General features: G+C 57.0%; 54 protein-coding genes and 1 riboswitch (2 of these 55 cut by a window edge). Of the genes, 35 read left to right on the forward strand and 19 right to left on the reverse strand.

Annotated elements, in window-relative coordinates; all coding sequences use genetic code 11:
- Together DXY04_RS04140 and DXY04_RS11760 are read right to left on the reverse strand one after the other, a co-directional pair.
- On the reverse strand, positions 1-865 hold the 5' portion of the coding sequence (locus DXY04_RS04140; RefSeq protein WP_115161091.1) for a tetratricopeptide repeat protein. Its footprint begins 209 nt before the window's first position; 865 of the gene's 1,074 nt are visible here — the first part of the coding sequence; the start codon lies at positions 863-865; its stop codon lies beyond the left edge, outside the window.
- Positions 866-899: 34 nt separating this feature from the next.
- Positions 900-2,627, reverse strand: a complete 1,728-nt coding sequence (locus tag DXY04_RS11760; protein ID WP_136975363.1) for a M48 family metallopeptidase — start codon at positions 2,625-2,627, stop codon at positions 900-902.
- Positions 2,628-2,671: 44 nt separating this feature from the next.
- Between DXY04_RS11760 and DXY04_RS04145 the strand changes: the two genes are divergently transcribed.
- From DXY04_RS04145 to DXY04_RS04155, 3 genes are all read left to right on the forward strand, one after another.
- Positions 2,672-3,862 carry a glycosyltransferase gene (locus DXY04_RS04145; protein ID WP_136975364.1) on the forward strand — a complete coding sequence of 397 codons (1,191 nt, stop codon included), beginning with the start codon at positions 2,672-2,674 and terminating at the stop codon, positions 3,860-3,862.
- Positions 3,863-3,955: 93 nt separating this feature from the next.
- The gene (locus tag DXY04_RS04150) at positions 3,956-4,216 is read left to right on the forward strand and encodes a hypothetical protein (protein ID WP_115161093.1); all 261 of its coding nucleotides are present in this window, start codon (positions 3,956-3,958) and stop codon (positions 4,214-4,216) included.
- A gap of 296 nt (positions 4,217-4,512) precedes the next feature.
- Positions 4,513-5,616: a hypothetical protein gene (locus DXY04_RS04155; RefSeq protein WP_115161094.1), complete on the forward strand. Its 1,104-nt coding sequence runs from the start codon at positions 4,513-4,515 to the stop codon at positions 5,614-5,616.
- Between the two features lie 1,315 nt (positions 5,617-6,931).
- On the opposite strand, the gene DXY04_RS04160 is transcribed toward DXY04_RS04155, so the two are convergent.
- Entirely contained in the window at positions 6,932-9,913 is a 2,982-nt protein-coding gene (locus tag DXY04_RS04160; RefSeq protein ID WP_115161095.1) for an ABC transporter transmembrane domain-containing protein, read from the reverse strand.
- 16 nt (positions 9,914-9,929) lie between these two features.
- On the reverse strand, positions 9,930-10,706 hold the full coding sequence (locus DXY04_RS04165; protein ID WP_115161096.1) for a peptidylprolyl isomerase: 777 nt from the start codon (positions 10,704-10,706) through the stop codon (positions 9,930-9,932).
- Positions 10,707-10,740: 34 nt separating this feature from the next.
- Between DXY04_RS04165 and DXY04_RS11765 the strand changes: the two genes are divergently transcribed.
- Positions 10,741-11,397, forward strand: coding sequence for a methyltransferase domain-containing protein (locus tag DXY04_RS11765; protein ID WP_136975365.1), 657 nt, complete (start codon positions 10,741-10,743; stop codon positions 11,395-11,397).
- A gap of 4 nt (positions 11,398-11,401) precedes the next feature.
- Here the strand turns inward: DXY04_RS11765 and DXY04_RS04170 are convergent, their stop codons facing one another.
- Positions 11,402-12,562, reverse strand: coding sequence for an HlyD family secretion protein (locus DXY04_RS04170; protein WP_170951328.1), 1,161 nt, complete (start codon positions 12,560-12,562; stop codon positions 11,402-11,404).
- A 216-nt stretch (positions 12,563-12,778) separates the two neighbouring features.
- On the opposite strand from DXY04_RS04170, the gene DXY04_RS11770 reads away from it, so the two are divergent.
- The 5 genes from DXY04_RS11770 (at position 12,779) to DXY04_RS04190 (ending at position 18,098) form a co-directional block, all read left to right on the forward strand.
- Positions 12,779-13,756 carry a hypothetical protein gene (locus DXY04_RS11770; RefSeq protein WP_136975366.1) on the forward strand — a complete coding sequence of 326 codons (978 nt, stop codon included), beginning with the start codon at positions 12,779-12,781 and terminating at the stop codon, positions 13,754-13,756.
- Between the two features lie 410 nt (positions 13,757-14,166).
- Positions 14,167-15,309, forward strand: a complete 1,143-nt coding sequence (locus tag DXY04_RS04175) for a glycosyltransferase family 4 protein (RefSeq protein WP_115161098.1) — start codon at positions 14,167-14,169, stop codon at positions 15,307-15,309.
- Between the two features lie 190 nt (positions 15,310-15,499).
- Positions 15,500-16,132 carry an ABC transporter ATP-binding protein gene (locus DXY04_RS04180; protein WP_244278567.1) on the forward strand — a complete coding sequence of 211 codons (633 nt, stop codon included), beginning with the start codon at positions 15,500-15,502 and terminating at the stop codon, positions 16,130-16,132.
- Positions 16,129-16,950: an ABC transporter permease gene (locus tag DXY04_RS04185; RefSeq protein WP_115161099.1), complete on the forward strand. Its 822-nt coding sequence runs from the start codon at positions 16,129-16,131 to the stop codon at positions 16,948-16,950. Before DXY04_RS04180 ends, DXY04_RS04185 begins: the two co-directional genes overlap by 4 nt.
- Before the next feature lie 110 nt (positions 16,951-17,060).
- Positions 17,061-18,098 (forward strand): glycosyltransferase, encoded by a 1,038-nt coding sequence (locus DXY04_RS04190; RefSeq protein ID WP_244278568.1) that lies wholly within the window; start codon positions 17,061-17,063, stop codon positions 18,096-18,098.
- Positions 18,099-18,113: 15 nt separating this feature from the next.
- Here the strand turns inward: DXY04_RS04190 and DXY04_RS04195 are convergent, their stop codons facing one another.
- From DXY04_RS04195 to DXY04_RS04205, 3 genes are all read right to left on the reverse strand, one after another.
- Entirely contained in the window at positions 18,114-19,097 is a 984-nt protein-coding gene (locus DXY04_RS04195; RefSeq protein WP_170951329.1) for a glycosyltransferase, read from the reverse strand.
- A gap of 518 nt (positions 19,098-19,615) precedes the next feature.
- Positions 19,616-20,560 carry a glycosyltransferase family 2 protein gene (locus tag DXY04_RS04200; RefSeq protein WP_256377334.1) on the reverse strand — a complete coding sequence of 315 codons (945 nt, stop codon included), beginning with the start codon at positions 20,558-20,560 and terminating at the stop codon, positions 19,616-19,618.
- 27 nt (positions 20,561-20,587) lie between these two features.
- Positions 20,588-21,631, reverse strand: a complete 1,044-nt coding sequence (locus DXY04_RS04205; protein WP_170951330.1) for a rhamnan synthesis F family protein — start codon at positions 21,629-21,631, stop codon at positions 20,588-20,590.
- 313 nt (positions 21,632-21,944) lie between these two features.
- Here DXY04_RS04205 and secA point away from each other — a divergent pair, with 313 nt between their 5' ends.
- Positions 21,945-24,758 (forward strand): preprotein translocase subunit SecA, encoded by a 2,814-nt coding sequence (gene secA, locus DXY04_RS04210; RefSeq protein WP_115161103.1) that lies wholly within the window; start codon positions 21,945-21,947, stop codon positions 24,756-24,758.
- A 10-nt stretch (positions 24,759-24,768) separates the two neighbouring features.
- On the opposite strand, the gene cysE is transcribed toward secA, so the two are convergent.
- Both cysE and DXY04_RS04220 read right to left on the reverse strand, forming a co-directional pair.
- Positions 24,769-25,515, reverse strand: coding sequence for a serine O-acetyltransferase (gene cysE / locus DXY04_RS04215; RefSeq protein WP_115161104.1), 747 nt, complete (start codon positions 25,513-25,515; stop codon positions 24,769-24,771).
- 10 nt (positions 25,516-25,525) lie between these two features.
- On the reverse strand, positions 25,526-26,527 hold the full coding sequence (locus tag DXY04_RS04220; protein WP_038556721.1) for a GntR family transcriptional regulator: 1,002 nt from the start codon (positions 26,525-26,527) through the stop codon (positions 25,526-25,528).
- Positions 26,528-26,744: 217 nt separating this feature from the next.
- On the opposite strand from DXY04_RS04220, the gene DXY04_RS04225 reads away from it, so the two are divergent.
- Positions 26,745-27,374, forward strand: a complete 630-nt coding sequence (locus DXY04_RS04225; RefSeq protein ID WP_371634515.1) for a dienelactone hydrolase family protein — start codon at positions 26,745-26,747, stop codon at positions 27,372-27,374.
- Here the strand turns inward: DXY04_RS04225 and infC are convergent.
- Together infC and miaA are read right to left on the reverse strand one after the other, a co-directional pair.
- Positions 27,371-28,024, reverse strand: coding sequence for a translation initiation factor IF-3 (gene infC, locus DXY04_RS04230; protein WP_115161106.1), 654 nt, complete (start codon positions 28,022-28,024; stop codon positions 27,371-27,373). The genes DXY04_RS04225 and infC overlap by 4 nt on opposite strands.
- A gap of 57 nt (positions 28,025-28,081) precedes the next feature.
- Complete coding sequence (miaA, locus tag DXY04_RS04235) at positions 28,082-28,981, reverse strand: tRNA (adenosine(37)-N6)-dimethylallyltransferase MiaA (RefSeq protein WP_115161107.1); 900 nt, start codon at positions 28,979-28,981, stop codon at positions 28,082-28,084.
- Positions 28,982-29,133: 152 nt separating this feature from the next.
- Between miaA and gyrB the strand changes: the two genes are divergently transcribed.
- From gyrB to DXY04_RS04255, 4 genes are read left to right on the forward strand one after another with little or no spacing between them, the layout of a single operon-like run.
- Positions 29,134-31,101 (forward strand): DNA topoisomerase (ATP-hydrolyzing) subunit B, encoded by a 1,968-nt coding sequence (gyrB, locus tag DXY04_RS04240; RefSeq protein ID WP_115161108.1) that lies wholly within the window; start codon positions 29,134-29,136, stop codon positions 31,099-31,101.
- Complete coding sequence (locus tag DXY04_RS04245; protein WP_115161109.1) at positions 31,101-31,436, forward strand: SH3 domain-containing protein; 336 nt, start codon at positions 31,101-31,103, stop codon at positions 31,434-31,436. The genes gyrB and DXY04_RS04245 overlap by 1 nt, the downstream gene beginning before the upstream one ends.
- Positions 31,417-31,797 carry a CrcB family protein gene (locus DXY04_RS04250; RefSeq protein WP_115161110.1) on the forward strand — a complete coding sequence of 127 codons (381 nt, stop codon included), beginning with the start codon at positions 31,417-31,419 and terminating at the stop codon, positions 31,795-31,797. The genes DXY04_RS04245 and DXY04_RS04250 overlap by 20 nt, the downstream gene beginning before the upstream one ends.
- Positions 31,790-32,188 carry a CrcB family protein gene (locus tag DXY04_RS04255; RefSeq protein ID WP_115161111.1) on the forward strand — a complete coding sequence of 133 codons (399 nt, stop codon included), beginning with the start codon at positions 31,790-31,792 and terminating at the stop codon, positions 32,186-32,188. The genes DXY04_RS04250 and DXY04_RS04255 overlap by 8 nt, the downstream gene beginning before the upstream one ends.
- Here DXY04_RS04255 and DXY04_RS04260 read toward each other — a convergent pair.
- A complete protein-coding gene (locus DXY04_RS04260) occupies positions 32,154-32,627 on the reverse strand; it encodes a glutathione peroxidase (RefSeq protein ID WP_115161112.1) in 474 nt (157 codons plus the stop codon). The genes DXY04_RS04255 and DXY04_RS04260 overlap by 35 nt on opposite strands.
- A 72-nt stretch (positions 32,628-32,699) precedes the next feature.
- Here DXY04_RS04260 and mgtE point away from each other — a divergent pair, with 72 nt between their 5' ends.
- Positions 32,700-34,160 carry a magnesium transporter gene (mgtE, locus tag DXY04_RS04265; protein WP_115161113.1) on the forward strand — a complete coding sequence of 487 codons (1,461 nt, stop codon included), beginning with the start codon at positions 32,700-32,702 and terminating at the stop codon, positions 34,158-34,160.
- A gap of 54 nt (positions 34,161-34,214) precedes the next feature.
- The gene (locus tag DXY04_RS04270; protein ID WP_115161114.1) at positions 34,215-35,222 is read left to right on the forward strand and encodes an RpoD/SigA family RNA polymerase sigma factor; all 1,008 of its coding nucleotides are present in this window, start codon (positions 34,215-34,217) and stop codon (positions 35,220-35,222) included.
- On the opposite strand, the gene DXY04_RS04275 is transcribed toward DXY04_RS04270, so the two are convergent.
- A complete protein-coding gene (locus DXY04_RS04275) occupies positions 35,207-36,070 on the reverse strand; it encodes an alpha/beta fold hydrolase (RefSeq protein WP_244278582.1) in 864 nt (287 codons plus the stop codon). The two genes, DXY04_RS04270 and DXY04_RS04275, sit on opposite strands and share 16 nt — an antisense overlap.
- Positions 36,071-36,220: 150 nt before the next feature.
- Here DXY04_RS04275 and mutT point away from each other — a divergent pair, with 150 nt between their 5' ends.
- Both mutT and DXY04_RS04285 read left to right on the forward strand, forming a co-directional pair.
- Positions 36,221-37,348 (forward strand): 8-oxo-dGTP diphosphatase MutT, encoded by a 1,128-nt coding sequence (gene mutT / locus DXY04_RS04280; RefSeq protein ID WP_115161275.1) that lies wholly within the window; start codon positions 36,221-36,223, stop codon positions 37,346-37,348.
- Positions 37,349-37,369: 21 nt separating this feature from the next.
- Positions 37,370-38,326 carry a carbohydrate kinase gene (locus DXY04_RS04285; RefSeq protein WP_115161116.1) on the forward strand — a complete coding sequence of 319 codons (957 nt, stop codon included), beginning with the start codon at positions 37,370-37,372 and terminating at the stop codon, positions 38,324-38,326.
- On the opposite strand, the gene tsaE is transcribed toward DXY04_RS04285, so the two are convergent.
- A complete protein-coding gene (tsaE, locus tag DXY04_RS04290; RefSeq protein WP_115161276.1) occupies positions 38,293-38,784 on the reverse strand; it encodes a tRNA (adenosine(37)-N6)-threonylcarbamoyltransferase complex ATPase subunit type 1 TsaE in 492 nt (163 codons plus the stop codon). The genes DXY04_RS04285 and tsaE overlap by 34 nt on opposite strands.
- 30 nt (positions 38,785-38,814) lie before the next feature.
- On the opposite strand from tsaE, the gene ahcY reads away from it, so the two are divergent.
- Both ahcY and DXY04_RS04300 read left to right on the forward strand, forming a co-directional pair.
- The gene (gene ahcY / locus DXY04_RS04295) at positions 38,815-40,245 is read left to right on the forward strand and encodes an adenosylhomocysteinase (protein ID WP_115161117.1); all 1,431 of its coding nucleotides are present in this window, start codon (positions 38,815-38,817) and stop codon (positions 40,243-40,245) included.
- A gap of 71 nt (positions 40,246-40,316) precedes the next feature.
- Complete coding sequence (locus DXY04_RS04300; RefSeq protein WP_115161118.1) at positions 40,317-40,976, forward strand: DedA family protein; 660 nt, start codon at positions 40,317-40,319, stop codon at positions 40,974-40,976.
- A gap of 31 nt (positions 40,977-41,007) precedes the next feature.
- Here the strand turns inward: DXY04_RS04300 and DXY04_RS04305 are convergent, their stop codons facing one another.
- Positions 41,008-41,385, reverse strand: a complete 378-nt coding sequence (locus DXY04_RS04305) for a single-stranded DNA-binding protein (RefSeq protein WP_114988041.1) — start codon at positions 41,383-41,385, stop codon at positions 41,008-41,010.
- A 142-nt stretch (positions 41,386-41,527) separates the two neighbouring features.
- Between DXY04_RS04305 and DXY04_RS04310 the strand changes: the two genes are divergently transcribed.
- The 7 genes from DXY04_RS04310 to DXY04_RS04340 all read left to right on the forward strand — a co-directional run bounded on the left by DXY04_RS04310 (position 41,528) and on the right by DXY04_RS04340 (position 47,857).
- Positions 41,528-42,580 (forward strand): rod shape-determining protein, encoded by a 1,053-nt coding sequence (locus DXY04_RS04310; protein WP_115161277.1) that lies wholly within the window; start codon positions 41,528-41,530, stop codon positions 42,578-42,580.
- Positions 42,581-42,584: 4 nt separating this feature from the next.
- Positions 42,585-43,331 (forward strand): rod shape-determining protein MreC, encoded by a 747-nt coding sequence (mreC, locus tag DXY04_RS04315; RefSeq protein WP_115161119.1) that lies wholly within the window; start codon positions 42,585-42,587, stop codon positions 43,329-43,331.
- A 14-nt stretch (positions 43,332-43,345) separates the two neighbouring features.
- Positions 43,346-43,855 (forward strand): rod shape-determining protein MreD, encoded by a 510-nt coding sequence (locus DXY04_RS04320; protein WP_115161120.1) that lies wholly within the window; start codon positions 43,346-43,348, stop codon positions 43,853-43,855.
- Positions 43,852-45,159 carry a sugar ABC transporter substrate-binding protein gene (locus DXY04_RS04325; RefSeq protein WP_115161121.1) on the forward strand — a complete coding sequence of 436 codons (1,308 nt, stop codon included), beginning with the start codon at positions 43,852-43,854 and terminating at the stop codon, positions 45,157-45,159. Before DXY04_RS04320 ends, DXY04_RS04325 begins: the two co-directional genes overlap by 4 nt.
- Positions 45,160-45,251: 92 nt before the next feature.
- A complete protein-coding gene (gene rpaB / locus DXY04_RS04330) occupies positions 45,252-46,013 on the forward strand; it encodes a response regulator transcription factor RpaB (RefSeq protein WP_115161122.1) in 762 nt (253 codons plus the stop codon).
- Between the two features lie 44 nt (positions 46,014-46,057).
- Positions 46,058-47,566: a lysine--tRNA ligase gene (gene lysS, locus DXY04_RS04335; RefSeq protein ID WP_115161123.1), complete on the forward strand. Its 1,509-nt coding sequence runs from the start codon at positions 46,058-46,060 to the stop codon at positions 47,564-47,566.
- A 27-nt stretch (positions 47,567-47,593) separates the two neighbouring features.
- On the forward strand, positions 47,594-47,857 hold the full coding sequence (locus DXY04_RS04340; protein ID WP_006851112.1) for a hypothetical protein: 264 nt from the start codon (positions 47,594-47,596) through the stop codon (positions 47,855-47,857).
- Between the two features lies 1 nt (position 47,858).
- On the opposite strand, the gene DXY04_RS04345 is transcribed toward DXY04_RS04340, so the two are convergent.
- Both DXY04_RS04345 and DXY04_RS04350 read right to left on the reverse strand, forming a co-directional pair.
- Positions 47,859-48,338, reverse strand: coding sequence for a hercynine metabolism protein (locus DXY04_RS04345; protein WP_115161124.1), 480 nt, complete (start codon positions 48,336-48,338; stop codon positions 47,859-47,861).
- Complete coding sequence (locus DXY04_RS04350) at positions 48,335-48,568, reverse strand: hercynine metabolism small protein (RefSeq protein ID WP_115161125.1); 234 nt, start codon at positions 48,566-48,568, stop codon at positions 48,335-48,337. The genes DXY04_RS04345 and DXY04_RS04350 overlap by 4 nt, the downstream gene beginning before the upstream one ends.
- A gap of 137 nt (positions 48,569-48,705) precedes the next feature.
- Between DXY04_RS04350 and DXY04_RS04355 the strand changes: the two genes are divergently transcribed.
- Positions 48,706-50,433 (forward strand): serine/threonine protein kinase, encoded by a 1,728-nt coding sequence (locus DXY04_RS04355; protein WP_244278570.1) that lies wholly within the window; start codon positions 48,706-48,708, stop codon positions 50,431-50,433.
- On the opposite strand, the gene smpB is transcribed toward DXY04_RS04355, so the two are convergent.
- Positions 50,427-50,927, reverse strand: a complete 501-nt coding sequence (gene smpB / locus DXY04_RS04360; protein WP_115009647.1) for an SsrA-binding protein SmpB — start codon at positions 50,925-50,927, stop codon at positions 50,427-50,429. The genes DXY04_RS04355 and smpB overlap by 7 nt on opposite strands.
- A 50-nt stretch (positions 50,928-50,977) precedes the next feature.
- Between smpB and ruvB the strand changes: the two genes are divergently transcribed.
- From ruvB to thiC, 6 genes are all read left to right on the forward strand, one after another.
- On the forward strand, positions 50,978-52,024 hold the full coding sequence (gene ruvB / locus DXY04_RS04365) for a Holliday junction branch migration DNA helicase RuvB (protein WP_115161127.1): 1,047 nt from the start codon (positions 50,978-50,980) through the stop codon (positions 52,022-52,024).
- Entirely contained in the window at positions 52,021-52,785 is a 765-nt protein-coding gene (locus tag DXY04_RS04370) for a tetratricopeptide repeat protein (RefSeq protein ID WP_115161128.1), read from the forward strand. Before ruvB ends, DXY04_RS04370 begins: the two co-directional genes overlap by 4 nt.
- 1 nt (position 52,786) lies before the next feature.
- A complete protein-coding gene (locus tag DXY04_RS04375; RefSeq protein WP_115161129.1) occupies positions 52,787-53,968 on the forward strand; it encodes an amidohydrolase in 1,182 nt (393 codons plus the stop codon).
- Positions 53,965-54,192 carry a DUF3188 domain-containing protein gene (locus tag DXY04_RS04380; RefSeq protein WP_115161130.1) on the forward strand — a complete coding sequence of 76 codons (228 nt, stop codon included), beginning with the start codon at positions 53,965-53,967 and terminating at the stop codon, positions 54,190-54,192. The genes DXY04_RS04375 and DXY04_RS04380 overlap by 4 nt, the downstream gene beginning before the upstream one ends.
- Positions 54,189-54,803 carry a HEAT repeat domain-containing protein gene (locus tag DXY04_RS04385; protein ID WP_115161131.1) on the forward strand — a complete coding sequence of 205 codons (615 nt, stop codon included), beginning with the start codon at positions 54,189-54,191 and terminating at the stop codon, positions 54,801-54,803. Before DXY04_RS04380 ends, DXY04_RS04385 begins: the two co-directional genes overlap by 4 nt.
- A 33-nt stretch (positions 54,804-54,836) precedes the next feature.
- A riboswitch (TPP riboswitch) is annotated at positions 54,837-54,944 on the forward strand.
- A 45-nt stretch (positions 54,945-54,989) separates the two neighbouring features.
- Positions 54,990-56,133 carry the 5' portion of a phosphomethylpyrimidine synthase ThiC gene (thiC, locus tag DXY04_RS04390; protein WP_115161132.1) on the forward strand. It continues 227 nt past the right edge of the window, so 1,144 of the gene's 1,371 nt are visible here — the first part of the coding sequence; its start codon is at positions 54,990-54,992; its stop codon lies off the right edge, out of view.

Genomic DNA, 56,133 nt, shown 5'->3' on the forward strand with positions numbered 1-56,133 from the left:
CACCTTCCATGCTTCCTAGTCCATGGGCGATTAACAGAGCTGTTTCTGCATCGCCAAAGAGTTGTAATCGGATGTAGGCTTCCCCAGCCACTTCGTATATTGGAGCCTGAATTCCTAGCTTCTCATGTAAAAGACTGCAGTCACGTATTACCTGCTGTGGGTCTGAGTCAATAGTTTGTCGAGCAAGTGCAAGAGTTTCGTGTAGTTCCTGGTCGCGTGCCCTGTCTGGCAGGTCTGTTGGTTTTAGTCCACCAGGTTGTGGGCCTTTTTGTTGTGTAGATAAACTACCAGCAAGAGCTACCTCTTCATCACTAAAAGCGGCCATTAAAGGATCTATGAAACGATTTTCTGTATCATTAGAATTTAAGCTTTCGGATGCTGAATCTTTTGGGGCGCAATCAACTAAATTTTTCTGAAAAATAAGGCGATTGAGATTAGCTTTTGCGTCTTCGTAATTTGGATTTTCTTCTATCAAGGCCTTTAGAATAGACTCCGCTTCTTCGAAAGACTGCTGGTCAATCAGCAGATTCGCAAAGTTATTGAGAAGAAAGGCATTATTGGAGTTATCTTTTAAAGCTGCGCGGAAAACATTCTCTGCATCTTTTAGGCGACCGAGGCGTCGGAGAACTGCCCCATGCATTGAGGCAAAGTTTGCATCACCTTTAAGGGAAGGAGATAGACCATCGCACCAAAGTATGCAATCGGGGTAACGTCCGAGTTGGAAGAGTGCGGCAGCGACTATGTTTGCGGTCTTGGGATCAGCTGCAGGAGTGATCTCCTCATTTTGAGCACGATCAAGGATGGTCTGAAACTGTTTTTTTTCAAAAAGTGCGATGAGTTTTGCCTGGAAGTTGGTAGAAGACATGGGGAATAAGTGGTGGCGGATGAGAAAGAATTAATTAAGCAGCGATCGTCGCTTTGAGTTGAGATTTCAGCCAGTTTGGTGCCTCATTTAAAGCAGATTCCCAGCTTCCATTTTGGTCTTGGTAGTAGGCGTCTACTGACGGATACCAATAGCAGCCTTTGTAGATATTTGGATCAATCCAGCGCCAATCACTCTGCTGGCTTACGAGGCACAGTGTGGGTACTCCGAGGCCACCTGCACCATGTACGGTTGTATTCGCAATGCTGATTACTGCATCCATTGCAGCGACTTGGTTAAGCCATCCATCCATATCACGCAGCGGATCAATAGCGTTGTCATGAAGAATTTCAATACCCGTTGCTTTTTTATATCGCTCGAGGTGTGGACCATCGTCGCCGTATTGGAGGCTCACAAACTTGCAATCTGACCGTTCGAGTAGAGGGGTCATTTGCTTGAGAGTCAATGATTTCAAGGCTATTCGATTTGCCTTTCCACCTCCCTGCCAGCTGATACCCACTAAAGGACGTCCGTCGCTGTAGCGCTGACGAAGCTGAGCTGTTTGAACTGGGTCGGCTTTTAGAATTGGACTACGTGGACCGTAGTCATCCAGTTTGTGGAACCGATATTGACAGATAGATCCCAATGGAGATTGAAAATCAAAGTCAGTTGCTTTCAAATGACCTTGTTTGAGGTCATTTGAAGTTAATACTGTTATGTTTGGCAAACTTCGCTTATACATGCTGACAAGTCGATCACCTGGAAAAAGTGTTATTTGAGCACCTTCCTGCTGTAATCGGGGGATGAGAGTTGCGAACATCATCGAATCACCGATGCCTTGTTCGCCCAGAAGTAGCAAGTTTTTCTCTGCTAAGGATTCACCTCGCCAGAAGTGAATTTCTGAACAACTGTATGGTTTTTTAAGCGAGCGTTGCCAGCGTTGTGGGCCTTCTGCAGCAACTTGAAGTCCATGTTCGTATAGGCGCCATCCTTCCTTAAAACGACCCTTTTTCAAAAGTTTTATACTTAGGTTCCAGCTGAGGGTATTCCAAGCACTGTGGAAAGAGTCTTTGAGTCTGAGATGTTTTTTGTCAGGCTTTGAGAAGAACTGATGAGTATCTTCGATTAGCTGTTCTCTACTGGCTATAGCTCGATCAAGCTGATCGACCTGTAGCCAGAGTTCTGTCAAAAGCATGCCTGCGCGGCAGGGATCACCACTATCCACTTGTTGTCGCACTTCGCTTTCAACCAGTTGCACAAATGCATCAAGATCTTGCGGCTTGAACCTTGCGTCACGTTTAGAAGTGAGAGCTAAAATGGTTTCTACTAGAGGAATCAGCAGACGTTGCCGTTCTTCTTTATTGTTGCTTTTATGGTATTGATTTTTGATCGTTGCATAGGCAAGATGCACATGCCCTAGATCTCGGAGGCATGTTGCCAGACTGATGCGAGAGTCTATGAATTCTGGCTTGAGAGTTAGAGCTTTACGGTAATTTCCGATAGCAAGGGTTAAGGCATTGGCATCTAAATGACAATTGCCAAGATTGTTCCAAAGTCCAGGTTCGTTTGGATATAGAACTATTCCTCTCTTGAGGCAAGCAATTGATTGCTTGGTTTTTTTCTCTGAACGAAGTATAGAAGATGCGTTAAGAAAGGCAACTAGTGGAGGTTGCTCCTCCCTTAGGACTTTCTCGTATAGTTGGAGTGCTCCTGGTAGATCCCCTTGTTCATGCAGCTCCAGTGCCGCTTTGAGCTGCTCTTCCATGCGCCCGTCTCAGTCTAGAGGACCTTGAAGTTATCACTCCTTAAGTGCAGGCGTCCGTGATGAAAGCGAAAATACTTATCCTGCACCACAATTTTCCAGCTCAGTTTCGGTTCATTGCACTTGATCTTGCTTCTGCAGGTCACGAGGTCATTTTCTTAAGCGAGAGGAACCTTATTGGAGACCTACCGGGCATACGCCAAATTACGGTATCAAGCAATAAAACACGTTCCAACAATAGCCTGGAGGGGCAGTTGGATTGCTCTTCTCGCTTTAGGAGTGCAATGCAAGAGATTCGAGATGGGGGGTGGTATCCGGACGTTGTTATTAGCCACAGTGGTTGGGGTTGTGGACTAGACGTCAGCTGGGTATTTCCAAAATCGTTGCGAATTAGCTACCTTGAATGGTGGTTTGCAAATGATGCTGTTGACTATACTTTTGACCCTGGGAATCCCTGGTGGGATTACAGCCCTGAAAAATGCCTAAAACTTCGACAACGAAATCTGAGTTTAGCGCTCGAGCTCAGCGAGGCAGATCACATTGTGGTGCCAACCCGCTGGCAGCGTTCTCAGCTCCCAACGGCATTAGCACAGCGTTGTGTCGTGATTCACGAGGGAGTGGACACTGATTTTTTTGTGATGAATCCCGCCTGGCGTCCTAAGGGCCGTCTTCGTCTTACGTACGCAACCCGAGGTATGGAGCCGATGCGCGGATTTCCCCAATTCGTTGAGGCTCTTCCTCATGTTTTCGATCTTTTCCCCAAATTAGAAGTGGTCATAGCAGGTGAGGATCGGGTGGCATATGGGGCTAACTCACCTGATGAAGGGAGCTTTGGCCGTTGGGCCCAGCGTCTTTTGAGGCCTTGGCTGGAAAACGGAAGGGTTCGTTTTGTTGGTCCGCTTGGAACAAAGTCTTATGCACGACTGCTCAAGAGCAGCCACGTGCACTGCTACCTCACACGCCCATTCGTCGTCAGTTGGAGCCTGCTTGATGCGATGGCAAGTGGATGTTGCCTTGTGGCTAGCGATCTAGAAGCCGTACGTGAGATGGCTGATTCACAGGCCACGATATGGGTCGATCACCGCATCCAACAGCAGTTGATACAGGGTTTGAGCCATGCTTTGTCCATCGGATCTGAGGAGCGGATTGCTCGTGGCAGAAGTCAGAGACGGCAAGCGGTGGAGTCCTGGAGAAGGAGCTTGTCGCTCCAGAGCTGGCGGGGTCTGTTGGGGATCTGACACAACAAACGCCGAAATCGCTTGTCACAACAGCTCTGAGTCTTTATTCTCTGCCTGTGTCATTTCGAGGGCTCTGCCCTTCTCCTGAACTTCATGGCCTACTACGGCATTCCTTCAGCTGGGCAAACGCTTACAGCCACCAATGGCAACGACAAAGTTGACATCAGAAAGCTTGGCGGAACCCTCGTAACTGCTCAGTCCGTCTACGGCGCGGAAGGCAACGACATCATTTTCTGGGTGCTGTTGGTGAAACCGCCACAGCGTCGGCGACCGTCATTGTTCCCACCGTCACCTTCGCTGCAGGTGGTACCGGATCTACCATTTCTGGTGACTACGCTGTTTCTGGATCTGTAGTCCTTTCTGGATCTTCTGCGCAGTACATCAGATCTGGTTCTACGACTCTCTCCGCTGCTGGTACAGGCGGAACATTCAACGTTCAAATCTCCGGTGTCATCACATCGGATAAGGGCGCACGAACCGTCAACGCAGCCCTCTTCCAGGCCAACGCTGGCAACGACTCCATTGCACTTGGCTCGACAATCACCCGCGTTTCCGCCACTACCTTTGCAGGTGGTGCTGGTAACGACCTGATTGGTACCTTCAACAACATCAATGATGTTTGGACTGGCGTCTCGCAGAGCGCTATTTTTGTGGGTGTCAACTTCGAGGGTGGTAACGGCAATGACACCATCTCTCTGAGTGGTAATGCCGTTTATTCAGCGCTCAACGTCAATGCCAACCAAGGTAATGACCTCGTCGCGATGAATGGCGTCAGCGGCATGACTAAGTCAGTCGTTGGTCTTGGCGCAGGTGCAGATACCCTGTCTGGAGGATTTGTCACCATCGACTCCGCCACAATTGCTGGTGGTAAAGGTGCTGACACAATCACCCTTTCTGCCACGACTTTCGATAACTCCATCATTGGTGGCGACCGTGGTAACGCCGTAAATATCGATGGTGATGGAAACGACTCCATCTACATCGAGGGCGGCACGAACTTCACCGCAGGTAGCATCTACGGTGGTGGCGGTAACGACACTGTCACATTCTCTGCGGCGGCTATGACCGCAAGCGTCGTCAGCCTTAACCAAGGCAAAGACGTATTCACCCTCAACAGTGGTGCTCTCGTCTCTGACTCCACTATCGGTCTTGGCAATCAGGGTGACTCCTTCTCCGTTATTGATAGCGGTATGATCCTGTCTTCCAGGATCAACCTTGGAAAGGGCCTCGACAGCATCTACTTCGGTGGTACCGACGTTGGTTCTGGTGATTTCGCTAACACCACTATTTACGGTGGCGCTGGCGCTGACTGGCTCATCGGCTCTGCAACTCTGAGTGGTGGAGCAACAGTTGATCCTGTTCTTGAGTACAAAGCCAACACTGAGTCAACCCTCAGTGCGTTTGACACCATTGCCGTTGGAGCTACCGATGCTTCTTCCGGTACTTACGTCTTCCGCTACGAGCCAGGTGCATCACAAGCTGCTTTCTCAGCTGCTGGTCTGACCGGTACAAATGGCGTTGTTGTCTTCTCTAGCAACTTCGCTACCGATGTCACTGCTCGTGTTGAGGCAATCGCTGCCAACACCTCTGCTGGTGATGCCGCTGCTTTCCTCGATGGATCCAGCAATGCATACCTCTTCGTCAAAGGTTCTACCGACAACCTCGTCGTTCAGGTTGGTACTGCAGCAGTCTCCTCTGTGGCCACTTTGAACATCAACGCATCGAAGAACTTCAACCTTACAATTCAAGGTTGATAATTCATCTTCATTAGTTGAATACAAGCCCCTGGAAACAGGGGCTTTTTTTTGTGCAAATTCTATCCAATGTGTGCTTTGTGCACAAAATTGTCTTTTGCAGGCGTTTGTCGAGTCAGTGTGTCAGCAGCTGATCTAATAGGTATAAAAAGTGCTTTTGTCTTTTCCAGCAACTTCTCTACCGATCTCACTGTCTTTTTGAGGCTGTTTCTATTCCAATACCTCTGCTGGTGGTGCTCTTGCTTTCCTCGATGGAGTCAGCAGTGCATACCTCTTCGTTAAAGGTCTACCGACACCTCGTCGTTCAGATTGCTACTGCAGTAGTCTCGTCTGTGACCACTTTGAACATCAACGCATCGAAGAACTTCTACCTTACAATTCAAGGTTGATAATCCATCTTCATTAGTTGAATACAAGCCCCTGGAAACAGGGGCTTTTTTTGTGCAAATTCTATCCAATGTGTGCTTTGTGCACAAAATTGTCTTTTGCAGGCGTTTGTCGAGTCAGTGTGTCAGCAGCTGATCTAATAGGTATAAAAAGTGCTTTTGTCTTTTCCAGCAACTTCTCTACCGATCTCACTGTCTTTTTGAGGCTATTTCTGTTCCAATACCTCTGCTGGTGATACTGCTGCTCTCCTTGATGGATGAACAACGCATCCCTCTATCTAAAGGGTTTCACCGAGATCTAGTCGTACAGGTTGCTACTGCAACGGCTCCCGTTTGCTATTTTAAATATCAGCGTATTAAAGAATATTAAACTTTTAATCAAGGCCGAGAATCAAGCTAAATAACCTAAGTACTAAGTACAGGCACCTAAAACCAAGGCTTCTTTTATTACGCTAAATCTTCTCAATTTTTTATTGTCGTGGGAATATTCTCGGTGTTGATTCATTTAAAGAGGTAATTGCCAGAACGTCTGATTGGTCATGGCGTTTGACGTGATTCTTGTTATATATCATATAATGTTCTGACTTCTTTAGGCTCAAGTAGCACACCAAGCATGTCAATCAAAATGTGCTTTGAAAATATGATCGTAGATTATTTAATTGCCATATCAATTGGTAATCCGTATTCTTTGCGATAAAAATCTTGTAACATACCCTTGATACTTGACACGTTTTTGCTATAAATATGTACTTAATTTAATAATTGCTTTATCACGTCTCGCCTTGCTATAGATATATACAATTTAATTGTCACTGGATACTTTGTGAAAAATTTTATGCAATTTACTGTTAGATCCATGCAAACTTCTTTGATTTTTTTTATACACAAATAATTCGATGTGTATTCCGTATGTCTGCACCATACACCATTTAGTTTGATGATTCTTGTTGGCGGTATAAGGATGCATAACGACCCTTTGAATCCATAAGATCTTGGTGGCAACCTTGCTCTTCAAGTCGACCCTGATGCATAACCAAAATCAAATCACTGCTGCGAATTGTTGATAGTCGGTGAGTTATAAAGAAGACAGTTCTTTTTTTAGCCCAAGCTTGGAGGTTCAGGCATAGTTGTCGTTCAGTATCGTAATCTAAAGCGCTTGTTGCTTCATCCATGACAAGCATCTGCGGATTGCTCAGAATAGTACGAGCAATGGCTATGCGTTGGCGTTGACCACCTGATAGATTAGATCCTTTTTCCGCTAGAGATGTGGCGTATCCTTGACTGAGAGACATAATAAAGTCATGAGCACAAGCAATTTTTGCAGCCTCAATAATAGATTCGGTGGTCGCCTGTTGATCGTTGAGAGCAATATTTTCGGCAACAGTTCCCTCAAATAAAAGCGAATCTTGGGGGACAATTCCAACTTGACGCCTTAGACTGCTCAGATCAACCTTTCCAATATCATAGTCGTCAATAAAAATTCGACCTCTTGCAGGTTCGTACAGCCTAGGAAGTAGTTTCATCAATGTACTCTTGCCGCTACCACTTTGACCTACAATGCCAACAAAACTTCCTGATGGAATATTGACATTGACATCCTTAAGTTGATAAGGTCCTGAAGAGCCAAAACGGAAATTTATTCCTTCAAAACGTACATCTCCTTTCACTGAAGGAAGTGCGATTTGTCCAATTTCGTCTGATTTGTTGAGTTCCGGGTTTTGGTCGATGATATCACTCAAGCGTTCCATAGACAGTTGTACACCTTGGAATCCTTGATACAAACCTGCTAATTGAAGAATGGGCCCAGTCACATTTCCGGAAATTATCCGGAATGCAATTAGTTGTCCCAGTGTGAATTCTCCCTTTAGGACAAGCCACATGCCAATCCAAAGTATGAGCAAGCCGCTTACTTGATTCAGGAAATTACCTATTTCGCCTGCAGTAGCTCCAAGAGAGGCGCTTTTAAAGCCCTCGCTTACAAAATGTCTGTATCGATCCTGCCATTTCCAGCGGGCGGTTAATTCAAAATGTTGGGCTTTTACAGTCTGAATACCCCCAATTACCTCGATTAGGTGGCTTTGTGTTCTGGCTGACGCTACTGCACGTTTGCGTATTAACGACTTATAAATTGGAGCTACGCCTAATACCAAAAGGAGATACAAAGGCAATGTGGATAACGCAACTACGCTAAGAAGTGGGGAATAAATAAACATCACCGCCAAGTATACCAAGGCAAAAACAATATTAAGTACTGAAATCAATGCAGTACCTGTTAGGAAGCTGCGAATGGTATTAAGTTCACCAAGTCTTTGACTTAATTCTCCAACTGGTCTGCGCTCAAAGTAAGATAGTGGTAATGCAAGTAACCGATCGATAACTGCACTTCCCAGCGTTAGATCCATTCGATCGGTGGTGTCGACAAAAATGTATGTGCGAAGTGCCTGTAGTATTCCTTGGAAAAGTGCCATCACCAACATGGCAGTCCCTAACACATTTAAGCTGCTGAGATTACCCTGGCTTAAAACTTTATCTATAATTTGCTGTAGTAGAAGTGGTATAGCTAATCCGAACATCTGGGCTAGTAAGGAAGCTACAAATACCAGGCATAAGGCCTTTTTGTACTTTTTTAATAGAGGCGTAAACCAGCTCCATCCGAAGCGGCTTGTTGGTGTTGTTGCAACACGCCTAGGAAGTACAAAGTTAAAATCCGTCTCCAATCTTGGTATTAATTTTTGGACGCTTATTTTTTGGATACCATGATGTGGGTGACCAATGATTACATCTCTTTTTTCTATTCCGTAGAACACTACCGGTATGTCATCTAAAAAGAAGATTGCAGGAGCTTCAATGCTATTTATATGTATTGAATTTGTTTTAGCGATTTGACTTGTCATCCCAAGTAATTCACACAAGCCTCCTATTAATTGCAGGGATAAACCTTTATCGCGTTTAAATTGATTATCAAGTACTTTTGATATGTTGTCTCTTCTAAAAGGTACTTGTTGTGCCAGTGCCATCATTTCACAGACAGCTAAGGCTTCGCGTTTTGCTCCTTTTCCTCGTACTAATGGGTGACGAGCTTCGTCATGGAGTTGGTCATCTTCGAGTATTCCCAGTTGTTCAAGATCAGTTTGAGGATTGTTGATTTCATTCACTTCTAGGTTTGATACGTTCTTTTCAAGAACTGGCTTCGGCATTTCTCCGTCCGGTAAAGCTATTACACGATATGGCAATAAGAAGCCGGTTCGTCTCGGTAGTTTTTCAGATGATGCCAATAGTGCCTTTCCTACTGGTACGCCGGGCACATCAGGTGTGCTCAAATACCATGTCCAGCCGGACGGTAGCTCTTCAAGATTCTCTAGTGAATTATCAACGGATAGACTCGCTGTCTTACTTTGTCCAACCCGTTCCAATAGGTCATCGCGCCAGGCAGCACACCTTTTGGGATTTAGCTCAACAGCCGCAACGGCAACGGTATAGGACTCATGCTTATTGCTTAGGTTATAGAAATGCTGAGCGAATGCAGGAATTTCATGTATGAACCGCACAAATGCAACTGCTGGTAAAGCCAGCACCACAACATCAGTGCTTGCTTGAACAAGTTCTGTTGGTTCACCTCTCATCAGGCTGCTCCAACCAATTAGCTGTCCGGCACCTCTTTTATCAAGGGTGAATGGCCCTTCTCGTCCTTCACTAGAGCCTATTAGCCGTACGGTTCCTGAAAGGACGAGGTAGATGTGAGAGTTGAGTTCATCAGGCCGTATTAAGCGATCTCCTGGGCTGTAGAGGAGTCGCTTCCCAGACTGAACCCACTGGGTCAGTTCTGCTGTTTTCAAGTGAGAGAACGGTGGTTGGCCCGCTAACTGGTCTCTGAGCTTGGCCTGCCAGTTCAAAGTGGAGTTCTCCTTCAAGGTGCTTTCCCGCTTCCTAGGACTCTGGCCACACTAGGTTAGCCTCGATGTAGTCAACCACTGTGTCAATCCAAAGTCGAAATTGCTCGGCCAGCAGCATTTCTACAGTAGCTTCGTCCAACTGGCTGTTGTGATATTCGACCAATTCAACAAGGCAAAATACTTTCCCTAATCGTATCGGTTGCATAATTTCCCCTTGTTTTAAATGTTCAAGGACGGGTGCTAGGCCGAAAGGTATCGAACCAAGGGGTTGCAAAGGAATGAATCCACCTTGATTTCTCTCAGGGCCTTCACCAAAGCTTCGCGCAGCTTCATCAAAACTTGTTTCCTTGGCCTTTATTCGGTGATATATCTCTGAAGCAAGAGATTTATTCTTAATCCTGATAATTCTACAACTTGCTCGGGTGAGATGGCTCTTGCTGTTAAGGAATAAAGAGTCGACATTATGTCCCCATTGTTCTCGGCACCAAATCTTTGCCGCTGGTGTTACTCGAAGCTTCGCACGCAGTGTGTCTTTGCTTAAGTAAAGACCTTCTAAAGACTTTTTTTCTTCCCACTTCTTTTCTAGATCATTCAGTTGTTGCTGTTCATCTTGAGGTTGCCAGCTAGCTTCCAGGGAGGCTTGTTCACGCACCCAATAGCAGAGTGTCGCTCTCCAAAGCCCAGCCTTTTGCAGAAGAGTTCTGGCTGACACTGTTTGGCTAATCAGCAGCGCGCTTCGCTCTGCTTTGAGCCAGGTCTTTGGGTCTGGCTCTGTAGGTGTTTTGAGGGGAAGGCCTGCATTTGGTTTCATGTATGAAATGATGACGTCTTACATCCTTATGTCCATGTCGATGTCCAAGCCCATTTCTGATCAGCAATTGGCGTTGAACCGGTCACTTCACGAAATGAATCCTGCTTTTGGTAACCGTGAGCAAGCTGCTGGAGTGGCCGCCAGACTTCCACTGGCTCTGCTGCGTATGCATCAGATTGGGCTCTGTTCCTCTGTGCTCGACTACGGCACTGGAAAGGGGCTGTTGACAGAACGGTTGCGTCGTGAATTACCAGAAAGCATCAGAGTAACAGGCTACGATCCAGCTGTGGAGAAGTGGTCTTCAAGGCCGGACCAGCCCCATGACATATTAACTTGTTTGGATGTTTTAGAGCATGTCGATATTGACACAATAGATACAACTCTAAAAGACATTCAATATCTGACTAATTTGATTTGTTATGTGGTTGTAGATTTGCAGCCAGCTGTAAAGCAGCTCTCTGACGGACGAAATGCTCATATTCTTCTAGCGCCAGCTGAATGGTGGGTATCAAGATTTAGCCAGCTCTTTCCTTGTGTTGCAGCTTTTCCAATTAAACATAAAACCGGTCAGTATCAAAAAATAGTTATAGCCTGTACAAAGGACTCTGCTCATGTGCCTCATATGTATTCTTTTTTAAATAAACTAAATGTTTATAACTTGTCAATGAAGGGTGGTTCTCTTAAGTCTTGATTGTTTATTGTTGCCTGATGCTTCGGATGCTTTCGGTCTGATCAACAAACATATCAGAAATAAGACTTATTAATCGTTTATCTCTCAGCTTCATATTCGCTGTAATTGCCATGCCACTACGAAGTGGTACTTTTATTCCCTCACGCTCTAAGTATGGTTTTTCGATTTCGAGTTTGACAGGGTAGCGATAGAAGTTTGCTTTTTGGTCCGGAGGTAATGCGTCGGCACCTATCTGGCTAACATCAGCTTTAATTTCACCATATTGTGTGAAAGGAAAGGCATCAATCCTAACCTGAGCTTTTTGGCCAGTCTTAACAAATCCTATGTCCTTGTTTTGCACAAAAACCTTTCCCCTTAACCCCTTTTGGGGGATGATTGTAACGATAGTATCGCCTGCTGCAATTACGCCTGAAACCCTTGCTTTTGGTTCAAAAATGATTCCTGAAGCTGGTGCCAACACGTTTTGGTATTGAAGTTGAAGCTCAGCTTGCTTCAGCTTATTTTTGTATTGTCCTATTGATTTTTCAGCCTCCAGCTTCGACTGATTCTTATCAAGCTGTACTTTTGAGAGTTCACTCTCCAATTCGTAAAGCTGATCTAATTGGCGAAGGTACTGTACCTTTTGAAAGCCTCCGATTTTTACAAGTTCGTACAACTCATTGGTAATCTGGGTGCTTGTATCTACCTTTTTTTCCAGTACTGATTCTCTACTGTTGAGGATGTTAAGTTTGGTTTCAAGCTCGGATATTTCAAGTTCTATTAGTTTTTCATACGTAGTCAAGTTAGCATTGGCTTCTTGCGTATCAAAGCGAACAAGGAGTTGCCCTTCCTTTACAAGTTGGCCGTCTTTAAAGTGCACGCTTGCTACTTTTCCCCCCGCCGGAGTTTTTACATCTACGCTTCCTTCAAGTGATTCGAGCTGTCCAGTGACAGTTACCACCTCATCAATACGGAAAAGTATCCCCGCCATCGTTGCGGCAACTCCTAAGCTTATCATGATCGTGGCAAGACTTTGCGCCCAAACCGGAGTTTGTCGCAATACTAAGGAGCGATTCCTTGCTAGCCAGCGCTCCGCCGAGTCGGAAATGACTCCCTTTGTGTCCCGAGCCCGATCGCTTTGATTACCGCTGTTGTCGTTTTGCATTGGCTCAGTTTCTTTAACCATCATTGCATCTGGGGATACGTTTAATCATAGTTAAGAGTCTATGGCTCCAACTAACTTATCAAGTCTTCAGACCTCTACGCTGAAATTTTACGAGTGACTAACAGGCGTAACACCCAATTGCTTGTACTGACCAGTCTTCACGGAGGTTCTGGCGACAAGACCAAGACCCTTTCAACCATAGGAGGTGTTGGGTCTGCTCGACTCCATCTGCAGCCAATGGTTCATGAAGCTATTGATCTTGGCTTAAAGCCGAAGCTCTTATCAGTCGATATTGATCGTCCTTCAATTCTCAGAGAGCTTGGCGACCCACATCTTTGTGTTATCGGTAAAATCAATCACTTCGATGATTCCAGAGTTTCTGGTTTTGCTATGGCCATACTTTCTGCTGTTGCTTGTCTTAAATCTAAAAATGTGAAATTAGCTCTTATGTATTGTGATCATCTTGCCCCTCTCCAATGTCCTCGCGGCATGCTCTATCGCAATCTTTTGGCACTTTCTGATCAGGTAATTGTTCCTTGCCAGGCTATGGCTGATCGTGCTCGGAGATTCTTGTCAAGTTCAACAACAATTACAATTATAGAGGATCCATGGCAGGTACGTTTGCAGCAATACAATGTCCCTGAGATTGGCTCTCCACTGCATATTGGGTGGTTTGGAAATGCAAATAATATTCTATTTCTTTCTGAAAATATTGGTCGTTTAATGCGTACGATTACTGCCGCTTCTGCGGTTGTCTTTACAGTCCTTACCAATAAAACTGGCCTGGATTTAGCAAGAGAAGCGTTTAATAAATCATTGCCTAATGCGCTGGTACCTTGGAAACTGAATCTTGTTCTATGGGATGACTCGCGCCAGCCTAATCAGCTTGAGCAGATTCTGGGCGCTGCCCATGTTATCTGGCTGCCCTCAAATCCCCAAAGTCCTATCAAAGGCGGAGTAAGTCATAATCGCTTGGTTGATTCTGTTCGCTCCGGTTCGATTGTTGTAGCGAGTGAAATGCAAAGTTATTGTGAGCTTAGACAGCTCGCGCTGTTGGGCCCAGATCAAGGAATATTAATAAATAATCTATTGCCAGAGTATGGCCGAATCGCTCAAAAGCATGAATCCTTAAGATCTAAATTGCTTGCAAGATTTTCTCCACAAATTAATGCCAAGCGATGGTCAAATCTCCTATATGATATTTTTTACACATAGCCAGCTGAAACGTTTTAGCTCTTTGCGGAATTTTAGTTTAATTTGCCAAACCTGCTCAATTTTCATAATCTTTTGTGCAAATTTATCAGGTTAAATGCTACTTCGCTCTTTCCATGATCGCCTGTGATGACTTGAATCGTCCTTGCGATTGAGCCCGATTTTCATTTTTTATTCCTTTTATCTTGTAAGCTATCATTCGAGTATAGACCTTAAGCAATGCTTTTATCGAAATACCCAGCTTATAAGCGAATTCCTTGCATTATCGCTTTTTTTAAAGTCATCGAAAATTCTTGCAAATTTGTGTTGTCAGGTTGATTATTCTATATAGTGATACATTGCTGTGAGGTTTTTCAGATCATGTGCTTGGCTCCAATTCGCATAATGCAAGTTAATTTATTCTCGCAATTGCAATGATAGAACAGCTACTACGTGAGTGGCCTCCTGGATATGGCGGCGTTGAGCGAGTGTCCCACGAACTAGCAGTTGTCTGTAGTGGAGCTGTTTATAGTCTTGATGTGCAGTGCTACAGCAGCGTTGACCACGACCCACTTTGCGTCCGCTATCCCCGGAGGCGTTTGCCAAGGATCAAGATATTCGGTCGTTTGTATTTGCCAGTGCCTTCTCAGGAGCTATTGGATCTCTTGCTGTCAAGGCTTCCACTCCATGGTCATCTCCCTTCCCCTGGGGTGCTCTTGGTGCTGCTCTTGGCCCGTTTGATACGTCCTTGGAGGCCAGTAACGGCTCATTGGCATTGTTTCTTGGTAACTGATAACAACTTTTCTGGTTGTTTATTCTCGCTTTATCAATGGCTGGCACTGAGAATTCTGCCTTGGTTTACTGCTGTTGTCACTACTTCACCTCGCTTAGCTCAGGAACTCCAACGGTGCGGCTGTTCATCAAACAGGATTTTTGTTCTTCCTTGTTGTCTCAATCAACACCAGGAGCTGAAGGCACTGGCTTTGCCCCCGCCTGAAATCCGAACAGGCGATCCTTTGCGTTTATTATTTATTGGTCGTTTAGATAGCTACAAGCGTGTTGATTGGTTAATTGAGTCGGTTGTAAAGCTGAAGACCCCATTTCAGCTGTTGATAGTGGGAGATGGGCCAAAACGTACTTATTTCGAACAACTAGCTCAGCGTTCATTCTCACATCCGTCCCCAGTACAATTTCTGGGACGATTGTCCGAAGCTGCAAAATTTGAACAAATTGCTGCCTCTGATCTCTTAGTTTTGCCAGCGAGTTCTAGCAACGAGGCGTTCGGTATTGTTCAGCTTGAGGCTATGTCTGCTGCTCGGATTGCCTTGGCTTTAGACCATCCGCGATCGGGTATGGCCTGGGTCTCGAGCCTTCCCGGTCTAACTTGGTCTCAGTCTCGTGAGGGTTTGACGGAGGTTCTACAGAGATTGGCGGATCAGCCTGCTCTGCGACGACAATTGTGCGTGCAGTCTCGCCAACGCTATTGCGAACTTTTTGCACGTCGAGTGTGGATGCAGGAGTTTCAACGCTTCCGCGATCATTTGCAAGGGGGTATGGTCGATCACTCAGTTCAGTGAAGGCCCCTTGGTCGTTGAGATGGTTCAGCCCTCCACCTTGCAGGACCGACCTCCTGTTCTTGAACTCGAGAATGTCTGCCTTGACATTCCAGTTCTCACGACTGAAACACGCTCCCTTAAGTCGACTCTGATCAGGTCTGTAACTGGAGGCCGACTCTGTCGTAGTCGCGGTGGTGCTGTCGTCACAGCCTTGCAAGATATTTCCTTGACCATTCATCAAGGTGGACGTGTGGCTCTAATTGGCCATAACGGCGCTGGAAAGTCTTCGTTCCTCCGGCTCGTATCTGGGGTCTATCAACACACCTCAGGCCACTTCAAAGCCCACGTGCCGGTGTTCCCGATGATCCATAAGGGTTTTATTACAAGCCCTGAGCTGAGCGGTCTCCAGGCGATCAAAGCTCACTACCTCTTGGTTAATGGCCATTTTCGCGGTTTTGAGGAGTTCAGCGAAGATGTAATTGGTTTTTCCGGTCTTGGCGACTTTATCCATCTGCCTGTGAAGACCTATAGCCAGGGGATGGCAGCCCGTCTGTTATTTGCCGTTCTTACCGGTGGAAGTCACGATTGTTTGGCTATGGATGAGGGGTTTGGAGCTGGCGATACCAGTTTTTATGAAAAAGCCCAGGAGCGTATGAGTCGTTTCCTCAGCTCAGCGGGGACCTTGCTGTTGGCCTCCCATTCCGACGAGTTGCTTAGACGATTCTGCCGCCGTGGTTTGGTTTTCGACTGTGGGCGACTGGTTTTTGCGGGGCCATTGGAGACCGCACTTGATTACTACCATCGCAATCACGCTCCAGGGTCTACTGGCAAGCTGGCCTTATGATTCAGCCCAGCCCCCACTCCAGACAAATCCTCAGGGCTACCTTGTTTTCCACACTCAAGGAAGCATGGCGGATGCGCCGGGCCTGGTGGTTTACTGCCACCGCTCGCACTCAAGCTCGTTTTGCGCGCACGTTCTTCGGTAGCTTCTGGTTAGGTCTTTCCAACCTGCTTTCAATCGCTGTCCTGGCTTTGGTCTACGGCACAGTCTTCAATGTCCAGGATTTCAGCACATATGTGGTTTACCTTGGCATCGGTTTGGTGGTGTGGAATGGGATTAGTTCGTCGATAGCTTCGTCACCCAATCTTTTTGAACATAACCATGCCCAAGTTCACAATACAAATTTAAATCCGATTTTCTATGTGTTGGAGGAGTGGGCCTTCCAGGTTCAGACATTTTTGCAGTCGTTCGTTTTAGTTTTGCTTGCCCTTAGCTACTTCCAGCACAACTTGTTGCTCAATCTGCTGGTCTGTGCTTGGCTGCCTTTATTGAATTTGTTCTTGTTCCTGTTGTGGGCCCCAATGATTGTTTGTCTGCTTGGCGCCCGCTACAGAGACTTCTATCAGTTGGTGCCGATAGTTTTGCAGTTGGTGTTTCTTCTCTCCCCAATTCTCTATCGCAAAGATAATCTCGGCTCGATGGCTTGGACTGCTAATCTCAATCCTCTTTATCGGGTTCTCAGCCCATTACGCCACTCGTTGATGACGGGTGAGTTGCAGTGGCCCATCTGCTTGTTGCTTCTGATGATTAATGGAGTTGGTATTTGTGTTGCCCTGCGTTGGCTGAATCGTGAGCGCCCCAACATACCTTTCCTGATTTGATTTTCACGGCATAAGAAGCTTTATGCGATCGGTGCTTTGACTTGACTCGGCTCATCAACCTCCTCTCCTGGCAACCTGGGCATTCTGGCTTCAGCAGTTATGTGAAGCGCGTGGTGCCTCAGCTTGATGGCTTGCGTCTGCAGTTAGGAGTTGATGGACAAGGCCTGCTGGTGTCAGCCAGCCAATGGACGACTGATTCACCGCCTTGGGCTCCGGGGCGTTCCATGCGGTTACTCCAGCGCTACAGCCTGGTTCAGCATGGACTCGATTTGCCGGCCCTCTTGGAGCACCATGGCTTCGTGGTTGATCAGCTGGAAGGTATCTATTCGCCCTTTTTTGATGCCTTGCTGCTGTGGCCGGAGATTCCACAGTTGATCACTTGCCACGACCTCACACCCTTGGTTGCTTCGAACAGTCGCAAAGCCTGGTTACGCTATCTCTTCTGGCAGCCTCGTCATTGTCGTGCCGCTACGCGACTGATCGCAATTAGCCGGCATGTGGCTGATCAGCTTGTGGCGTTCGGTGTGGAGGCGGATGTGATTGAGGTGATTCCCAATGGCATCACAATCCAGCGTCCGCCGGTGCAGAGTCCGGTTAGCGAGGATCTCCTGGTCTTGGCTCGCCATGACGTAAATAAAAATCTGCCGGCTCTGTTTAGGGGCATTGATCAGCTACAGCGCCGTTGGCCTCAGTGGCGTGGGGTGTTGCGCATTGTTGGGCGGAGCGGGCCCCAGTCGCGACTTGTGCAACGTCTGCATCGACAGTTACCCAGCCCGGAGCAGGTGCAGCTGATTGACGCGCTGCCGGAAAATGAGCTCTTGAAACATTTGCGATCCAGCCTGGCGCTGTTGTCCGCCAGCACCGAGGAAGGATTTGATTATCCCGTTCTGGAGGCCAAGGCGGAGGGCATCCCCACTCTGATCAGCGATATTCCCGTTCACCGCGAATTCCACCAGGACTCATCGCTTTTTTTTCCGGTTGATGACGACGGTCGTGCTTTGGCCGATCTCGTGGTCGCCTGTCTGCAAGATCGGAGCTTGTGGAGGCAGCTATCGCAAGCCGGCCATGCCCTGGCACAGAGGTTGAGTGTGGAAGCTCAGGTGGCCAGCATCGATGAACAATTACGCCAGCTCTGCAGAACCAATTAGCGGATGACTACTGATTCAGTTCAGCATCAGCTGGGCGATCTGGTCTTCGAATCGTCTTTCAATCTGTGCACTCATGCGCAGGTAGCGCCGGATACGTTGCATGCGTTCCTGTTCCGGTGAGTCCGCTAAGTGACAGTGCAAGGAGGCGCTGGCTTTCATGGCGACAGCCCAGTCGCGGGTTTCCAGAATGGAAATGGGCAGCACGTAGTTGCTGAAATCGAACAGATCATGAATTTCGCGGTGGGCATCGCAGCTGCTCGCCAGAGCAGGCAGACCCAGGCAGGCCGCATCTAGCACGGGAATCCCGAAGCCCTCCACCAGGGAGGGGCTCAGGAGTGCAAGGGCATTGAGATATAGGTCCAGTTTGGTGGCTTCATCCACGTACCCGGTGAGCAGAATTGCTGGCTCGTTGGCCACCACCTCTTTCACGGCTTTGCTGTAAGCATCGGATTTCAGTTTTCCGGTGACGCATAGGCGAATGCCCTCACAGCCCAGCCCCGATTGTGCAAAGGCTTTCACCAGAAACAGCAAGTTTTTGCGTTCCTCTACTGAGGAGTTGAACAGCAAATAGCGGAAGGGCTGCAAGGCCGACGGTTTACTTTTGCGTTTTGAGCGCAGATTGTGTAGCAAGTAGCTGGAGGGTGGTAGGTCATTGGCCTGTTCGCCCGAGTTGCGCTGCAGTGATGGGATATCTAGCGACGGAGGTTGCACCACGGTGTCTTCTTCGCCCAGTGGCACACGCGCTGAATCCAGGTTGATGTGGTCGTGAAATTTGCGGCAGGTGGAGCTGGAGACATGAATCCGCTTTGCCTGCAGACAGGCCTGGAGGCGATGGGTGAACTGGCGCATGTTCTCGTTGTGAGGTGCATACTCCAGGGCAATCAGATCGTGCACGGTTTGCACGAACACCGGAGTGTTGCGTGGGCGCAGATTGAGTGGGCAACAGGTGATGAAGGCGTCAAACCCCTGCAGATCAATGTTCACAGGTTTGCGATGCATGCGAAAAGCAGCTATTTGGCTCGCTTCATACACATCGTAGAGGCTTACGATTCCTTCTACGTCTTGAAGGTAATTCAGTCGATTGATGCGCAGATTGGGGTTGTCGCTTAGTTCGCTTAATCGGAAACTTTTCAGCTCCTTCTGTTTGAAGGATGTTTTGTTAAAGATCCGTTTCAGGCCCTTGCAAATGCGCCGGTAGCGGTTGCCAAATTTGGCGAGTAAGGGAAGCAGGAGCTCTAGTTTTGTCAGATGCACTGTTTTGCCATGCACCAGCTCATTAAGAGTGCGAGCGCTGAAAATAATCTTCTGTGTGTCTTTGGGAAGCGAACGCAGGTCGGAGGAGATCGGCTGGAATTGGGTCAACAGCCAAACCTCTGCGCCCATGCGCCGTAGGTGACGGATCAGAGCTTTGGAATACACAGCAATGCCGCGATGTTCACGTTGCTCCAGGTCGAGAGCGGTGACCAAGACGCGTTTCCCCAGTAGGCGTTGAGGCTGTTCAGAGGTGATGCTCATGGTCAAACTCCCTGCTGGCGTTGTACGGAATCCTGCAGGCGTAGGACTTCCAGTTGCAGCACTTGCGCTTCTCGCTTCCAGTGGTCACGATCCCGCTTCAGGTTTTGAAGATCAGTGTTTTGGTTGCGTTCTAGGGCCATCACCTCTTTGGTGAAGGCGTGCTCCCTGGCGGCCATCGCAAGTTCCACTCTCAATTGCTCCGGCGAGGCTTGGTCTAGGAACAGGCGTCGCCGAGTTCGCATCTTCACCAGGTCTTCTGAAGTGTTGCCTGATTCATCGTTTTCAGCGCGGGTGGCACTTTCAATGTGCACGCCACTCATGCCGGGGCAGAGCATCACTTTGCCCTGCAGTTTTTCACGAAGGTCAAGATTCAGCTGTACGTCTTCGCCGCAGCGGCTGTAGCTCTCATCAAATGGTTGCTGGTTAAAGGTGCTTTTGCGGATCAGCATCACGGCAGCCGTTACGCCAGACACCTCATAGGCCGACAACTCTGAAATCACATCTGTTGCCTTCACCAGGCCTTCAGCGATGTGATATGGCGTGTGTTGGAGGTCAAAACCCATGCCACCGTGCTGTAGTTGGCCATCGGGCGTTCGCAACAAGCCTCCGACGCACAACGTGGAGGCCTCATCAAGGAGGCACGACAAGCCTGCATCCAGGCTTCCGCTATCCAGGATTACGTCGTCATTCACAAAGGCCAGCACCTCGCCATTGGCATAATGGGCCAGCTGATTCACGTTGCTGGCGAAGTGGTAAGGATCACGCTGCGCAATTAGAAACTCGTAGCCGGAGCGATTCGCGATCTCTTTCTCGGCGTCCCTGCTTCCGTTCCAGGAGCAGAGAATTTCAACGTCTGCCTTGGGAAGACCCGTCGCTGCTGCGAGTGATTCGAGCATCGCTGAAAGTCGTGCAGCAGTCCTGGAAACAACGAGGACGGAGAGTTGCACGCTCGCAAATCGAGTTGTGTCACCTTATCAAGGTCTGAGGAAGCGGGACTGCAACAGGTGCTCGAGGTCTTGCATCAACGTTTCGTCGGCGGCTGTCAGATAGGCACTGACCTCCGCCATGGGGATGGTTTGAGAGAGGAAATCGGGGGGTTCCAGCAGCAGTTGTTTCTTGATCACCGGGCAGCCGGCGTTCAGCAAGGCGTTCCAGCACATTAAGGTGGTGTTGATCTGTTCCGGTTGCCTCAGATCAAGTTGTTTCAGTGCCTGCCCAACTGTTGCTGATTTGAGCAGAATCGCTGCCAACGAGTAAATCGCTTCCACTGCAAAATTGTGATGCAGGAGCCACTGAGATAAGCCCACTTCGCCACGTTGAATGAGGTCATCCTTGTGACCTCTGGGGTCCAGACTCTCCCAGAAGTCAGTCCAAAGTGAATCGCTGAGAAGGGCTGAATTCAGGGCAAGAAAATACGATTGAAGGTGGTAAGCCCTGGTCTGCACCGAATCCGTCAGTCCCATCAGTTTGGCTTCGGAGCTCTTCAGCTCTTGATGGATCGTTTCCGTCTGCAGGCAGAACGGTTTCGTGCCTCCCAGGGGCAGAGTGCTGTCATTGCAGAGCACCAGGGTTTGAATGCGATCGCGCAAATGGCGTTGTCCGTCGAGCAGGCAACAGAAGTCGCGGTAAGCGCCAAGGCATAGTCCCAGGTTCTGGCGATAGCTGATTAGGCACCCGCAACGCAGCAGGGCTTCTTCGGCGTTCGCTGCAAGCCCTGAGCTGGAAACCACCACCACCCAGCCCTCTTTTACCAGCTCGGCCAGCACGTTGTGCCAGCTCTGGGGGACGAAGCCCATCGCATCGAAGTGATGCCAGAAGAACAGCTTCACGGCATGGTGCAGCTGGAACGCTGCCTCCAGATTTCTGAGCAATTCAGGGGCGTTGTTGAGGCGGGCTTGATAATTCCAGGGCTTTTGGCTCCAGGCCGACCGATGTTGTTCATCAGTGGTGAAGGCCTGTTGCCAGGCTTCGGTTTGCCTGATTGCTGCGAGCAGTGTGTTTAGTTCGGTGCGCCACACCTGATCAGGGGTCGCGAGTGATTGCCAGAGCCTCAGCTTGGGGTGTTGTGATCGTCGTCTTGCCCGTTGGCCCAGTGAGGCGCGCAGGCTCGCGATTAGGAGAGGTCTGGCTTTCTGCAGTTTGGCTAGACAGCCAAATACCACTGCTGGCTGAATGACGGTTACTTCGCTGGAGGCAGCCAACCGTTGAGACAGCTGTCGCAGTTGCAGGGCCTGCTTCAGTCGCGCCATGACGGTAGTGCGGTGTGGATGGCCGAAGTATCTCTTCCGGGAGAGCTCAGTAGGCTGTTTCGGAGACGATTAGGCGCTTTCCATGCTCAAGCTGCTGCTGGGTGATCCCAATGCCCGCAAGCTGAAGCGTTACCAGCCGATCGTTTCGGATATTCAGCTTTTAGAAGAGGAGATCGCTCCCCTCAGTGACGAAGACTTAAGAGCCCGCACTGCTGCCTTCCGCCAGCGTTTGGACAACGCTGGCTCGCTGCAGAAACAGCTTCCTATTCTCGACGAGATTCTGCCTGAGGCCTTCGCGGTGGTTCGTGAAGCCGGCAAGCGTGTTCTCGGTATGCGCCATTTCGATGTGCAGCTCATCGGCGGCATGGTGCTGCATGAAGGTCAGATCGCTGAGATGAAAACCGGCGAAGGCAAGACCCTGGTGGCCACCTTGCCCAGCTACCTCAACGCCCTTACAGGCCGCGGGGTGCATGTGGTGACGGTGAATGACTACCTGGCTCGCCGCGATGCCGAATGGATGGGCCAGGTGCATCGCTTTCTCGGGCTTTCTGTGGGCCTGATCCAGCAGGACATGCGGCCGGAGGAACGGCGGCGGAACTACAACTGCGACATCACCTACGCCACCAACTCAGAGCTGGGCTTCGACTACCTGCGCGACAACATGGCCGCCGACATCTCGGAGGTGGTGCAACGAGAGTTTCAGTATTGCGTGATTGATGAGGTGGATTCAATTCTCATCGACGAAGCCCGCACCCCTTTGATCATTTCCGGCCAGGTGGAGCGGCCACAGGAGAAGTACCAGCAGGCCGCCCAGGTGGCTTTGGCCCTCGAGCGTGCCGCCGAAATGGGCAAGGACGGCATTGATCCCGAAGGAGATTACGAGGTGGATGAGAAGCAGCGCAGCTGCACCCTCACCGATGAGGGCTTTGCCAAGGCCGAGCAGATGCTTGGAGTACAGGACCTGTTCGACCCTCAGGATCCCTGGGCTCACTACATCACCAATGCCCTTAAGGCTAAGGAGCTGTTCGTGAAAGATGTGAACTACATCGTTCGTGATGGCGAAGCGGTGATCGTGGATGAGTTCACCGGTCGGGTGATGCCGGGTCGCCGCTGGAGCGACGGCCAGCACCAGGCGATCGAAGCCAAGGAGGCCTTGCCGATTCAGGCGGAAACCCAGACCCTCGCCTCGATCACCTACCAGAACTTCTTCCTGCTCTACCCCCGCTTGGCTGGCATGACTGGTACAGCCAAAACAGAAGAGGTGGAATTCGAGAAGACCTACAAGCTCCAAACCACCATCGTGCCTACCAACCGGGTGCGGGCCCGCCAGGACTGGGCCGATCAGGTGTACAAAACTGAAACGGCCAAGTGGCGGGCCGTCGCCAACGAAACCGCCGATATCCACAAACAAGGCCGGCCAGTGCTCGTGGGCACCACGTCAGTGGAAAAGAGCGAGTTGCTCAGTTCCCTTTTGGCGGAGCAGGAGATCCCCCATAACTTGCTCAATGCCAAGCCCGAGAACGTGGAACGTGAATCTGAGATCGTGGCTCAGGCTGGTCGTGCTGGGGCGGTGACCATCGCCACCAACATGGCGGGCCGGGGCACCGACATCATCCTGGGCGGCAACAGCGACTACATGGCCCGTTTGAAGTTGCGGGAAGTGTTGCTCGGCCGTTTGGTGAGACCGGAAGACGACCACAAACCCCCGGTGCCTCTCCAGAGCAGTGCGGCGCCCAGCGGTTTTGCTGATGCCGCTGCCTCAACGCTGCCCCGCAGCGGCGAAAGCCTTTATCCCTGTCCCCTCACAGACGACACCGATCAGGTCCTGGGCCAGTTGGCCCGTGATCTGGTGAAGGCCTGGGGTGATCGAGCTCTCACGGTGATCGAGCTGGAAGAGCGCATCGCCACCGCCGCTGAAAAAGCCCCCACCGATGACCCGCAGATCCAGGCTTTGCGCGAGGCCATTGCCCGGGTGAAGGCGGAGTATGACGCGGTGGTGAAGCAGGAGGAATACCGCGTGCGCGAGGCCGGCGGCCTTCACGTGATCGGCACCGAACGCCATGAGTCCCGACGGGTCGACAACCAACTGCGCGGCCGGGCCGGACGCCAGGGCGACCCCGGTTCCACCCGCTTCTTCCTCTCGTTGGGGGACAACCTGCTGCGCATCTTCGGAGGGGACCGCGTTGCAGGCCTGATGAATGCGTTCCGTGTGGAGGAAGACATGCCGATTGAATCCGGCATGCTCACCCGCTCCTTGGAAGGGGCCCAGAAAAAGGTGGAGACTTACTACTACGACATCCGAAAGCAGGTGTTCGAGTACGACGAGGTGATGAATAACCAGCGCCGCGCGGTGTATTCCGAGCGCCGGCGGGTGCTGGATGGCCGGGCCTTGAAAAAGCAGGTGATCGGCTACGGCGAACGCACGATGGCTGAGATTGTGGAGGCCTATGTGAATCCCGACCTGCCGCCCGAAGAGTGGGATCTGGCTCAGCTGGTGGGCAAGGTGAAGGAGTTCATTTATCTCCTCGAAGACCTCACCCCTGAGCAGGTGCAGGGCCTTGGCATGGAGGAACTCAAGGCGTTCCTGCAGGAGCAGCTGCGCAATGCCTACGACCTCAAAGAGGGACAGATCGAGCAGCAACGGCCAGGGTTGATGCGGGAGGCGGAGCGCTTCTTCATCCTTCAGCAGATCGACACCCTCTGGCGGGAACATCTCCAGGCGATGGATGCTCTGCGGGAGTCAGTCGGCCTGCGTGGCTACGGGCAGAAGGATCCCCTGATCGAATACAAGAACGAGGGCTACGACATGTTCCTCGAGATGATGACCAACATGCGCCGGAACGTGATCTATTCGATGTTCATGTTCCAGCCCTCCCGCCCTGCATCTGAGGCCTGAGGCGCCAGCTTCAGCCGGTCTCCTCGCCCAGAAACTCCAGGATCTCCCTGTCTTTGAGGTTCTGGGCCTCGCCGCGGCAAACCTCGCTCAGCGCCCGGCCTTCCGCCACTTCCCGAAGGCAGCGCTGCAAGTTGCCCACGGTGCTTTCTAGTTCATCGATCCGCTCCATCAGGTTGCGGATCACGTTGGCTTCGGCGTCCGGCAAGGCGGAGTGGGCCAGGGGGTTGATCCGCACGCCGCTCTGGTGGATCACCCGTCCAGGGATTCCCACCACCGTGCAGTCGCTCTCCACATCGCGCACCACCACGGAGCCAGCGCCGATGCGGGTGTTGGCTCCGATCGTGATCGCACCCAGCACCTTGGCGCCGGCTCCCACCACCACGTTCTCGGCCAGGGTGGGGTGGCGTTTGCCGTGCTCTTTGCCTGTGCCCCCCAGGGTCACCCCCTGGTAGAGCAGGCAACGGTTGCCAATCTCGGCGGTTTCGCCGATCACTACCCCCATGCCGTGGTCGATGAACACGCTGTGGCCGATGCGGGCGCCGGGGTGGATTTCGATGCCGGTGAGGGCCCGGCCGATCTGGCTGAGGCAACGGGCGGCCAGCTTCAGCGGTAGATGGCAGGTCCAGAGCCGGTGGCTGATCCGATGCAGGCTGATGGCCTGGAAACCGGGATAGCAGCACACGATTTCCAGCCAGCCACGGGCAGCCGGATCACGCTCGCGGATGATCGCGAGGTCGGCACGGATGTGATCAAACATCGCAGAGGTGTCAGCTAGCGGCCGCCGGGATCTGCAGGCCGATCTCCTTGCGGAGCAGATCGATCGTATCGGTGCTGAGGTAGCTCTCGGCGCAATGCACCTGGGGCATGCGCATCAGCTGGGAACGGTTCTGGCGCAGGCTCTGCTCCACGAGGGGCAGGCTGGGTCGATCGCAGAGCACGTGGCTGGAGGCCCGTAGCAGGGCCAGCAGGCGACTGCCCACATCTGGTGTGGCCGTCATCAGCAGCAACTCATTGCCGCGCATCGAGTGGAGAATCACCTCTGCGGCCCGCAGGATGCCGGGGCTGATGCTCACCAGGCCCACACAGCTGCCGGGGCGCAGTTCCTTCAGCATGGCCAGCTCCTGGCGGAAGTCGTTGAGGTCCACGGCCACGGCGCGGACGCTGTGCTTCTTGGCCAGTTCCTCTACCGGTTGGAGGAAGTAGCGGCTGGTAACCACCGTGCCGTTGCTGGAGTTCTCCAGCACGCTTTCCAGCTCCTCCATCGGCACCACCTCCACCGGCACATCCAGGCAGGGCTCCAGTTCTTCGGCGATCAGCATGGAGGCACCGATGTCTTCCCGCGGCGTGCTCACCAGCACGCGGGCGCCGCAGCGCAAACGCCAGTCGATCTCTCTGGTCAGCAGCTCGCGGGTTTGCTGCAGCGTGCAGCCTGCGTTGAGCAGGCCGTCCACGCACTTACGTACTTCACGGTCGAGGTCGGTGACGCCACGGTTGCGGATGTGTGGTGGTGTTTTGATCTCCCGGGGTTTCTGCTGGTCGCGCACGTAGATGCCAGAACCAGCCATGGCTTCCACCACGCCATCGGTTTCAAGCTGGCGGTACACCTTGCTGATCGTGTTGCGGTGCAGACCGGTCTGCATTGCCAACTGGCGGGTGCTCGGCAAGCGATGCCCTGGCGGGTAATGCCGCGCTGCGATGGCGAAACAGATCTGGTTGTACAGCTGCGTTGATGCCGGTATGTCGCTTTCCTGTTGGATATGGAATCGCACGCCGGTGGGACAGGTCGGAATGCGGCCACCATACGGAGCGAATTGCCTGGTGACAATTGGGGGTGTGTCCTGTGGGCCTGTGACAATTTCCAACTCTCTCTCGCCTGGCTGGGTCGAGCTCGTCAATGGTGTTGTTCCACTGCGCTGCTGGTGGGCAGAGCCCCAGGCCGCCGCGAACGATATTGAGTTGAAATCGTTAATAGATCGTGTCTATATCGTGCTGCCTGAGGTGTTTGGGGTGAATGCCTGGGTGCGTGGTGTGGTGGAGCGCTTCGCTGCCCAGGGGCATCCGGCCCTGGCGGTGCCTTTGTTTGCCCGCACGGCTCCTGATTTGGAGTTGGCCTACGACGCCTCCGATCTGGCTGAAGGGCGTCGCCATAAGGACGCCACTACAAGCGAGCAGATCCTGACTGATGTTGCCGCCGCAGTCAGCTGGTTCAGGGCCCGTTATCCGCAGGCCGCCATCCATGTGGTGGGCTTTTGCTTCGGGGGGCATGCAGCTTTTCTGGCGGCCACGTTGCCCGGGGTTGAGCACGCCTTTGATTTTTACGGTGCCGGTGTGAGCCGGATGCGGCCCGGCGGTGGCGAACCCTCGCTTGCCCTGCTGCCAGAGATCAAGGCGCGGCTCACCTGTGTGTTCGGTACAGCCGATCCCCTGATCCCCGCCGAGGATCGCGAAGCGATGGGGGCCGCCCTGAACAAGGCCGATCCTGCTGGTCAGCGCTTGCGCGTAGTGGAGTTTGCTGGTGCCGACCACGGCTTCATGTGCGAAGCCCGCAGCAGTTTCAATCCCCAGGCTTCAGCCCAGGGATGGCGATTGCTGCTAGGAGACGACCCTGGGGTTTAGCTCTGCGGGCTGGCCACCTTTGCAGCGGTGGGCCGCGGCGGTGCCGGGATGGTGCGCACGGCCTTGTTGGCGGCTTGCTCCTTTTCCTCTTTTTTCACCAGGGGCGTTTTGCGAGGCGTCAAGAACATGATCATGTTGCGGCCTTCCCGCTTGGGAGCCTGCTGGATCTCGGCCTTCTCCTCCAAGTCCTTGGCCATCCGCCGCAGCAGCGTTTCCGCCAGCGCTGTGTGCTGAATTTCGCGGCCGCGGAAAATCACGGTGCACTTCACCTTGTCGCCCGCCTTGAGGAAGCGCTGGGCCTGACCGATCCGCACGTCGTAGTCGTGCTGGTCGATCTTGTAGCGCATCTTGACCTCCTTGACTTCGGTCTGGTGCGACTTCTTCTTGGCCTCTTTGGCCTTCTTTTCCTGCTCGAACTTGAACTTGCCGTAGTCCATGATCCGGCATACCGGCGGGTCGGCCTTCTCGCTCACCAGCACCAGATCAAGTTCCCGGTCGCGGGCCACATCCAGGGCTTCTTCGCGGCTGATCACGCCCAGCTGAGCGCCGTCTGAGTCGACCACCCGCAACTGTGGGTAGTTGATCCGGTCGTTGATGTTGGGCAGCTCCCGAACCGGGGCACGACGGTCAAAACGGGGACGTGGGGGCATTCAGGCGGTGACGGGGACAGGTGCAGACAACTTCGCTGAATACAACGTCTGCATCCTTCACCTTAGATGTTGCTCGATCAACGTCATCGCATCCGTCAGGGTTGTCGGGTCGGCCAGCCAGTGGGGGTTGTGCTGCCGCCGGAACCAGGTGCGTTGACGTTTGGCGAACTGACGGGTGCGTTGGCTGGTGATTCGTACCGCATCTGCAGTGCTTAGGCTGCCGCCGATTACCTGCAGTGCTTCGCAGTAGCCGATGGTCTGCAACAGCGGCAGATCAGCGCCGTAGCGCTCGCTTAGGCGACGGGTTTCCTCCACCAGTCCATCGCGGTACAGCTGCTCGGTGCGTTGCTGGATGCGCTGGCGCAGGTTGGGGGGGTTGAGGCCCAGTTCCAGCACCCGCCAGGGCGGAGTCGTGGCTGTGGCTTGCTGGCTCATCGGTTGCCCGGAGGCATACAGCACTTCCAGGGCGCGCTGGGTGCGCACCGCATCGGCTGGGGCGATTTTGGCGGCGGCCGTGGGGTCGGCGGCCTGCAGCAGTGGGTGGCAGATGCCCTGACCAAGGACCGTCAGCTGCTGGCGCAATTGCGGCTGGGGTGCCACGGCCGGAGGCTGAAGGCCACTGGTGAGGGCCTTGAGATACAGGCCGCTGCCGCCTACGAGCAGGGCCATGCCCCGCTGCTCCAGCTCACGGTTAATGCAGGGGGTTGCGATCGCTTGAAATTCCTGCAGCGTGATCGGCTGATCCGGTGCGCGCAGGTCCAGCAGATGGTGGTGCACTCGCGCCTGTTGCTCCGCCGTCGGCTTGGCGGTGCCCAGATCCATCTCCTTGTAGAGCTGGCGAGAGTCCACGTTGATCACCGGCAGATCCAGCCATTCGGCGATGTCCAGCGCCAGGGCGGTTTTGCCGCTGGCAGTGGGCCCGAGCAGGCTGATCACCAGGGGGTCTGAGCTGTTCAAAAGGGTGAGGGGGTGCAGCCCGGCTTGAGATGGGCGCTGAGAGGCCTCTGCAAGCCTCTATAGACAGCCGGTGGTAGATTGACATTGTCAGGTCGAGGTTTAGAGCCGTTGCGCCCGCCCATGACCCGGTTTCCTGGCTTGAGACTTTCTGAATGAGCGACGCTTCCAAGGTCCAGAACGCCTACGGCGCTGAGCAGATTCAGGTGCTGGAGGGGCTTGAGCCCGTTCGCAAGCGCCCTGGTATGTACATCGGCTCCACCGGGCCGCGGGGCTTGCACCATCTGGTGTATGAAGTTGTTGATAACTCGGTTGATGAAGCCCTGGCGGGCCATTGCGACCGCATTGTTGTGGTCCTGGGGGAAGACGGTTCCGCCTCGGTGAGCGACAACGGCCGCGGTATTCCCACCGATGTCCACCCGCGCACCGGAAAGAGCGCCCTGGAGACGGTGCTCACCGTGTTACACGCTGGCGGCAAGTTTGGCTCCGGTGGTTACAAGGTGTCCGGCGGTCTGCACGGCGTTGGCGTCTCGGTGGTCAATGCCCTCAGCGAATGGGTGCAGGTGACGGTGCGCCGTCAGGGCCAGGTGCATCGCCAGCGTTTTGAGCGTGGAGTGGCCATCGGGGCGCTGGCGTCGGAGTCGCAGCCCGCAGCGGAGTCCGGTGAGACCGGCACCACCGTTTGCTTCAAGCCTGACCTTGAAATCTTCACCGGTGGCATCGTTTTCGATTACGCCACCCTCTCGGCCCGATTGAGGGAGCTGGCCTACCTCAACGGTGGCGTGCGCATCGTGTTCCGCGATGAGCGGGAGTTAGCTCGGGATGAGGAGGGCAACCCCCATGAGGAGACCTACTTCTACGAAGGCGGCATCAAGGAATACGTCGCTTACATGAACAAGGAGAAGGACGCCCTTCATCCGGACATCATCTACGTGAATTCGGAGAAGGACGGCGTTCAGGTGGAGGCTGCTCTGCAGTGGTGCTCGGATGCCTATTCCGATAGCATTCTCGGCTTTGCCAATAACATCCGCACCGTGGATGGCGGCACCCATATCGAAGGCTTGAAGACGGTGTTGACCCGCACCCTCAATGCCTTCGCCAAAAAGCTGGGCAAGCGGAAGGAGTCGGATTCCAACCTGGCGGGGGAGAACATCCGCGAAGGCCTGACGGCGGTGCTCTCAGTGAAGGTGCCGGAACCGGAATTTGAAGGTCAGACCAAGACCAAGCTCGGCAACACCGAGGTTCGGGGCATCGTCGACAACCTGGTGGGTGAAGCCCTCAGCCAGTTTCTCGAGTTCAATCCCTCCGTGATCGGCCTGATCCTCGAAAAGGCAATCCAGGCGTTCAATGCCGCTGAAGCCGCTCGCCGTGCACGTGAACTGGTGCGACGCAAGAGCGTTCTGGAGAGCTCAACCCTGCCCGGAAAACTGGCCGATTGCAGTTCCCGCGACCCCGGCGAATCCGAGATCTACATCGTGGAGGGCGACTCCGCTGGTGGTTCCGCTAAGCAGGGCCGCGACCGCCGCTTCCAGGCGATCCTGCCGCTGCGGGGCAAGATCCTCAATATCGAAAAGACAGACGACGCCAAGATCTACAAAAACACGGAGATCCAGGCACTGATCACCGCCCTGGGTCTGGGCATCAAGGGTGAGGACTTCGACGTGAAGAACCTCCGCTACCACCGTGTCGTGATCATGACCGATGCCGACGTGGACGGCGCCCACATCCGCACCCTGCTGCTCACCTTCTTCTACCGCTACCAGAAGGAGCTGGTGGAGGGGGGCTACATCTACATCGCCTGCCCGCCGCTCTACAAAGTGGAGCGCGGTAAGAACCACACCTATTGCTACAACGAGGGCGATCTGCAGATGACCCTGGAGGGCTTCGGCGAGAAGGCCAACTACACGATTCAGCGTTTCAAGGGCCTTGGCGAAATGATGCCCAAGCAGCTCTGGGAAACCACCATGGATCCCACCACCCGCACGATGAAGCGGGTGGAGATCGAGGATGCCCTCGAGGCCGATCGCATCTTCACGATCCTGATGGGAGACAAGGTGGCTCCGCGCCGGGAATTCATCGAAACCCACAGCGCCGAGCTCGACATGGCGGCCCTCGATATTTGATGACGGCTGATCGAACAGAAACTGTTTCGACAAGCAGTGTCCTTCGTTGGAGTTGGCTGCTTGGAGTGGCGTTGATGGCACCAGCTGCCCTGCCGGCCGGTGGTGCCGACCGGCGTCAACCGCAACCCCGTCGTCGCGCTGCTTCCGGCCCCCTGCATACCGCTACTGATCAGCCTTTGCGGCTCAGTCCGCTGGCCATCGCTCCACGGCTGAGCACCCTCAAGGCGGGCTCGTCCCTTCGCTTGTTACGGCGTTGGTCCACCGCTGACGGCCAAGACTGGCTGCACGTTCAAACCCTCTCCGGAGATCAACGCCGTGGCTGGCTCCGCGTCTGAGGCTCTGCTGGTTGGGCTCGGGGCCATCCCCGGGGCCTGGCTGCGCTTGAAGGTGGTGAACCACTTTCAGCCGATGGTGCCCAAGAAGCACTGGGGCACCTTCATCGTGAATGTGATGACCTGTTTCGCCCTGGGCCTGGTGCTGGCCCTCAATGAAACCTGTGCCTCCAGTACCGGCATTGCCTTGTTGATGGGGGTGGGTTTTTTCGGCAGCCTCAGCACCTTCTCCACCTTCGCCGTGGAGCTGCTGAACGAGTTGCGGGCCGGCCAGACGCTTACGGCTGTGGTGCTGGCGCTGGCCTCGATCGGGGCAGGCTTGCTGGCCTCTGCTTTGGGTTACGGACTGGGGACCCATGCCTGAGACCAAACCGAGCCTGCAGCTGGAACTGCAGGAGCTGATGCTTGTTGGCTTGGGCGCTGTCCCTGGAGCGCTGCTGCGATGGCAGTTGGCCCTGCATCTGGGGGATCAGAATCTGCTGGTGAATGGTCTTGGGGCAGCCCTCTTGGGTTTGCTGGCCGGGCTCCCTGCTGCTCCACGACGACAGTTGCTGCTGGGGATTGGCTTCTGCGGTTCGCTCACCACCTTCAGCAGTTTGATGCTCGCGGCCATGAAGCACCTGAGTTCCGGTGATTGGGCCGCCGCATTGGGTTTGATCGGGCTGACCCTTGGGCTGGGAGTTGCTGCCGCAGCCCTTGGGTTCAGCCTGGGGCGACGGCTCAAGCCGCCAGCGCCGCCTCAATCGCCGACTTGAGGTCTTCAGGGGTGACGGCGCTCTTGAAGCGGGCGATCACTGTGCCGTCCTTGCCCACAAGGAACTTCTCGAAGTTCCACTCCACATCGCCGGCAGGATCCATCTGGTTGAGCGTTGTGTAGGGCTCGGTGGTGCTTCCCTTGGCATGCACCTTCTCGAACAATTCGAAGTCGGCGCCGTAGGTGGTGGAGCAGAAGCTCTTGATCTCGTCCAGGGTGCCGGGCTCCTGGGCGCCGAAGTCGTTGCAAGGGAAACCCAGCACCGCCAGCCCCTTGGCGGCGTAGGCCTCGTTCAGGGCCTGCAGACCGGCGTACTGCTTGGTGAAGCCACAGCGGCTGGCCACGTTCACAATCAGCAGCACCTTGCCGGCGTAGTCGCACAGGGATTTGCTGCTGCCGTCAGGGGTGGTGACGGAGACGGAACTGACGCTGATCGCCATGGTGAACCAGTGGTGGAGCGCAGAGGTTAACCGGCTGTAACGGCCATACACTGGGCTCCCGGCCGGAGGGGCATGACGGAGGCATCGGGGCTGAGCAGTGCTGGCGTGAGCGTGGAACCGGAGTTGCTGGCCGAGGCGGTGGCCCATGAGCTCGCCGCAATGCTCCACGCGGGCAATTACGACGCCGTGAAGCTGCTGCTGGAACCGGTGCAGCCGGTGGACATCGCCGAGGCGATCGGCAGTCTTCCGGCCAACCTGCAGGCGATTGCCTTTCGCCTGCTCAGCAAGGACGAAGCCATCAGTGTTTACGAATACCTCGACACCGCCACCCAACAGAGCCTGCTGAGCCTGCTGCGCTCCGGTGAGATGCGGGAGGTGATGGAGGAGATGTCGCCCGATGATCGCGCCCGATTGTTCGAGGAGTTGCCGGCCAAGGTGGTGCGGCAGCTGCTGAGTGAGCTCAGCCCTGATGAACGCAAGGTGACGGCTGAGTTGCTGGGCTACCGCTCCGAGACGGCAGGTCGTTTGATGACGACCGAATACATCGCTTTCAAGGAAAACCAGACCGCCGCAGTGGCGCTGGAGATCGTGCGGCGGCGTGCCCGCGACACCGAGACGATTTATTCCCTCTATGTGACTGACGCTGAGCGACGCCTCACGGGGATCCTGTCGCTGCGGGATCTGGTCACAGCGGATCCCCAGACCCGCATTGGCGATGTGATGACCGAAGAGGTGCTCAGCGTCAGCACCGACACCGATCAGGAGAAGGTGGCGCGCACGATTCAGCGCTACGACTTCCTGGCTGTTCCCGTGGTGGATCTAGAGCAGCGTCTTGTGGGCATCGTCACGGTGGACGACGTGATCGATGTGATCGAGCAGGAGGCCACCCGTGATCTCTACGCCGCCGGCGCGGTTCAGGCGGGCGATGACGACGACTACTTCAGCAGCAACCTGTTCACCGTTGCCCGGCGTCGCGTGGTGTGGCTGGCGGTGTTGGTGCTGGCCAGCTTTTTCACCTCAGAGGTGATCGCCGCCAATGAAGACGTGCTGCAGCAGGTGGTGTTGCTGGCGGCGTTCATTCCCTTGCTCGGTGGTACTGGCGGCAACGTGGGGGCTCAGAGCTCCACGGTGGTGATCCGTGGTTTGAGCACCCAGAGCATCTCCAGCCTTGGCCCTCTGCGGGCGATTGGCCGCGAAGCCATGGCGGGGGCGTTGCTGGGGGTGTTGATGATGCTGCTGGTGGTTCCCTTTGCCTGGTGGCGCGGCGAAAGCGCACTGGTGGGACTCTCGGTGGGGATGAGCCTGCTGGCGATCACCACCCTGGCGGCCACGGCCGGTGCCGCGTTTCCGCTGCTGTTTGACCGCATGGGTCTGGATCCGGCATTGATGTCCACGCCCTTCATCACCACCTGCACGGACGTGGCGGGCACGCTGATCTACCTGAAGACGGCTGGGTGGCTGTTGGTGCATCTGCCGCAGCTGGTGCAAGCCACAGGTATTTCTACCCATTTCTTCGCCTTCGGCGTTTTCTGAGAGCCTGTTTACGTTTCTTAGGAGTACTCTTCACATAACTCAAAGAAGCACTCCATGGCTCCGGCTGCGACCGCTGCTTCCAAGTCCAAAACTGCTGCGAAGGCGGCCAAGACCGTTACGGCTGACGTTGATCTGGTTCGCTCCTATCTGCGTGATATCGGCCGTGTTCCGCTGCTGACCCATGAGCAGGAGATCACCCTGGGCCGACAGGTTCAGGAGTTGATGGATCTGGAATCGCTCGAGTCTGAGCTGGAGAGCAAGGCGGGTGAAAAGCCCAGCCGTGACCAGCTGGCCATGGCTTCAGGTCTTTCGTCCATGCAGCTCAAGCGCAAGCTGCAGCACGGACGTCGCGCCAAGGAGCGCATGGTGGCGGCCAACCTCCGGCTGGTGGTGAGCGTGGCCAAGAAGTACACCAAGCGGAACATGGAGCTCCTGGACCTGATCCAGGAAGGCACTATCGGTCTGGTGCGTGGTGTCGAGAAGTTCGACCCCACCCGCGGTTACAAGTTTTCTACCTACGCCTATTGGTGGATTCGCCAGGGCATCACTCGGGCCATTGCGGAGAAGAGCCGCACGATTCGGCTGCCGATCCACATCACCGAGATGCTGAACAAGCTCAAAAAGGGTCAGCGGGAGCTGAGTCAAGAGCTGGGCCGCACCCCCACCGTCACCGAGCTGGCCGAGTTCGTTGAGCTGCCCGAGGACGATGTGAAGGATCTGATGTGTCGCGCACGCCAGCCGGTCAGCCTCGAAATGAAGGTTGGTGATGGTGATGACACCGAACTGCTGGAGTTGCTCTCCGGCGATGGTGACCTTCCCAGCGATCAGGTGGAGGAGGATTGCCTCAAGGGTGATCTGCGCAGCCTTCTGGGGCAGTTGCCCCATCTGCAGGAGCAGGTGTTGCGCATGCGTTACGGCATGGATGGCGAAGATCCCATGAGCCTGACGGGCATCGGTCGCATCCTGGGCATGAGTCGTGACCGTGTCCGCAACCTTGAGCGGGATGGTTTGGCCGGTTTGCGTCGGGTGAGTGATCAGGTAGAGGCCTACGTCGCCTGCTGAGTTGCCGTTCTCTTGATCAGCTTTTGCAGCACCGGGTTCACCTGATCCGGTGCTTCGTCGTGGGGACAGTGGCCTGCGTTTTGAACCACTGAGAGGGATTGAACGCAGCTCAGCGTCTGGGCCCAGCGCTCGGCTTCAGCAATTGGCTCCCATGGATCCTGCTCACCCCAGATCAGATCCACAGGGGTCGACATCTCTGCCATCAACCGTGGGGCGAGATGGTCGTCGAACAGGTTGATGAATCCGCGGAAAGCTTCGGCGGCACCTTCGCGTTGGGTGGGTTGAAACAGCAGATCCACCAAGTCTTCGTCGATGTTGGCGCCACTGGGATAAGCCTGCTTCAACACGCTGCGGATCACCCCAGGACGTGCCGCATTGCGGAACAGTGCTGTGCTTAGCCAGCGCTGCCGCACCATTGTTTTCAGCAGTGGCCGGATCCAGGCCATCCAAGCCGGTTGTGTAGCCAGTTGTTTGTCGTCCATCAAGCGCTGGGCGCAGTCGATCAGCACCACGCCGCGGCAGTTCTCGCCCAATAGCTGAGCGGCACGGAGGGCGACAACTCCGCCGATCGAGTTGCCCACCAGTCGAACCGGCCGTTGCACCACCGCAGCGCAGAAGTCAGCCACCTGCTGGCCCCAGAGATCAAAGCCGTAATGCACGGCATCTGATTCAACGGGCTCATTCTTCAAGCGGGCCCGCGGTTGATCGCTGCGCCCGAAGCCGAGCAGGTCGATGGCGTAGGTGGGCAGCAGTTCGGCCAGCACTGGCTGGTTGAAGCGCCAGTGGTTGGTGTTGGCCCCGAAGCCATGAATCAGCAGCATGGCCTCTTCGGCATTGGGGTCGCCCATCAGACTCCAACCGATTGATCGTTCGTTCCAGCTCCAGAGGTTGTTGCTCGGGCTCACGCCTTGGCTAGCTGCGCGCGTGCATCCTGGCGAGAGGAGCACTTGGATGGACGGTCGTTGCTCGGATCCTTTTCTGACACCAATCGCGAACCCATGGACGCGTTGACCGAGGCCGAAGCAGCTGTTCTATCGACAGCCTTGCTGGCCTGGTGGGAGCGGTATGGCCGCGGCGGCATCCCCTGGAAGCAGTTGCCTGGCGGCGCGCGTCCAGCGCCGGACCAGGATCTCGATCCCTACGGCATCTGGATCGCCGAGGTGATGCTGCAGCAGACCCAGTTGGCCGTGGCTCTCCCCTACTGGACGCGTTGGATGGAGGCGTTTCCCTCTGTCGAGAGCCTGGCCGCGGCGTCTCTGGATGAGGTGCGGCTGCAGTGGCAGGGCCTCGGTTATTACTCCCGGGTCCGCCGGCTGCATGAGGCGGCACAGCTGTTGGTGGGCCGACTGTGGCCGCGCAGCTTGGAGGAGTGGATGGAGTTGCCGGGCATCGGTCGCACCACCGCCGGCAGCATCCTTTCCAGTGCGTTTAATGCACCGTTGCCGATCCTGGATGGCAACGTCAAACGGGTGCTGGCGCGATTGACGGCCCATCCGCGCCCACCGGCCCGTGACGACGCCTTGTTCTGGTGCTGGAGTGAGGCCCTGCTTGATCCGGTTCGGTCACGGGACACCAACCAGGCCTTGATGGATCTTGGGGCCACGCTTTGCACCCCCCGCCAGCCGGACTGCCACCGCTGCCCCTGGCAATCCCATTGCGCTGCCTACGCTGCCGGCGATCCTTGCCGCTGGCCCGTGACCGAAGCCCCCAAGCCCCTGCCCTTCCAGGTGATCGGTGTGGGGGTCGTGCTCAATGCGGCGGGGGAGGTGCTGATCGACCAGCGCCTGGAGGAAGGCCTGCTGGGGGGGATGTGGGAGTTTCCCGGCGGCAAACAGGAGCAGGGCGAAACGATCGAAACGTGCATTGCCCGCGAGTTGAAGGAGGAGCTGGGCATTGCGGTGACGGTGGGCCCTGAACTGATCACGGTGGATCACGCCTACAGCCACAAGAAGCTGCGCTTCGTGGTGCATCTCTGCGACTGGGCCTCAGGCGAGCCTCAGCCCCTCGCCAGTCAGCAGGTGCGTTGGGTGAGGCCGGAGGACCTGGGGAATTACGCCTTTCCGGCCGCCAATGCTCGGATCATTGAGGCGTTGCTTGGCAGGTTGGAAAGCTCTGCCCACCCTTAGGGAAGGTTCTGATGCGGTCGGATGGCGCTTGGTTCCGTTGTCGTTTGTCTCGGTGAAGCCCTGATTGACCGGCTCGGTCCACCGGGTGGTGATCCGGCGGTGGATCGTCCGGTCGACGACCGTCTGGGAGGAGCGCCAGCGAATGTGGCCTCTGGCCTGGCCCGCTTGGGCACTCCCGTGGCCTTTGCCGGTCGACTGGGGCAGGACGCTATCGGTGAAGCCTTTTCCAGGTTGTTTGCTGAGCGTGGTGTCGACACCTCGCTCCTGCAGCGTGATGACGAGCGTCCAAGTCGCATTGTGCTGGTGCGCCGTGCGCGGGATGGGGAACGGCAGTTTCAGGGCTTTGACGGAGATCAGGGGGCCGGCTTTGCCGACCAGGCGTTGGAGCCGGTTGCCCTACCCCCGGCCCGATGGTTGTTGATTGGCACCCTTCCGTTGGCAGCACCAACGTCGGCTTCGGCTTTGTTGTCGGCCGTGCGCCAGGCCAGCAGCCAAGGCACGGCGATTGCCCTTGATGTGAACTGGCGCCCCACGTTCTGGGATGCCACCGCTGATCCCGCGGCGGGCCCGTCGGCTGCGGCGAAGGCTGCGATTGAACAGCTCCTGGACCAGGCGGCTCTGATCAAGCTGGCGCGGGAGGAAGCGCTCTGGTTGTTCAACACCGACGATCCCGGCGCGATCCAGCAGGCCTTGCCCCAGCGGCCGGATGTGGTGGTGACCGATGGCGCGGCCCCGGTGCGCTGGAAATTGGCTGACGACTCTGGTCAGCAGGTTGCCTTTCAGCCCCCCAGCGTCGTCGACACCACCGGTGCTGGTGATGCCTTCACGGCTGGGCTGTTGCACCGCTGGGCCGCCGCGCCCCAGGAGCGCATCCGTTTTGCGGCCGCCTGTGGTGCTCTGGTTTGCGGCGGAGCCGGTGGCATTGATCTCCAGCCCACGCAGGCTCAGGTGGAGGCCTTTCTTGGAGAGGTGAGCTGAGCGAGCCGCCCTTCGTCTTGATGGCGAAGCTCCAGGTGCCAGGCCTCGGTCAGATCGAGCCCCAGCCGTTCCGGCCACTCCACGGCCATCAACGCCCCGGTGGCGCTGGCTTCCTCCTCCTCCTGAAGAAACAGTTCATCGGCGGAGGCCGGTTGCTCCAGGCGATAGAGATCAAGGTGCACCAGCTGTGGTTCCCCCTGGGGGTAGTGCTGCGCCAGCGCAAAGGTGGGGCTGGTGATCGCTTCGCTGATCCCGAGGCCCTCGGCCAGGCCCTGCACCAACGATGTTTTGCCGGCTCCAAGGGGCCCGCTCAACAGCAGGATTGCTCCCGTTGGAAGCTCGCGCGCCAGCAATCGGCCCAGGGCCCGGGTGGTCTCAAGGGTCTCAAGAGCCCAGACATGCCCTGTAGAGTCCGGTTCAAGCGAGCCCGAAGCCTCGGCGTCTCTGCAGATATTCAACTCCACGATTCATTAGGGAGCACCCAAACCATGGTGGCAGCGCCCACGTCCCCGGCTGAGCTGAAGCTCGGCGTTGATTGCGTCATCGCCGATATCAATCAGGCCGATTTCGGCCGCAAGGAGCTCGACATCGCCGAGACCGAGATGCCCGGTCTGATGGCGTTGCGCGAGAAATACGGCAGCGAGAAGCCCCTCAAGGGCGCCCGCATCGCCGGCTCCCTGCACATGACGATTCAGACCGCGGTTCTGATCGAGACCCTGGTGGAGCTGGGCGCTGAAGTGCGCTGGGCTTCCTGCAACATCTTCTCCACCCAGGATCACGCTGCTGCGGCGATTGCTGCCAGGGGCATCCCTGTGTTTGCCGTCAAAGGCGAGACCCTCGAGGAGTACTGGGATTACACCCACCGCATCCTCGAGTGGGGTGACGGCGGCTCCCCCAACATGATCTTGGACGATGGCGGTGATGCCACCGGTCTGGTGATGCTGGGCAGCAAGGCCGAGCTGGACATCACCGTTCTGGACAACCCCGGCAACGAAGAGGAGACCTTCCTGTTCGCTTCGATAAAGAAAAAGCTGGCCCAGGACCCCAGCTTCTATTCGCGCACCAAGGCCCAGATCCAGGGCGTGACCGAGGAGACCACCACGGGTGTGGCGCGTCTCTACAAGATGCAGAAGAGTGGTGAACTGCCCTTCCCCGCCATCAACGTCAACGACTCGGTCACCAAGAGCAAGTTCGACAACCTCTACGGCTGCCGCGAGTCACTGGTGGACAGCATCAAGCGCGCCACCGATGTGATGGTGGCAGGCAAGCAGGCCCTGGTGATCGGCTACGGCGATGTGGGCAAGGGTTCCGCCCAGTCCCTGCGCGGCCTCGGTGCCACTGTCTGCATCGCCGAGGTTGATCCGATCTGCGCTCTGCAGGCCGCCATGGAGGGTTACCGCGTTGTTTGCCTAGAGGACGTGGTCGAAGACATGGACATCTTCGTCACCGCCACCGGCAACTACCAAGTGATCCGCAACGAGCACCTGGTGAAGATGAAGGACGAGGCCATCGTTTGCAACATCGGCCACTTCGATAACGAGATCGATGTCGCCTCCCTCAAGGAGTATGCGTGGGAGAACATCAAGCCGCAGGTGGACCACATCACCCTGCCCAGCGGCAACAAAATCATTCTGTTGGCGGAAGGCCGCCTGGTGAACCTGGGCTGCGCCACCGGCCACCCCAGCTTTGTGATGAGCAACTCCTTCACCAACCAGGTGTTGGCTCAAATCGAGCTGTTCACCAAGGGCGATGAGTACGCCAAGGAGGTGTATGTGCTGCCCAAGCATCTCGATGAGATGGTGGCTCGCCTTCACCTCGGTCGCATCGGCGCCAAGCTCACCGAGCTCAGCAAGGATCAGGCCGACTACATCAATGTGCCCGTGGAAGGTCCCTACAAGCCCGACCACTACCGCTACTGATCACGATCCTGCGGATCAGAATCTGATTCTCACGGCCCCATGGAAGACTTGCGCGATCAAGCGCAGTCTCCATGGGGCTTTCTGATCTGATTACACAGCTGCCGGAGTTGATCGGCCAGGCGGTGGAGGCGAACCAGTGGCTGGGCTACACCGCGATCTTCGCGGCGATGTTCCTTGAGAACTTGTTCCCGCCGATTCCGTCTGAGCTGATCATGCCCCTCGGGGGCTTTTATGTGCAGCAGGGTCAGCTGGATCTGGTGCCCGTGGTGCTGGCTGGTTTGCTGGGCACGGTGCTCGGTGCTCTGCCCTGGTACGGGATTGGTCGCTTGATCAATGATGAACGAATCGAAGCCTGGCTCCAGCGCCACGGGCGCTGGATCGGCATCAGTGCCGATGAGTTGGCCCGCAGCCGCCGCTGGTTCAGCCGCTACGGCACCGCCCTGGTGTTCTGGGGGCGTCTGGTGCCGGGGATTCGCACGCTGATCTCAGTCCCAGCCGGCATTGAAATGATGCCGATGGCGCCGTTTCTGGTCTGGACCACTGCTGGCAGTTTGATCTGGACAGCCCTGCTCACCGTGGCCGGCATGGTGCTTGGAGAGGGCTACAGCAATGTTGAGCTCTGGATTGATCCTGTTTCCAAGGCTGTGAAGGTGTTGCTGGTCCTGGCGGTGCTGGCCGGTGCGATCTGGTTGGGTCTGCGCATCTGGCGCCGGCGTCAGTCCTCCGACTGATCACCGGCGCCAGATGCGCAGGGAAGGAGGCTCAGAAGGGGATGTCCTCATCAGAGGCCTGGCCGCCGAAGCTGCCGGCAGCCTCCTGGTTGTCCCGTTTGGAGCCGAGCAGTTCGAGTCGATCCACACGGACCACGGGCTTGCTGCGCTCTTCGCCGCTGGCACGGTCGGTCCAGCGATCGAGCTTGAAGCTGCCGATGATGCCGAGCAAGGAGCCTTTCTTCACGTAGTCCGCAGCAACCTGGGCCTGCTTGCCCCAGATCTCGAGGTTGAACCAGTCGGGTTCATCGTCACGGCTGCGACGGTTCACCGCCATGGTGAGGTTGGCCACCATGCTGCCGGACTCGAAGTAACGCACTTCGGGATCGCGGCCGGCACGGCCGACGAGGGTGACGGAATTAACGCCCATAGACAATTCATCTCCTGAATTTTGGTTCATGATGCGGCACCGGTTGGGTGACTGCTCTTAAGGAGTTCCACCCAAGCCGCTGGGTGTAACAGGCAACCGCTGAGAACGCCCCTATGATCCGGCGGTCATGGCTGCGGTGTCTGTGTTCTTTCGTCGTTTCCAGTTGTCGCGCGACATCGGCATCGACCTGGGCACCGCCAACACCCTGATCTACGTTTCCGGCCGGGGAATCGTGCTGCAGGAGCCGTCAGTGGTGGCTCTTGATCTCGAGCGTGGCACCACCATGGCCGTGGGCGATGAAGCCAAATTGATGCTCGGTCGCACCCCGGGAAACATCCGGGCCGTTCGTCCGCTGCGTGATGGGGTGATCGCGGATTTCGATGCCGCTGAGCAAATGCTCAAAACCTTCATCACCAAGGGCAATGAGGGCCGCGGCATCATGGCCCCTCGTCTGGTGGTGGGCATCCCCAGTGGCGTCACCGGTGTTGAGCGTCGCGCCGTCCGCGAAGCCGGCATGGCTGGGGCGCGCGAGGTTCACCTGATTGATGAACCGGTGGCAGCGGCCATCGGTGCGGGCCTTCCGGTCACTGAGCCCGTCGGAACAATGATTGTCGACATTGGTGGTGGCACCACTGAGGTGGCGGTGCTGAGCCTCGGTGGAACGGTGCTGAGTGAATCCGTTCGCGTTGCCGGCGATGAGATCAGCGACTCCATCAGTGTTTACCTGAAAAAGGTTCACAACATGGTGGTGGGCGAGCGCACGGCCGAGGAGATCAAGATCCGCATCGGCTCCGCCTTCCCCGACGACGAGTTCGATCAGCAGTCCATGGATGTGCGCGGTCTGCACCTGCTTTCCGGTTTGCCGCGCACCATCAATCTCAAGGCCGGTGATCTGCGGGAAGCGATTGCGGAGCCGCTCAACGTGATTGTGGAAGCGGTGAAACGCACCCTGGAGCGCACACCCCCTGAGTTGGCGGCCGACATCGTGGATCGCGGCATCATGCTGGCGGGTGGTGGTGCGTTAGTCCGAGGCATCACCGACCTGATCAGCCATGAGACCGGCATCTTTGTGCACATCGCCGAAGACCCCCTGCTCTGTGTGGTGAACGGTTGCGGCCAGGTCTTGGAGGACTGGAAACGCCTGCAGCGGGTGGTCGACACCCCGGAATTCGTCCGCGCCGCGGCAGGCGTCTGAAGTCATGGCCCCGATGCTCCGTCCCGGCAAGAGCCGCTGGCGCGGATTGGGGCAACTCACCCCCTGGCTGCTGCTTGTGGCCGGGCTGTTGATGGTGCGTCTGAGCAAGGGCGCTGGTTTCAGCGATGCCTATGCCCTGCTCAGCCGTCCGTTCTGGCCCGGGTCTGCCCAGCGGGAATGGGTAATGGCTGCAGCGGATTTGGAGGAGCGCTCTCGCCTGCAGCTTCTGGAAGAGGACAACCGGCGCTTGCGCGCTTTGCTGGAGCTACAGCAACAAGTATCAGCGCAAGGAAACGTTTCCGCTGCCGTGATCTCCCGCTCGCCGCGGGGCTGGTGGCAGCAATTGCAGCTGGGCAAGGGCTCGCTGCAGGGCATCGGTCGGAGCGATGCGGTTCTTGGCCCCGGCGGTTTGGTGGGCCGCATCGACAGTGTGACCCCCGCCACGGCGCGGGTGAAGTTGCTCACCGCCCCGGGCCATGAGATCGGCGTCTGGCTGCCCCGCAGCCGCCGCCATGGGTTGCTGGTGGGCCGCGGCAACAGCCGTCTGTCGCTTCGTTTCATCGACAAGGACCCCGACGTGCGGCCCGGGGATCTTGTGGCCACGTCCCCGGCCAGCACCCTGTTGCCCCCCAACGTGCCGGTGGGGGTGATCCAGTCGGTGGATGAACAGGCTGTTCCTGCACCCGTAGCGGTGGTGCAGTTGATCGCAGCACCGGAGACGATCGACTGGGTGCAGGTGCAGACCCGTTGAGATGAACCACTGACATGACGCGTCTGCACCGACAACCGATCTGTGTGACCTCAGCTTTGGTGGTGCCGTTTCTGGCCTTGGCGTCGCCGCCTTGGTTGGCCATCGATGGGGTTGGTCCCGCCTGGGCTGTGCTCTGGCTGTTGCCCTGGGCTCTCGTGGATGGTCCGGTGTCGGGGGCGTTGTCGGGCGTGGCTTTGGGGCTGGTGCTGGATGGTCTCAATCTGGGCGGTGTCAGTCAGGTGCCGGTGCTGCTGCTGCTTGGCTGGTGGTGGGGACGGCTGGGGCGGCGTGCAGCCCCGATTCAACGCAGCCTGAATCTGGGTTTGTTGGCCTGGCTCGGGTCCGTGGGTCTTGGTTGTTCGTTGATCCTTCAGCTCTGGTGGCGTCAAGGCGGAGTGTTGGATCCCCTCACCCAGAGCTGGGGCCTGCAGACGCTCTGGTGCCAGGCCCTGGTGACGGGTTTGCTGGCGCCTGTGTTGGTGTCGTTGCAGTTGCTGCTCTGGCGCAGGAGGGTTCCCTCATGAGGCTGACGCGTCGGGATCTGCTGCTGGGGACAGCGGCCATGGGGTTGGCGGCTTGCGGCCCGAGGACCCTACAGACCAGGGCCTTGGAGTTATGGACTCTGCAATTGGCTCCCAAGTTCAACCCCTATTTCGCCGATGTTCTGGGGGCTTGGGGCGGCCTCCATCCCGATGCGCCCGTGCGTTGGACGGATCTGCCCTGGGGGTCCGTGGAACGCAAGTTGCTGGCGGCGGTGTTTGCGCGCACGGCCCCGGATGTGGTGAACCTCAATCCGCCCTTCGCAGCCAATCTGGCCAGCAAGGGGGGACTGGCCGACTTGACCCCGCTGCTGCCGGCTGATGCCGCTGGCCGCTATCTGCCCTCGGTGTGGCACGCCTGCCGTGACCCCGATGTCGGGCAGATCGCTGTGCCCTGGTACCTCACGGTGCGGCTGAGTCTGGTGAATAGGTCGCTGTTGGATCAAGCCGGCATTGCTGCTCCGCCCACCCGCTGGGATCAGGTGCCGGCCTTCGCCCGTCGGATCCGCGAGCGCACGGGCCGTTACGGCCTTTTCCTCACCACCGTTCCGGATGACTCGGCTGAGCTCCTGGAAACCCTGGTGCAGATGGGAGTGACCCTGCTGGATTCCCAACGCAGGGCTGCCTTCGACAGTCCTGCGGGGCGCCGGGCCTTTCGTTTCTGGAGTGATCTCTACCGGGAGGGGCTGTTGCCCCGGGAGGTGGTGAGTCAGGGGCAACGACGGGCGATCGAGTTGTTCCAGAGTGGTGATCTGGCCCTGGCGGCCACGGGGGCAGAATTCCTGCGCAGCATTCAGACCAATGCGCCAGGGGTGGCCGCGGTGACGGAGCCCCATCCTCCGGTGACCGGTGCAGATGGCACAGCCAATGTGGCCCTGATGACGTTGGCGGTGCCGCGTCAGAGCCAGCGAACCCAAGAAGCCGTGGATCTGGCGCTGTTTCTGACCAATGCTGATCAACAGGCGCGCTTCGCGGCTGAGGCCCGGGTGCTGCCGTCGTCGTTGGAGGCCTTGGCCCGGGTGCGTGAAGCGTTGGAGCAGGAGGAGCCCTCGACCACCGCGGAGCGCCAGATTCGCCAGGCCCGTTTGTTGTCGGCCAGCACGTTGGACCGGGCCCGGGTGTTGGTGCCGGCGCTGCCGGGGATCAAGCGCTTGCAGAAGATCCTCTACACCCAGATGCAGCGGGCGATGTTGGCTCAGATCAGCCCTGAGCAGGCATTAACAGCTGCGGCGTCGGAATGGAACCGTTACGCCCGTTCGCGCTGGCCTGAGGTCGCCGGCAATTCTTAAAACAATCAGTAAACCGGCTGCGCGCCAGGGTGTTTGCGTCGGTGTCCAGGCCCTGACCAGTAAGGTTGCAACTCGTTAAGGGTTTGATTCGGATGACGGGCGAACTGCCCTCACAACCGAAAGCGGCCATTCTTGTCGTTGATGACGAGGCTGCAGTTCGGCGCGTCTTGGTGATGCGCCTGCAGCTGTCGGGCTACCGCGTCATCTGTGCCGAGGACGGTGAGCAGGCCCTGGAAATGTTCCACAACGAGTCCCCCGACCTGGTGGTGCTCGACGTGATGCTGCCCAAGCTGGATGGCTTTGCTGTCTGCCGCCGCCTGCGGGCAGAATCCTGCGTGCCGATCATTTTCCTCTCCGCGGTTGAAGCGATCTCGGAGCGGGTGGCTGGTCTGGATCTGGGCGCCGACGACTACCTGCCCAAGCCCTTCAGCCCCAAAGAACTCGAGGCACGCATTGCCACGATTCTGCGCCGGGTGGGCCGGGGTAATGCGGTTGTTGAAAGCCGCGAACTTCCCACAGGACAGGGTGTTTTGCGTCTGGGCGATCTGGTGGTGGACACCAACCGACGCCAGGTCACCCGTGGATCGGAGCGCATCAACCTCACTTATACGGAGTTCAGCCTGCTGGAGTTGCTGTTCCGCGATCCCGGCCATGTGGTGCCACGGGCTGAAATCCTGGAGCAGCTCTGGGGTTATCCCCCTCGCCGTGCCGCCGATCTGCGCGTGGTGGATGTCTATGTGGCGCGTTTGCGAGGAAAACTGGAGCCTGACCCACGCAACCCCGAGCTGATCCTCACGGTGCGAGGCATTGGTTACGCCTCCCAGCGCATGGGCGAAGCCTCCGCTGCCGGTTGATCAACCCGCGGGCGGGCAGGATGGCGCCCGACTGAACTGCTGCTGTGTCTGAGCTGCGCGACACCCGTCTGGAAAAAGCCAAGACCTTGGAAGAGCTGGGGCAGGGCCCCTATGCCCTCACCTTCAGTCCCAGCCACCGCATGGCTGAGCTGCAGGAGACCCATGCCGATCTGCCCAAGGGGGAAGAGCGGGATGTCAGCGTTTCCGTGGCGGGACGGGTGATGACCCGCCGGGTGATGGGAAAGCTGGCCTTTTTCACCTTGGCTGATGAGACGGGTTCCATCCAGCTGTTTCTGGAGAAGGCGGGTCTGGAGGCCCAGCAGGAGGGCTGGTTCAAACAGATCACCTCGCTGGTGGACAGTGGCGACTGGCTTGGGGTGAGCGGCACCCTGCGTCGCACCGACCGTGGCGAGCTATCGGTGAAGGTGAGCGACTGGCGCATGCTCACCAAGGCGCTGCAGCCCCTTCCCGACAAGTGGCATGGATTGGCCGACGTAGAGAAGCGCTACCGCCAGCGCTATCTGGATCTGGTGGTCTCCCCCGATAGCCGTGAGACCTTCCGGCGCCGGGCCCGCCTGGTGAGCGGCATTCGCCGCTGGCTCGATCAGCGGGACTTTCTCGAGATCGAGACCCCCGTGCTGCAGAGCGAACCCGGTGGTGCAGATGCTCGGCCGTTCGAGACCCACCACAACGCTCTCGACCTGCCCCTCACCCTGCGGATTGCGACGGAACTGCACCTGAAGCGCCTGGTGGTTGGTGGCTTTGAGCGGGTGTATGAGCTTGGCCGGATCTTCCGCAATGAAGGGGTCAGCACCCGCCATAACCCCGAGTTCACCTCGGTTGAGATTTATCAGGCCTACAGCGATTACCTCGGGATGATGGAGCTCACCGAGCAGATGGTCAGCGCGGTGTGCCAGGAGGTCTGCGGCACGACCACCATCACCTATCAGGGCACTGAGATCAATCTCTCTCCGCCGTGGCGGCGCGCCACGATGCACGAGCTCGTGCAGGATGCGACGGGGCTTGATTTCAACAGCTTCAGCAGCCGGGAGGAGGCGGCTGCGGCGATGACCGCCAAGGGCATGCATGCGCCTGAGTTGGCCGACTCGGTGGGCCGTCTGCTCAATGAGGCCTTTGAGCAAGCGGTGGAGACAACCCTGATTCAACCCACCTTTGTCACCGATTACCCGGTGGAGATTTCGCCCCTGGCCCGGCCCCATCGCAGCAAGCCCGGCTTGGTGGAACGCTTTGAGTTGTTCATCGTCGGCCGTGAGCACGCCAATGCCTTCAGTGAGCTCACCGATCCCGTCGATCAACGCCAGCGCCTTGAGGCCCAGCAGGCGCGCAAGGCGGCGGGTGATTTGGAGGCCCAGGGGTTGGACGAGGATTTCGTCACCGCCCTGGAGGTGGGCATGCCCCCCACCGGAGGTTTGGGCATCGGTATTGACCGGCTGGTGATGCTGCTCACCGACAGCCCTTCAATTCGGGACGTGATCGCCTTCCCGCTCTTGCGGCCGGAGTCACGCAAGGGAGAACCACCCTCAGTGGAATAATAGGAGGAGTGGCATGGTCCTATCCCCATGAGTGGAGAACGCGTCGGGTTTCGCTTCAAGCACGCTGATGCCGTGGTCAAGCGGAATCCCCAGGGCCGTTCCCGCCGGGGATGGGTGATGGAGCCGGTGGAGCAGACCACCAGCCGTGGCACCAAAATGCCTGCGTACCGCATCCGCTGGCGCGACAGTGAGCGCCCGGAAATCGTGCTGCAGCACATGCTGATTGCGGATCCGGATCCCACACCTCCGCCCGAGGGTGTCAGCCTTGAGCCCCCCGCTCCCAAGGCCTGATCTAACTCAGCCCAGCGTCTCGGCGCAGCTGCTCAAGCTCCTGTTCCGCTTCAAATAACGCCCAGTCCTTCTCCAGTTTCGAGGGACTGGGCGTTTGCTTTTGCTGTTGAAGCTCCTGCAACTGCCGCTCCACCTCGTTGAAGCGGCGTCCCAGATCCTCCAGGTCGGCCCAGAGGGTGCGGCCCTGGTTCATCAGGCTGGTGAGATGTTGTTCGGCGCGCCCGGCTAGATCGGCTGCGCCGGCTGCCCCGGCCCGCTCCACCCGGCTGCGCCAGGCCCGTACGTCCTCGGCCAGTCTCAGCAGCTGCTGGCGTTGCTGCTTCGCTTCGTCCTGCAGTTGCTGACGTTGCCGTTGCAGGGCTGCGGCCCGATCCTTCAGGTGCTGTTCGCTGAACAGGTGCTCCTGGACGGGGTTGTTGCGCAGGAAGGCAGAAAGCCGGGCATCCAGCTCCCGCTCCAACTGCTCCAGCCAGCTGCTCATGCCTCGCCTGGGGTGGTGATCACCGGTTTTTCAATCTCTTTCTCCAGGGGCTCGATCGCTGCTGTTTTGGAGTTGAGGATCATCTGGGTGAGCTGGGCCGCTTTCACTTCTCCCACTTCACCTTCCAATTCCCCAAGGCGATCGAAGGCGGCCATGTACACCGCTTCCAGGTCTTGGATCAGCTGTTCGCGCTGCCGCTTGATCGCCTGACGCCGTACGTCTGATTTCATGCCGCCTGAGCTCCTGGGCTCCGTCTGTTGGATAAGTCTGTGGGTTCAGTTTGCCGGCATAAGCAGATGCAGAGAGATCTGCTGGTGTAGATCGGTCCAGCAGCACGGGCCCGATCCATCCTTCGCGGCCCTAGGGGGTGCCGCAAACCATCGGTACCATCAACCCGTCGATGTGGCTGAATCCCTTGAGCGGTTCCGGCACAGTGCTGTTGCAGCGTTACCGCCTGGAGGAGCGCCTGAGCGGGCCCGACCCGCTGCGTGGTTCCCTCTGGCGTGCGGTGGATGTGATGGCTGGCGATTGCCCTGTAGCGCTACGTCAGCTGAACGACTTGCCCAGCCAAGAGCCTTTCCGTCAGCGTTGGGAGGTTTTGCAGACGATCGGGTCGCATCAGTTGCCTCGCTTTGGTCAGTTGCTTGATCTGGAGGATGGTTTGTGGGCCGTTCGCGACTGGATCGAAGGCAGCAGCCTCGCTTCGCTTCAACAGCAACGCGCGCGACGCCAGATGGTTTTCAGCGCTGGCGAAGTGCTGCTGCTGCTGAGGCAGGTCTTACCAGTCTTGGGAGCACTTCATTCCGATGACCTGGTGCATGGGCACATCAGTCTTCAAAACCTGTGGCGCCGCACCAGTGATGGATTGCCGGTTGTATTGAACGGCGAGCTTGTTCCCGCTGAAGACGCTGCCGGCTGGATGGATGTACGGGATTTGGCCGTTTCAGCCGTGGCCTTGTTGACGGGCCAGACGTCCAATCCCCCGTCAAGTCTCGAAAGGCTGGGGCTGGATCGCGCTTATCAAGCTGTGCTCGAGCGGTTGCTTACGGAGGATCCGAACCGTCGCTTCCCTGATGCTGCAAGTGCCCAGGAGGCCTTGCAGCAGCTGGCGATGCCTGAACAAACCGGTCTGATCGAGAAGCCAATTGCTGCATCGGGACGGTTCACTGCGATGGCTCCCTCCTCAACATCCCCGCGTCAGAAGCGAGCGATGGCTCGCGAGCAGGGAGCGGAGGGGCGTCTCTGGCCCGTGGTGATCGCCTTGGCCCTGTCGGCATTGGTGGGTTCCGCCATCGGTTGGTTCCTGCTTCCGCGCACGTCCACTGCAGACAGGATTCCTCGCTCCAGCAGGGATGGGGCTATAGCGGCCGTTAGTCCGCCGCCAGAGGAGTTGGATCAACGCGAGCAGCTGTTCAGCCGCTTGCGGGCCCTTCAGGTGGATCGCAGTTGGTTTACCGGACTTGTGGATGCCAGCCTGCTCAGTATGAAGGCGCTGGAGAGTGCTCCGCTCCGTAGGAGCTGGACCGAGCTGGCAGAGCAATGGTTGGCCCGGATTGAGCAGGTGCCGCCGGCGATCCGTGTCCGATTGGGTCGTCTAGGCGATGGAGACTGGGAGCAGCTGCGGCAGGCGCTGCAGCTGCAGGGTGTTCATCCGAAGGTTGTGGAGCATCTGGTGAGTGCTGGGGCCCAGGATCTGCTGCCGGGGTCCATGCAGGGCCGGAAACCTGCCGAACCCTTTCGTCAGCTCTGGATTGCAGCGGCCATGCAAAGCCTCGATGACGTCGTGATCGAGCGGCTCAAAGCGCGCCCCCTGAAACCCACCAATACGTCGTTGCGCATCCCTGCCGGGGGCGCGCGTTTGGTGCTGGTGGAGGTGTCGGCAGGTGATGCCGTGGCTCTGGGCATCAACGGCACACCACTGATGCAGATGATGGTGTTCGGCGTTAATGGGCAGGTGGAGGAGGAGCGTGGTCCCCTGCGGGTGGCTCGGATTGCACCGGAAGCGGGCTCGCCGCTTCAGATTTTGGTTATTAATCAAGGGGTCTCCTCGGGTCTGTTCACCCTGTCCTGTCGGTCGGAGCCGCTCGGTCAGTAGCGCTCCATCGCCGCTTTCACATCCTTCTTGGATTGCTTCTCTTTTTCAGCAGCGCGCTTGTCGTGCAACTTGCGGCCTTTGCCTAGGCCGATGGTGAGCTTGATCCAGGACCCCTTTAGGTGAATGTTGAGGGGGATTAGCGTCAGGCCTTTTTGATCCACCAAACCGCGCAGCTTGTCGATCTCACGGCGATGGGCAAGCAGTTTGCGAGTGCGAAGCGGGTCGTGGTTGAAGTAGCTGCCTGCGTGGGTGTGCGGTGAGATGTGCACGTTGTGCAACTGCAGTTCCCCATTGCGGATCAGGCAGAAGCCATCGCGCAGGTTGGCTTTGCCGTTGCGGATCGACTTCACCTCTGTTCCCACCAGCTCGATGCCGGTTTCCAGGGTTTCGAGGATTTCGTACTGGTGCCGGGCCTGCCGGTTGTCCGCCAGCATCCGGTTGGCGGCGGCCCGTGCTGCAGCTGCGGCTGCTTTTTTCGCTCCTCCCTTGGCCATGGCTGCAACTGCGTCTTCCGACCCTATCCAGGTCTGGGTACCCTGCCCGCATGGCGATTGTCTCTTCCAGCTCCGGTCGCAAGCCATCACGCCGCCCTGAAGCGCTGGTGGACCCCCAGCCGGCACCTGAAGAGGTGGTCAGTCGGCCGGAAGACAAGCTGCGGCCCCAGCGCCTGGACGACTACATCGGCCAGACCGAGCTCAAGCAAGTGCTGGGCATTGCTGTGGAAGCGGCTCAGAGCCGCGGCGATGCCCTGGATCATGTGCTGCTCCATGGCCCGCCGGGCCTGGGCAAAACCACTATGGCCATGGTGTTGGCTCAAGAAATGGGGGTGCAGTGCAAGGTCACCAGTGCACCAGCCCTGGAACGCCCGCGCGACATCGTTGGGTTGTTGGTCAACCTGCAGTCTCGCGATCTGCTGTTCATTGACGAGATTCATCGCCTCAGTCGCGTGGCAGAGGAGCTGCTCTATCCGGCGATGGAAGACCGTCGACTCGATCTCACTGTGGGCAAGGGCAGCACGGCACGGACCCGTTCCCTCGATTTGCCGCCCTTCACTCTGGTTGGGGCCACCACCCGCGCCGGATCGCTGAGCTCACCGCTGCGTGATCGGTTCGGTCTGATCCAGCGGTTGGAGTTTTACGGCCAGGACGACCTTGAAGCGATCGTGGAGCGAACCGCGGGGTTGATCGGGGTCACACTCACAGCGCAGGCCTGCAGCAGCATTGCGGCTTCCTGTCGTGGTACGCCCCGGATTGCTAACCGCCTGCTGCGCCGTGTGCGGGATGTGGCCAGCGTTCGTGGCGGTAACGGTGGAGCCATTGATCAGGCCCTCGTCGGAGAGGCCCTGAGCCTGCACCGCGTTGATCATCGCGGCCTCGATGCCAGCGATCGGCGCTTGCTGCAGCTGTTGATCGAAAACCATGGTGGCGGCCCGGTGGGCCTCGAGACCCTGGCGGCGGCCCTCGGCGATGACCCGGTGACTCTGGAGACCGTGGTGGAGCCGTTTTTGCTGCAGCAGGGTTTGCTGATGCGCACTCCCCGTGGCCGGATGGTCACGGATAAAGCCCGCAGTCATCTGGCGGAGGCGGCATGAATCTGATTCTGGTGCTGCTGCTGAGCTTGGTGCTGGCGCTGCCGGCGCAGGCCCTGGATCTCCAAGGGCTCTACGAGCAGGCGCTAACGGCAAGCCGTCAGGGGGATTTTGTTGAGGCGCTGCCACTGTGGGATCGCTTTCTGGAGCAGGCCCCAGACGATGCAGCAGCACTGAGCAACCGCGGTAATGTGCGTTTGGCTCTTGGGGATGCTTCTGGGGCGGTAGACGACCAGAGCGCTTCGATGGCTTTGGCGCCGCTGGAAAGTGATCCTCACCTGAATCGGGGCACGGCGGAGGAAGCCCTTCAGGACTGGTCTGCTGCGGCTGAGGACTATCTCTGGATCCTGGAGCGCGATCCGCAGGATGCCTCAGCCCTCTACAACCTGGCCAATGTGCGTGGCTCGCAAGGGGACTGGCCTCAGGCCCGTGAGCTATATGGCCAGGCAGCCCTCGCCCGCCCCGGCTTCGCCATGGCCCGCTCCAGCGAGGCCCTCGCGGCCTGGCAAGCGGGAGATCTCGATTGGGCGGAGGCGGAATTGCGCAAACTGATTCGCCGCTATCCCTTGTTCGCCGACGCTCGGGCGGCCCTCAGCGGCCTGCTCTGGCGGGAAGGATCCAGTGGTGAAGCCGAAAGCCACTGGGCTGCGGCGGCCGGACTGGATCAGCGTTACCGCCAGGCCGACTGGCTGGAGCAGGTGCGCCGCTGGCCACCGCAGCCGACGGCGGATCTGATGGCGTTCCTGGCCTTGGAGGCGTCCTGAGATGACCCAAGCGGTGTCCCTGTCCGATCGACTCAGCCGGGAGCTTCCTGAGCTGCTCGAGTTGCGCCGGTATTTGCATGCTCACCCTGAACTCAGCGGTGAGGAACACCAGACCGCCGCCCTGGTGGCCGGTGAGTTGCGTCAGCTGGGTTGGCGCGTCCGTGAGGGAGTTGGCCGCACGGGTGTGGTGGCGGAGTTGGGGCCGGATTACGGCCCCACGGTGGGCTTACGGGTGGACATGGATGCCTTGCCGGTGGAGGAGCGCACCGGGCTGAGCTATGCCTCCACCCGGCAGGGTCTGATGCACGCCTGTGGTCACGACTTGCACACCTGCACAGGCCTGGGGGTGGCGCGGTTGCTGGCCCAGGAGCCGGCTTTGGCAGCCCGGGTGCGCTTGCTGTTTCAACCGGCTGAAGAGTTGGCCCAGGGGGCGGTGTGGATGCGGGATGCGGGAGCGGTGGAGGGCCTCGATGCGTTGTATGGCGTGCATGTGGTGCCAAACCTTCCGGTGGGCACCGTGGGGATCCGGCGGGGCTGTCTCACGGCGGCGGCCGGTGAGCTGGAAATCCTGGTACAGGGAGAGGGCGGCCATGGTGCCCGTCCCCATCAGTCGGTGGATGCTGTTTGGCTGGCTGCTCGGGTGATCACGGAGCTTCAGCAGACCATCGCCCGCCGCTTGGATGCGTTGCAGCCGGTGGTGATCAGTTTCGGCAAGGTGGAGGGTGGTCACGCCTTCAACGTGATTGCCGATCGGGTGCGTTTGCTGGGCACGGTGCGCTGTTTGGATCTGCAGCAGCACGCCCAGCTGCCGGACTGGATCGATGAGACGGTGCAGGGGATCTGTGCCAGTGGCGGGGGTACGGCTGTGGTGAATTACCGCTGCATTGCACCACCGGTGCACAACGACCCGCAGCTCACAACCTTGCTCGAACGTTGTGCAGTGGATTGTCTGGGCCGCGACAAGGTGCTCCCCGTGGAGCAACCCTCCCTGGGGGCCGAAGACTTTGCTGAGCTGCTTCTAGATGTGCCGGGAATGATGGTTCGGCTTGGGGTGGCTGGCGCTGAGGGATGTGCGCCGCTGCACAACGGGGCCTTCGCCCTTGAGGAGGATGCCCTGGGCGTCGGTATTGCAGTGCTTACAGCCACCGTGCTGGCGTGGATCACGGAGAACACCTCGGCATGAACCAACGTCGTGCGGTGATCTGGGCTTCACTCGGAGCTCCGTTGCTGATCTTGCTCGCATTGCTGGCCACCAACCAGCGCCAGGGTAAGGACCGGGTGCAGGTGTTGCCCGCCGTGCTGGTGGGTTCGGGTTTGATCATCAGCAGCGCTCTCGGTCGGCAGCGCCGCCGCGCCAGGCTGTTGGCCGATCTTCAACGGGCGCGCACCCCTGGCAGCAACCCATGAGCGAGACCGATCCGCAACGTCCTGATCTCGAGCAGGTCCGCCAGGCCATTGCCAGTGGGGATCCGGTTCAGGCGATGCCGGCGATCACAAAGCTCCGCCATTGCTCGGACGCCGAGGCGGTGCCGTTGCTGGTGCTGGGCACGGAGCAGAAGCCTTTTCTGGTGCGTTCCTTGAGCTGCAGTGGATTGGGCTACAAGCGCACCGAACAGGGCTGGACAGTGCTGAGTGCGTTGATCACTGCCGATGAAGACCCCAATGTGCGGGCCGAGGCAGCCAATGCTCTGTCCAGCTACGGAGTGGAGCGGGCATGGCCCTTGCTGCGGTCGGCCTTTGAAGCGGATGCCGCCTGGCTGGTGCGTTGCAGCATCCTGTCCGCTCTGGCGGAACAGCCCGACATTGATCTGGGTTGGTTGCTGGAGTTGGCAACCATGGCGATCGCCGATGCCGATGGCACAGTGCGGGTGAGTGGAGCAGAAATTCTCAGTCGGATTGTTCGGGAGGGTTTCAAGCAACCCATTGGTGAGCAGGCAAGAACCCTGCTTCAGCCGCTTCAGCAGGACGGCGACCACCGTGTGGTGGCGGCGGCACTGAACGGGTTGCAGCAGAGTTGAGCGTCCCCCCTTGCGGGACTCTTGCTAGTTTTTGATCACCACTAGGGGTGTCTGGGTTTCTTCACAGTGCCTGGACTGAGATCACACCCTCCGAACCTGATTCCGGTTCATACCGGCGAAGGGAAGTGTTGAGCGTGATCTGCGACTACTCAGTCGACCTCTGGGCACCTCGTTGCTTCTTAGATCATGCGCGCTACCTGGGTTGAATCTCGTAAGGGCCAGGCAAACGTTTCTCAGATGCATTACGCCCGACAGGGGGTGATCACCGAGGAGATGGTCCATGTGGCCAAGAGAGAGAACCTGCCGGAATCACTGATCATGGAAGAGGTGGCCCGGGGCCGCATGATCATTCCGGCGAATATCAACCACTCCAACCTTGAGCCGATGGCGATCGGCATCGCCAGCAAGTGCAAGGTGAACGCCAACATCGGCGCCTCTCCCAACGCCTCCGACGCGGCTGAAGAGGTCAAGAAGCTGAAGTTGGCTGTGAAGTACGGCGCCGACACGGTGATGGATCTCTCCACTGGTGGCGTCAACCTCGATGAGGTGCGCACGGCGATCATCGACGCTTCACCGGTTCCGATCGGAACAGTGCCCGTTTATCAGGCGTTGGAGAGCGTGCATGGTTCGATCGAGAAGCTGGATGAGGATGATTTCCTACACATCATCGAGAAGCACTGCCAGCAGGGCGTCGATTACCAGACCATCCACGCCGGCCTCTTGATTGAGCATCTGCCCAAGGTGAAGGGCCGCATCACTGGCATTGTCAGCCGAGGTGGTGGCATCTTGGCCCAGTGGATGCTCTACCACCATCGTCAGAATCCGCTGTACACACGCTTCGATGACATCTGCGAGATTTTCAAGCGTTACGACTGCACCTTTTCACTAGGTGATTCCCTCCGTCCCGGTTGTCAGCACGATGCCTCGGACGCTGCTCAACTGGCTGAACTTCACACCCTTGGCGAATTAACCCGTCGTGCTTGGAAGCATGACGTTCAGGTCATGGTAGAGGGACCTGGACATGTTCCTCTCGATCAGATTGAGTTCAACGTCAAGAAGCAAATGGAAGAGTGCAGTGAAGCTCCCTTCTACGTGCTTGGACCTCTGGTGACGGATATCGCTCCGGGCTATGACCACATCACCTCTGCGATAGGTGCTGCCATGGCGGGTTGGCATGGAACGGCGATGCTTTGCTATGTCACTCCGAAAGAGCACCTGGGTCTGCCCAATGCTGAGGATGTGCGCGAAGGTTTGATCGCTTACAAGATCGCTGCTCATGCGGCTGACATTGCCCGTCATCGTCCGGGTGCACGCGATCGGGATGATGAAC

It is taken from the genome of Synechococcus sp. UW86 (genome assembly GCF_900474085.1).
Classification (GTDB): Bacteria; Cyanobacteriota; Cyanobacteriia; order PCC-6307; family Cyanobiaceae; genus Parasynechococcus.

What these genes read in the sequence shown, in the direction of transcription:
- smpB (WP_115009647.1), bottom strand. Translation starts at nt 50,927, where the DNA reads ATGGCCAAGGGAGGAGCGAAAAAAGCAGCCGCAGCTGCAGCACGGGCC.
- DXY04_RS04170 (WP_170951328.1), bottom strand. Translation starts at nt 12,562, where the DNA reads ATGGTTAAAGAAACTGAGCCAATGCAAAACGACAACAGCGGTAATCAA.
- DXY04_RS11765 (WP_136975365.1), top strand. Translation starts at nt 10,741, where the DNA reads ATGTCGATGTCCAAGCCCATTTCTGATCAGCAATTGGCGTTGAACCGG.
- DXY04_RS11760 (WP_136975363.1), bottom strand. Translation starts at nt 2,627, where the DNA reads ATGGAAGAGCAGCTCAAAGCGGCACTGGAGCTGCATGAACAAGGGGAT.
- DXY04_RS04305 (WP_114988041.1), bottom strand. Translation starts at nt 41,385, where the DNA reads ATGGGCGTTAATTCCGTCACCCTCGTCGGCCGTGCCGGCCGCGATCCC.
- DXY04_RS04325 (WP_115161121.1), top strand. Translation starts at nt 43,852, where the DNA reads ATGAGGCTGACGCGTCGGGATCTGCTGCTGGGGACAGCGGCCATGGGG.
- DXY04_RS04175 (WP_115161098.1), top strand. Translation starts at nt 14,167, where the DNA reads ATGATAGAACAGCTACTACGTGAGTGGCCTCCTGGATATGGCGGCGTT.
- DXY04_RS04270 (WP_115161114.1), top strand. Translation starts at nt 34,215, where the DNA reads ATGGCTCCGGCTGCGACCGCTGCTTCCAAGTCCAAAACTGCTGCGAAG.
- DXY04_RS04320 (WP_115161120.1), top strand. Translation starts at nt 43,346, where the DNA reads ATGACGCGTCTGCACCGACAACCGATCTGTGTGACCTCAGCTTTGGTG.
- DXY04_RS11770 (WP_136975366.1), top strand. Translation starts at nt 12,779, where the DNA reads ATGGTTCATGAAGCTATTGATCTTGGCTTAAAGCCGAAGCTCTTATCA.
- infC (WP_115161106.1), bottom strand. Translation starts at nt 28,024, where the DNA reads ATGCCCCCACGTCCCCGTTTTGACCGTCGTGCCCCGGTTCGGGAGCTG.
- DXY04_RS04245 (WP_115161109.1), top strand. Translation starts at nt 31,101, where the DNA reads ATGACGGCTGATCGAACAGAAACTGTTTCGACAAGCAGTGTCCTTCGT.
- mreC (WP_115161119.1), top strand. Translation starts at nt 42,585, where the DNA reads ATGGCCCCGATGCTCCGTCCCGGCAAGAGCCGCTGGCGCGGATTGGGG.
- rpaB (WP_115161122.1), top strand. Translation starts at nt 45,252, where the DNA reads ATGACGGGCGAACTGCCCTCACAACCGAAAGCGGCCATTCTTGTCGTT.
- DXY04_RS04300 (WP_115161118.1), top strand. Translation starts at nt 40,317, where the DNA reads ATGGGGCTTTCTGATCTGATTACACAGCTGCCGGAGTTGATCGGCCAG.
- ruvB (WP_115161127.1), top strand. Translation starts at nt 50,978, where the DNA reads ATGGCGATTGTCTCTTCCAGCTCCGGTCGCAAGCCATCACGCCGCCCT.
- DXY04_RS04260 (WP_115161112.1), bottom strand. Translation starts at nt 32,627, where the DNA reads ATGGCGATCAGCGTCAGTTCCGTCTCCGTCACCACCCCTGACGGCAGC.
- DXY04_RS04340 (WP_006851112.1), top strand. Translation starts at nt 47,594, where the DNA reads ATGAGTGGAGAACGCGTCGGGTTTCGCTTCAAGCACGCTGATGCCGTG.
- DXY04_RS04385 (WP_115161131.1), top strand. Translation starts at nt 54,189, where the DNA reads ATGAGCGAGACCGATCCGCAACGTCCTGATCTCGAGCAGGTCCGCCAG.
- DXY04_RS04375 (WP_115161129.1), top strand. Translation starts at nt 52,787, where the DNA reads ATGACCCAAGCGGTGTCCCTGTCCGATCGACTCAGCCGGGAGCTTCCT.
- DXY04_RS04185 (WP_115161099.1), top strand. Translation starts at nt 16,129, where the DNA reads ATGATTCAGCCCAGCCCCCACTCCAGACAAATCCTCAGGGCTACCTTG.
- DXY04_RS04285 (WP_115161116.1), top strand. Translation starts at nt 37,370, where the DNA reads ATGGCGCTTGGTTCCGTTGTCGTTTGTCTCGGTGAAGCCCTGATTGAC.
- cysE (WP_115161104.1), bottom strand. Translation starts at nt 25,515, where the DNA reads ATGTTTGATCACATCCGTGCCGACCTCGCGATCATCCGCGAGCGTGAT.
- ahcY (WP_115161117.1), top strand. Translation starts at nt 38,815, where the DNA reads ATGGTGGCAGCGCCCACGTCCCCGGCTGAGCTGAAGCTCGGCGTTGAT.
- DXY04_RS04380 (WP_115161130.1), top strand. Translation starts at nt 53,965, where the DNA reads ATGAACCAACGTCGTGCGGTGATCTGGGCTTCACTCGGAGCTCCGTTG.
- mgtE (WP_115161113.1), top strand. Translation starts at nt 32,700, where the DNA reads ATGACGGAGGCATCGGGGCTGAGCAGTGCTGGCGTGAGCGTGGAACCG.
- gyrB (WP_115161108.1), top strand. Translation starts at nt 29,134, where the DNA reads ATGAGCGACGCTTCCAAGGTCCAGAACGCCTACGGCGCTGAGCAGATT.
- DXY04_RS04275 (WP_244278582.1), bottom strand. Translation starts at nt 36,070, where the DNA reads ATGGGCGACCCCAATGCCGAAGAGGCCATGCTGCTGATTCATGGCTTC.
- DXY04_RS04255 (WP_115161111.1), top strand. Translation starts at nt 31,790, where the DNA reads ATGCCTGAGACCAAACCGAGCCTGCAGCTGGAACTGCAGGAGCTGATG.
- DXY04_RS04150 (WP_115161093.1), top strand. Translation starts at nt 3,956, where the DNA reads ATGGCCTACTACGGCATTCCTTCAGCTGGGCAAACGCTTACAGCCACC.
- DXY04_RS04165 (WP_115161096.1), bottom strand. Translation starts at nt 10,706, where the DNA reads ATGAAACCAAATGCAGGCCTTCCCCTCAAAACACCTACAGAGCCAGAC.
- secA (WP_115161103.1), top strand. Translation starts at nt 21,945, where the DNA reads ATGCTCAAGCTGCTGCTGGGTGATCCCAATGCCCGCAAGCTGAAGCGT.
- DXY04_RS04345 (WP_115161124.1), bottom strand. Translation starts at nt 48,338, where the DNA reads ATGAGCAGCTGGCTGGAGCAGTTGGAGCGGGAGCTGGATGCCCGGCTT.
- DXY04_RS04350 (WP_115161125.1), bottom strand. Translation starts at nt 48,568, where the DNA reads ATGAAATCAGACGTACGGCGTCAGGCGATCAAGCGGCAGCGCGAACAG.
- mutT (WP_115161275.1), top strand. Translation starts at nt 36,221, where the DNA reads ATGGACGCGTTGACCGAGGCCGAAGCAGCTGTTCTATCGACAGCCTTG.
- DXY04_RS04195 (WP_170951329.1), bottom strand. Translation starts at nt 19,097, where the DNA reads ATGCATCGCAAACCTGTGAACATTGATCTGCAGGGGTTTGACGCCTTC.
- DXY04_RS04370 (WP_115161128.1), top strand. Translation starts at nt 52,021, where the DNA reads ATGAATCTGATTCTGGTGCTGCTGCTGAGCTTGGTGCTGGCGCTGCCG.